This window comes from Loktanella sp. S4079, assembly GCF_000967725.1.
GTDB lineage: Bacteria > Pseudomonadota > Alphaproteobacteria > Rhodobacterales > Rhodobacteraceae > Yoonia.
This window is the reverse complement of record NZ_JXYE01000001.1, coordinates 1-56,394: the sequence shown is the minus strand read 5'-3', so window position 1 is coordinate 56,394 and position 56,394 is coordinate 1. Positions and strand designations below refer to the sequence as shown.

58 protein-coding genes, 1 tRNA gene, 1 pseudogene and 1 riboswitch (1 of these 61 only partly in view) are annotated in these 56,394 nt (G+C 54.2%); of the genes and pseudogenes, 38 read left to right on the top strand and 22 right to left on the bottom strand.

The features are described from left to right. Together ubiB and ubiE are read right to left on the bottom strand one after the other, a co-directional pair. Positions 1-659: the 5' portion of a 2-polyprenylphenol 6-hydroxylase gene (gene ubiB / locus TW80_RS00300; protein ID WP_045995372.1), read on the bottom strand. Its footprint begins 871 nt before the window's first position; 659 of the gene's 1,530 nt are visible here — the first part of the coding sequence; the start codon lies at positions 657-659; the stop codon falls past the left edge of the window. A gap of 1 nt (position 660) precedes the next feature. Then, positions 661-1,413: a bifunctional demethylmenaquinone methyltransferase/2-methoxy-6-polyprenyl-1,4-benzoquinol methylase UbiE gene (gene ubiE, locus TW80_RS00295; RefSeq protein WP_045995371.1), complete on the bottom strand. Its 753-nt coding sequence runs from the start codon at positions 1,411-1,413 to the stop codon at positions 661-663. Between the two features lie 93 nt (positions 1,414-1,506). Here ubiE and TW80_RS00290 point away from each other — a divergent pair, with 93 nt between their 5' ends. The 11 genes from TW80_RS00290 (at position 1,507) to TW80_RS00240 (ending at position 11,289) form a co-directional block, all read left to right on the top strand. Then, complete coding sequence (locus tag TW80_RS00290) at positions 1,507-2,139, top strand: hypothetical protein (protein WP_157033175.1); 633 nt, start codon at positions 1,507-1,509, stop codon at positions 2,137-2,139. Next, the gene (gene mutM, locus TW80_RS00285) at positions 2,139-2,990 is read left to right on the top strand and encodes a bifunctional DNA-formamidopyrimidine glycosylase/DNA-(apurinic or apyrimidinic site) lyase (protein WP_045995369.1); all 852 of its coding nucleotides are present in this window, start codon (positions 2,139-2,141) and stop codon (positions 2,988-2,990) included. Before TW80_RS00290 ends, mutM begins: the two co-directional genes overlap by 1 nt. Positions 2,991-3,052: 62 nt before the next feature. Then, a complete protein-coding gene (locus TW80_RS00280; RefSeq protein ID WP_045995368.1) occupies positions 3,053-3,829 on the top strand; it encodes an enoyl-CoA hydratase in 777 nt (258 codons plus the stop codon). Between the two features lie 153 nt (positions 3,830-3,982). Then, positions 3,983-4,930: a type IV pili methyl-accepting chemotaxis transducer N-terminal domain-containing protein gene (locus TW80_RS00275; RefSeq protein WP_045995367.1), complete on the top strand. Its 948-nt coding sequence runs from the start codon at positions 3,983-3,985 to the stop codon at positions 4,928-4,930. Positions 4,931-5,089: 159 nt separating this feature from the next. After that, a complete protein-coding gene (gene rpsT, locus TW80_RS00270; RefSeq protein ID WP_045995366.1) occupies positions 5,090-5,353 on the top strand; it encodes a 30S ribosomal protein S20 in 264 nt (87 codons plus the stop codon). A gap of 602 nt (positions 5,354-5,955) precedes the next feature. After that, positions 5,956-7,317 carry a chromosomal replication initiator protein DnaA gene (dnaA, locus tag TW80_RS00265; RefSeq protein WP_045995365.1) on the top strand — a complete coding sequence of 454 codons (1,362 nt, stop codon included), beginning with the start codon at positions 5,956-5,958 and terminating at the stop codon, positions 7,315-7,317. Positions 7,318-7,442: 125 nt separating this feature from the next. Further along, complete coding sequence (gene dnaN / locus TW80_RS00260) at positions 7,443-8,561, top strand: DNA polymerase III subunit beta (protein ID WP_045995364.1); 1,119 nt, start codon at positions 7,443-7,445, stop codon at positions 8,559-8,561. Between the two features lie 52 nt (positions 8,562-8,613). Then, positions 8,614-9,714 carry a DNA replication/repair protein RecF gene (gene recF, locus TW80_RS00255; RefSeq protein ID WP_045995363.1) on the top strand — a complete coding sequence of 367 codons (1,101 nt, stop codon included), beginning with the start codon at positions 8,614-8,616 and terminating at the stop codon, positions 9,712-9,714. Further along, positions 9,711-10,139, top strand: a complete 429-nt coding sequence (locus TW80_RS00250; protein ID WP_045995362.1) for a VOC family protein — start codon at positions 9,711-9,713, stop codon at positions 10,137-10,139. The genes recF and TW80_RS00250 overlap by 4 nt, the downstream gene beginning before the upstream one ends. Continuing rightward, positions 10,136-10,669, top strand: coding sequence for a GNAT family N-acetyltransferase (locus TW80_RS00245; RefSeq protein WP_045995361.1), 534 nt, complete (start codon positions 10,136-10,138; stop codon positions 10,667-10,669). The genes TW80_RS00250 and TW80_RS00245 overlap by 4 nt, the downstream gene beginning before the upstream one ends. Continuing rightward, positions 10,669-11,289: a LysE family translocator gene (locus TW80_RS00240; RefSeq protein WP_045995360.1), complete on the top strand. Its 621-nt coding sequence runs from the start codon at positions 10,669-10,671 to the stop codon at positions 11,287-11,289. The genes TW80_RS00245 and TW80_RS00240 overlap by 1 nt, the downstream gene beginning before the upstream one ends. Here TW80_RS00240 and TW80_RS00235 read toward each other — a convergent pair. Next, positions 11,273-11,872 (bottom strand): TetR/AcrR family transcriptional regulator, encoded by a 600-nt coding sequence (locus TW80_RS00235; protein ID WP_045995359.1) that lies wholly within the window; start codon positions 11,870-11,872, stop codon positions 11,273-11,275. The two genes, TW80_RS00240 and TW80_RS00235, sit on opposite strands and share 17 nt — an antisense overlap. A 104-nt stretch (positions 11,873-11,976) precedes the next feature. On the opposite strand from TW80_RS00235, the gene TW80_RS00230 reads away from it, so the two are divergent. Both TW80_RS00230 and gyrB read left to right on the top strand, forming a co-directional pair. Next, entirely contained in the window at positions 11,977-12,567 is a 591-nt protein-coding gene (locus TW80_RS00230; RefSeq protein WP_045995358.1) for an NAD(P)H-dependent oxidoreductase, read from the top strand. A gap of 107 nt (positions 12,568-12,674) precedes the next feature. Beyond that, positions 12,675-15,089 (top strand): DNA topoisomerase (ATP-hydrolyzing) subunit B, encoded by a 2,415-nt coding sequence (gene gyrB / locus TW80_RS00225; RefSeq protein WP_045995357.1) that lies wholly within the window; start codon positions 12,675-12,677, stop codon positions 15,087-15,089. Between the two features lie 34 nt (positions 15,090-15,123). On the opposite strand, the gene TW80_RS00220 is transcribed toward gyrB, so the two are convergent. Then, positions 15,124-15,336 carry a hypothetical protein gene (locus TW80_RS00220; protein ID WP_045995356.1) on the bottom strand — a complete coding sequence of 71 codons (213 nt, stop codon included), beginning with the start codon at positions 15,334-15,336 and terminating at the stop codon, positions 15,124-15,126. Between the two features lie 95 nt (positions 15,337-15,431). Next, complete coding sequence (locus TW80_RS00215) at positions 15,432-16,496, bottom strand: AbrB family transcriptional regulator (protein WP_045995355.1); 1,065 nt, start codon at positions 16,494-16,496, stop codon at positions 15,432-15,434. Between the two features lie 109 nt (positions 16,497-16,605). Here TW80_RS00215 and TW80_RS00210 point away from each other — a divergent pair, with 109 nt between their 5' ends. Further along, positions 16,606-17,349 carry a class I SAM-dependent methyltransferase gene (locus tag TW80_RS00210; protein WP_045995506.1) on the top strand — a complete coding sequence of 248 codons (744 nt, stop codon included), beginning with the start codon at positions 16,606-16,608 and terminating at the stop codon, positions 17,347-17,349. A gap of 9 nt (positions 17,350-17,358) precedes the next feature. Here TW80_RS00210 and trhO read toward each other — a convergent pair whose 3' ends face one another. Beyond that, complete coding sequence (gene trhO / locus TW80_RS00205; protein ID WP_045995354.1) at positions 17,359-18,267, bottom strand: oxygen-dependent tRNA uridine(34) hydroxylase TrhO; 909 nt, start codon at positions 18,265-18,267, stop codon at positions 17,359-17,361. Positions 18,268-18,293: 26 nt separating this feature from the next. After that, complete coding sequence (locus tag TW80_RS00200; protein ID WP_045995353.1) at positions 18,294-19,538, bottom strand: Hsp70 family protein; 1,245 nt, start codon at positions 19,536-19,538, stop codon at positions 18,294-18,296. A gap of 104 nt (positions 19,539-19,642) precedes the next feature. Here TW80_RS00200 and TW80_RS00195 point away from each other — a divergent pair, with 104 nt between their 5' ends. The 5 genes from TW80_RS00195 to pncB are packed head-to-tail and all read left to right on the top strand — an operon-like array spanning position 19,643 to position 23,831. Then, positions 19,643-20,431, top strand: a complete 789-nt coding sequence (locus TW80_RS00195; RefSeq protein ID WP_045995352.1) for a phosphodiesterase — start codon at positions 19,643-19,645, stop codon at positions 20,429-20,431. 51 nt (positions 20,432-20,482) lie between these two features. Next, positions 20,483-20,998, top strand: a complete 516-nt coding sequence (locus TW80_RS00190) for an AAA family ATPase (RefSeq protein ID WP_239450474.1) — start codon at positions 20,483-20,485, stop codon at positions 20,996-20,998. A gap of 1 nt (position 20,999) precedes the next feature. Further along, a complete protein-coding gene (gene pncA, locus TW80_RS00185; protein WP_084625685.1) occupies positions 21,000-21,593 on the top strand; it encodes a bifunctional nicotinamidase/pyrazinamidase in 594 nt (197 codons plus the stop codon). Then, on the top strand, positions 21,590-22,480 hold the full coding sequence (locus TW80_RS00180; RefSeq protein ID WP_045995349.1) for a glycosyltransferase family 2 protein: 891 nt from the start codon (positions 21,590-21,592) through the stop codon (positions 22,478-22,480). Before pncA ends, TW80_RS00180 begins: the two co-directional genes overlap by 4 nt. 58 nt (positions 22,481-22,538) lie before the next feature. Further along, complete coding sequence (gene pncB, locus TW80_RS00175) at positions 22,539-23,831, top strand: nicotinate phosphoribosyltransferase (protein ID WP_045995348.1); 1,293 nt, start codon at positions 22,539-22,541, stop codon at positions 23,829-23,831. On the opposite strand, the gene TW80_RS00170 is transcribed toward pncB, so the two are convergent. The 3 genes and pseudogenes from TW80_RS00170 to TW80_RS00160 form a co-directional block, all read right to left on the bottom strand. Continuing rightward, positions 23,828-25,447, bottom strand: coding sequence for an anti-phage dCTP deaminase (locus tag TW80_RS00170; RefSeq protein WP_162197141.1), 1,620 nt, complete (start codon positions 25,445-25,447; stop codon positions 23,828-23,830). The genes pncB and TW80_RS00170 overlap by 4 nt on opposite strands. A 203-nt stretch (positions 25,448-25,650) precedes the next feature. Then, positions 25,651-25,941, bottom strand: a pseudogene (gene arfB, locus TW80_RS00165) (alternative ribosome rescue aminoacyl-tRNA hydrolase ArfB); the annotation flags it as partial. A 56-nt stretch (positions 25,942-25,997) separates the two neighbouring features. Next, on the bottom strand, positions 25,998-26,444 hold the full coding sequence (locus TW80_RS00160) for an NUDIX hydrolase (protein ID WP_045995347.1): 447 nt from the start codon (positions 26,442-26,444) through the stop codon (positions 25,998-26,000). Positions 26,445-26,469: 25 nt separating this feature from the next. Between TW80_RS00160 and TW80_RS00155 the strand changes: the two genes are divergently transcribed. Together TW80_RS00155 and TW80_RS00150 are read left to right on the top strand one after the other, a co-directional pair. Then, positions 26,470-27,723 carry a DNA polymerase IV gene (locus TW80_RS00155; RefSeq protein WP_045995346.1) on the top strand — a complete coding sequence of 418 codons (1,254 nt, stop codon included), beginning with the start codon at positions 26,470-26,472 and terminating at the stop codon, positions 27,721-27,723. Positions 27,724-27,945: 222 nt separating this feature from the next. Next, complete coding sequence (locus TW80_RS00150) at positions 27,946-29,454, top strand: ABC-F family ATP-binding cassette domain-containing protein (protein WP_045995345.1); 1,509 nt, start codon at positions 27,946-27,948, stop codon at positions 29,452-29,454. On the opposite strand, the gene TW80_RS00145 is transcribed toward TW80_RS00150, so the two are convergent. Further along, positions 29,451-30,323 carry a LysR family transcriptional regulator gene (locus TW80_RS00145; protein ID WP_045995503.1) on the bottom strand — a complete coding sequence of 291 codons (873 nt, stop codon included), beginning with the start codon at positions 30,321-30,323 and terminating at the stop codon, positions 29,451-29,453. The two genes, TW80_RS00150 and TW80_RS00145, sit on opposite strands and share 4 nt — an antisense overlap. Before the next feature lie 93 nt (positions 30,324-30,416). On the opposite strand from TW80_RS00145, the gene TW80_RS00140 reads away from it, so the two are divergent. Then, entirely contained in the window at positions 30,417-30,698 is a 282-nt protein-coding gene (locus tag TW80_RS00140) for a DUF1330 domain-containing protein (RefSeq protein WP_045995502.1), read from the top strand. 26 nt (positions 30,699-30,724) lie between these two features. Here TW80_RS00140 and TW80_RS00135 read toward each other — a convergent pair whose 3' ends face one another. Beyond that, positions 30,725-31,588, bottom strand: a complete 864-nt coding sequence (locus tag TW80_RS00135) for an N-formylglutamate amidohydrolase (protein ID WP_045995344.1) — start codon at positions 31,586-31,588, stop codon at positions 30,725-30,727. 152 nt (positions 31,589-31,740) lie between these two features. On the opposite strand from TW80_RS00135, the gene TW80_RS00130 reads away from it, so the two are divergent. From TW80_RS00130 to TW80_RS00120, 3 genes are all read left to right on the top strand, one after another. Next, positions 31,741-31,815 (top strand) — tRNA-Val (locus TW80_RS00130). Between the two features lie 73 nt (positions 31,816-31,888). After that, positions 31,889-32,014 carry a type B 50S ribosomal protein L36 gene (gene ykgO / locus TW80_RS00125; RefSeq protein WP_008231708.1) on the top strand — a complete coding sequence of 42 codons (126 nt, stop codon included), beginning with the start codon at positions 31,889-31,891 and terminating at the stop codon, positions 32,012-32,014. 304 nt (positions 32,015-32,318) lie between these two features. Beyond that, positions 32,319-33,521 carry a PPC domain-containing protein gene (locus TW80_RS00120; protein ID WP_045995342.1) on the top strand — a complete coding sequence of 401 codons (1,203 nt, stop codon included), beginning with the start codon at positions 32,319-32,321 and terminating at the stop codon, positions 33,519-33,521. Between the two features lie 44 nt (positions 33,522-33,565). Here TW80_RS00120 and TW80_RS00115 read toward each other — a convergent pair whose 3' ends face one another. The 5 genes from TW80_RS00115 to TW80_RS00095 form a co-directional block, all read right to left on the bottom strand. Continuing rightward, positions 33,566-35,026 carry a peptidoglycan-binding domain-containing protein gene (locus tag TW80_RS00115; protein WP_239450473.1) on the bottom strand — a complete coding sequence of 487 codons (1,461 nt, stop codon included), beginning with the start codon at positions 35,024-35,026 and terminating at the stop codon, positions 33,566-33,568. Positions 35,027-35,126: 100 nt separating this feature from the next. Then, entirely contained in the window at positions 35,127-37,895 is a 2,769-nt protein-coding gene (fdhF, locus tag TW80_RS00110) for a formate dehydrogenase subunit alpha (protein ID WP_045995341.1), read from the bottom strand. Positions 37,896-38,010: 115 nt separating this feature from the next. Next, positions 38,011-38,868 (bottom strand): PA2778 family cysteine peptidase, encoded by an 858-nt coding sequence (locus TW80_RS00105; RefSeq protein WP_239450472.1) that lies wholly within the window; start codon positions 38,866-38,868, stop codon positions 38,011-38,013. Then, positions 38,826-39,227: a PA2779 family protein gene (locus TW80_RS00100; RefSeq protein ID WP_045995340.1), complete on the bottom strand. Its 402-nt coding sequence runs from the start codon at positions 39,225-39,227 to the stop codon at positions 38,826-38,828. The genes TW80_RS00105 and TW80_RS00100 overlap by 43 nt, the downstream gene beginning before the upstream one ends. A gap of 116 nt (positions 39,228-39,343) precedes the next feature. Then, a complete protein-coding gene (locus TW80_RS00095) occupies positions 39,344-39,634 on the bottom strand; it encodes a YggT family protein (RefSeq protein ID WP_045995339.1) in 291 nt (96 codons plus the stop codon). Between the two features lie 140 nt (positions 39,635-39,774). On the opposite strand from TW80_RS00095, the gene TW80_RS00090 reads away from it, so the two are divergent. From TW80_RS00090 to TW80_RS00050, 9 genes are all read left to right on the top strand, one after another. Then, on the top strand, positions 39,775-40,314 hold the full coding sequence (locus TW80_RS00090; RefSeq protein ID WP_045995338.1) for an acyl-CoA thioesterase: 540 nt from the start codon (positions 39,775-39,777) through the stop codon (positions 40,312-40,314). Positions 40,315-40,377: 63 nt separating this feature from the next. Next, positions 40,378-41,754, top strand: coding sequence for an MFS transporter (locus TW80_RS00085; RefSeq protein WP_045995337.1), 1,377 nt, complete (start codon positions 40,378-40,380; stop codon positions 41,752-41,754). Further along, positions 41,742-42,641 (top strand): penicillin-insensitive murein endopeptidase, encoded by a 900-nt coding sequence (gene mepA, locus TW80_RS00080; protein ID WP_045995336.1) that lies wholly within the window; start codon positions 41,742-41,744, stop codon positions 42,639-42,641. The genes TW80_RS00085 and mepA overlap by 13 nt, the downstream gene beginning before the upstream one ends. Beyond that, positions 42,642-43,475: an esterase-like activity of phytase family protein gene (locus TW80_RS00075; RefSeq protein WP_045995335.1), complete on the top strand. Its 834-nt coding sequence runs from the start codon at positions 42,642-42,644 to the stop codon at positions 43,473-43,475. It begins immediately after the preceding gene. A gap of 85 nt (positions 43,476-43,560) precedes the next feature. After that, positions 43,561-44,190: a queuosine precursor transporter gene (locus TW80_RS00070; RefSeq protein ID WP_045995334.1), complete on the top strand. Its 630-nt coding sequence runs from the start codon at positions 43,561-43,563 to the stop codon at positions 44,188-44,190. Positions 44,191-44,552: 362 nt separating this feature from the next. Beyond that, positions 44,553-44,966 carry an alternative ribosome rescue aminoacyl-tRNA hydrolase ArfB gene (gene arfB, locus TW80_RS00065; protein ID WP_045995333.1) on the top strand — a complete coding sequence of 138 codons (414 nt, stop codon included), beginning with the start codon at positions 44,553-44,555 and terminating at the stop codon, positions 44,964-44,966. 372 nt (positions 44,967-45,338) lie between these two features. Next, positions 45,339-45,429: riboswitch (glycine riboswitch) on the top strand. A gap of 30 nt (positions 45,430-45,459) precedes the next feature. Further along, entirely contained in the window at positions 45,460-46,710 is a 1,251-nt protein-coding gene (locus tag TW80_RS00060; RefSeq protein ID WP_045995332.1) for a D-amino acid dehydrogenase, read from the top strand. Between the two features lie 42 nt (positions 46,711-46,752). Beyond that, on the top strand, positions 46,753-47,643 hold the full coding sequence (locus tag TW80_RS00055; RefSeq protein WP_045995331.1) for an SPFH domain-containing protein: 891 nt from the start codon (positions 46,753-46,755) through the stop codon (positions 47,641-47,643). 1 nt (position 47,644) lies between these two features. Next, positions 47,645-47,917 (top strand): NfeD family protein, encoded by a 273-nt coding sequence (locus tag TW80_RS00050; RefSeq protein ID WP_045995330.1) that lies wholly within the window; start codon positions 47,645-47,647, stop codon positions 47,915-47,917. A gap of 98 nt (positions 47,918-48,015) precedes the next feature. Here TW80_RS00050 and TW80_RS00045 read toward each other — a convergent pair whose 3' ends face one another. From TW80_RS00045 to TW80_RS00035, 3 genes are all read right to left on the bottom strand, one after another. Beyond that, on the bottom strand, positions 48,016-48,201 hold the full coding sequence (locus TW80_RS00045) for a hypothetical protein (RefSeq protein WP_045995329.1): 186 nt from the start codon (positions 48,199-48,201) through the stop codon (positions 48,016-48,018). A 74-nt stretch (positions 48,202-48,275) separates the two neighbouring features. Continuing rightward, positions 48,276-48,992, bottom strand: a complete 717-nt coding sequence (gene pyrF / locus TW80_RS00040) for an orotidine-5'-phosphate decarboxylase (RefSeq protein WP_045995328.1) — start codon at positions 48,990-48,992, stop codon at positions 48,276-48,278. Positions 48,993-49,312: 320 nt separating this feature from the next. Next, positions 49,313-49,615: a hypothetical protein gene (locus tag TW80_RS00035; RefSeq protein ID WP_045995327.1), complete on the bottom strand. Its 303-nt coding sequence runs from the start codon at positions 49,613-49,615 to the stop codon at positions 49,313-49,315. A gap of 224 nt (positions 49,616-49,839) precedes the next feature. Between TW80_RS00035 and clpB the strand changes: the two genes are divergently transcribed. Further along, on the top strand, positions 49,840-52,452 hold the full coding sequence (gene clpB, locus TW80_RS00030) for an ATP-dependent chaperone ClpB (protein ID WP_045995326.1): 2,613 nt from the start codon (positions 49,840-49,842) through the stop codon (positions 52,450-52,452). Between the two features lie 82 nt (positions 52,453-52,534). On the opposite strand, the gene TW80_RS00025 is transcribed toward clpB, so the two are convergent. Next, a complete protein-coding gene (locus TW80_RS00025) occupies positions 52,535-53,287 on the bottom strand; it encodes a hypothetical protein (protein ID WP_045995325.1) in 753 nt (250 codons plus the stop codon). A gap of 254 nt (positions 53,288-53,541) precedes the next feature. Here TW80_RS00025 and TW80_RS00020 point away from each other — a divergent pair, with 254 nt between their 5' ends. Beyond that, the gene (locus TW80_RS00020) at positions 53,542-53,913 is read left to right on the top strand and encodes an STAS/SEC14 domain-containing protein (protein WP_045995499.1); all 372 of its coding nucleotides are present in this window, start codon (positions 53,542-53,544) and stop codon (positions 53,911-53,913) included. Positions 53,914-53,919: 6 nt separating this feature from the next. Here TW80_RS00020 and TW80_RS00015 read toward each other — a convergent pair whose 3' ends face one another. After that, the gene (locus TW80_RS00015) at positions 53,920-54,396 is read right to left on the bottom strand and encodes a fasciclin domain-containing protein (protein WP_045995498.1); all 477 of its coding nucleotides are present in this window, start codon (positions 54,394-54,396) and stop codon (positions 53,920-53,922) included. A gap of 281 nt (positions 54,397-54,677) precedes the next feature. Here TW80_RS00015 and msrP point away from each other — a divergent pair, with 281 nt between their 5' ends. Further along, the gene (gene msrP / locus TW80_RS00010) at positions 54,678-55,577 is read left to right on the top strand and encodes a protein-methionine-sulfoxide reductase catalytic subunit MsrP (protein WP_045995324.1); all 900 of its coding nucleotides are present in this window, start codon (positions 54,678-54,680) and stop codon (positions 55,575-55,577) included. A 5-nt stretch (positions 55,578-55,582) separates the two neighbouring features. After that, complete coding sequence (gene msrQ, locus TW80_RS00005) at positions 55,583-56,194, top strand: protein-methionine-sulfoxide reductase heme-binding subunit MsrQ (RefSeq protein WP_446720124.1); 612 nt, start codon at positions 55,583-55,585, stop codon at positions 56,192-56,194. The last annotated feature ends 200 nt before the right edge of the window (positions 56,195-56,394 follow it).

Sequence of the window (56,394 nt, the reverse complement as noted above, 5' to 3'; positions counted from 1 at the left end):
GTGGCGAACTCAGCGGCGGCAGAACTTTCGAGCCGCAGGTCTAACTCGCCTGCGACGACGCCCTCAAAATGTGTGATTACATCCATTGGGCGCAGCCGCCGCGAAGCGGGTGAAAGGATTTCGATCGCGCGCGCAGCAAAATAGAAGGCGTCCACATCTTTGCGGAAGGCTTTTTCAATGCCGGGGCGCAGGACCTTGACCGCGACGGCCTCGCCGGTTTCGGCCAAATGTGCCTTGTGGACTTGGGCTAATGATGCGGCAGCGACAGGTTCAGAAAAACTTGCGAATAGTTTTTCTGTTGGCGCGCCAAGCTCTTTTTGTATCGCGGCCTGTGCTTCTTCCAGTGAAAATGGGGGCAGCTTGTCTTGGAGAACGCGTAACTGTGCAGCGAGGTCGGCGCCAACAACATCGGGGCGGGTCGAAAGAACTTGTCCGAATTTGATATACGCCGGCCCGAGCGCCGTTAGAGCCCGCGTTGCTGGTGGCATTGTCACGTCACCTTTGTAGCCGAGCCATTGAAATGGCCAGACCAACGCGCGAAACGTCATGCGCAACAGCGGTGGCGCGTCGAATGCATCCATTACGACTTTCATCGCGCCGGTGCGTTCCAGAGTCGCGCCGGTACGGATGAGGCGGATGATGTTGTGAGGGCCGCGCATATCAGATTTTCCAACCAGAGTGCAGCGCAGCAATGCCCATCGACAGATTGCGGTACTTTGCGTTTTCAAAGCCAGCGGTGCGTAGCATGCCCAAGAACGTGTCTTGGTCTGGGAATTTCCGAATGGATTCGACCAAGTATTGATAGCTGTCGCGGTCGCCAGCGATCATCTGGCCCATGCGGGGAATGACGTTGAACGAATAAGCGTCGTAGGCCGCCTGCATCATCGGGTTGGGCAATTGGCTGAACTCTAGCACCATAAGACGCCCACCGGGTTTCAGGACGCGGTAGGCCTCGTTCAGGGCTTCTTGGGGGCGGGTTACATTACGGATGCCAAAGCTGATGGTATAAACGTCAAAGGTGTTCGCCTCGAACGGCAGCGCCATTGCATCACCCACCACCCAATCAAGGCTATCGGACATGTCTTCTGCCTCAGCGCGTTTTCGACCTTCGACGAGCATGGATTCAGTGAGGTCCAAAACAGTCGAATGCCCACGGCCAGCACGTTTCAAAAACCGAAACGAAATATCGCCCGTGCCGCCAGCCACATCTAGCAATCGCTGACCCGGCCGGGGTGCAAGCCAGTCCATCATCGCGTCTTTCCAAACGCGGTGAATACCAACTGACATCACGTCATTCATGATGTCGTATTTGCTCGCGACCGAGGAAAACACGCCCTGTACGCGGCCTGCCTTTTCGTCCTCGGGGACGGTTTCAAACCCAAAGTGGGTGGTGTTCTCTGGCTTGTCGGTCATGTCATTCTTTCGCCCGAATACTGTCCCAAACGGGTTATACGGACTTGGTCCAATAGACAAACTGTCATTATGACACGGGAGGTAGGGGCGACTTTGTCGGATATTGTTTTTGTCGTTTTAGGTTTTGGATTTTGCGGGGCAATTATTTTAGGTTTCTGGTACTTACGGTATTTGTTCGCACGGCAAGTGCAAAAATGGACCAATCAACGCGACAGCAAAGGTCAAGAGGTCGAACAGACAGGGTTTGCCAAGACACAGCTTGGGAACCTTCCTGCTGATGTAGGTTTTGTCGCGGGTGTCGGCAAAAATGCAGAGCCTGCGGTGACTTTGAATGTGACGATCCTGCGTCCAACGATTGGAATGCGGTTGATCAGTATCGGTGTTGGCGGCGCGATCATTTGGATGATTTGGCTGAGCGAAACGAATTACTTACCCGACATCGCATATCTGGACATAGGTACGAGCATCGTTGTCGCTTATAGTTTGCTTTATACGAACCTGTATGAGCTGCGTTATGATCAGCATGGCATCATTCACAAAGACTGGTTTCTGCGCGAAGTTGAGTTCCGGTGGCGAGATATCATCTCGATCAAGGATAATGGTCAGTACGCCTACATACTGCGACTTGAGAACGGTAAGAAGACTGAGGTGTTGAAATATCTTGTCGGTATCCGCCCTTTCCTTACATATGCCAAAGAACAAATCGCAAAGAACAATAGAATGTAATGCCCGAACTTCCCGAAGTTGAAACCGTCAAAGCAGGTATCGCCCCCGCAATGGAAGGGCAGGTGATTGTGCAAGCTGACATCAACCGTCCTGATCTGCGTTGGCCTTTTCCTGAAAACATGTCAGCGCGTTTGACTGGTAAGCGTGTCTTGGGTCTGCGGCGGCGTTCTAAATATATTCTGGCGGATCTCGATAGCGGTGAAACGTTACTGATTCATTTGGGTATGTCTGGGCGGATGCTTGTATCTGGGGTCAAGGTCGGCGAATTCCATCACCCGCACCCGGCGCCTGCAAAGCATGATCATGTTGTGCTGCATATGGAGAACGGCGGACGCGTGACATTCAACGACGCGCGACGGTTCGGCGCGATGGATTTGCTAGATACTGCGACACAAGAGGACCATTGGCTCATACGCGATATCGGTCCAGAGCCTTTGGGGAATGGGTTTGATGAAACCTATCTGATCGAGCGACTAAAGGGTAAGAACACCCCGATTAAATCTGCGCTGCTTGATCAGGGGATCGTTGCGGGATTGGGCAACATCTACGTATGCGAAGTGCTCTTTCGGGCTGGCATCCACCCCAAGCGTAAAGCAGGACAAATCAGCGCAAAACGCGTGGCGACTCTGGTTCCCGTTATCCGCGAAGTTTTATCCGAAGCAATCGCGGCAGGCGGGTCTTCGTTGCGCGATTTTCGGCAATCGGATGGTGAACTGGGATATTTTCAGCATGTCTTTCGGGTCTACGATCAGGAAGGAAATGAATGCGTAACACCCGGATGTAAAAAGACAATTCAGCGAATCGTTCAGTCGGGACGCTCATCCTTTTTTTGTCCGCAATGCCAAAGATAACTTGCACGATGTTGTGCCTTTGCTAATCACTAGCGTAGTCCGAAGTAACGGGAAGTTTATGAATGGCCTATGAAAACATCATCGTGGACGTCAGCGATTCTGTAGCAACGATTACCCTGAATCGCCCCAATGCGATGAATGCGTTGAATAGCAATTTGCTTCGTGAACTTTGCACTGCACTTGAGGATGCGGATAAGAACGACAAGGTGCGATGTATCATCGTCACCGGTACTGAAAAGGCATTTGCTGCCGGTGCTGATGTCGCTGAAATGTCCGACAAGTCATTTGTCGAAATGTACAAGACTCGGTTCTTTGAAAATGAAACGGACCGTTTTAATCGAACCCGTAAACCGATCATTGCTGCGGTTGCCGGGTATGCGCTGGGCGGCGGTTGTGAACTGGCGATGATGTGCGATTTCATCATTGCAGCTGATAACGCTAAATTTGGTCAACCAGAGATTAACCTGGGGATCATTGCGGGTATCGGCGGGACACAACGTCTCACGCGCTTTGTTGGTAAGGCGAAGTCGATGGAAATGCATCTGACTGGCCGGTTTATGGATGCCGAAGAGGCAGAGCGGAGCGGGCTGGTGAGCCGCGTCGTTCCTGCCAAAAAGCTGATGTCCGAAGCTCGCGCATCCGCTGAAAAAATCGCAGAGAAGTCCCAAATCGCGGTCATCGCGGCAAAAGATGCCGTCGACCGCGCCTACGAAACGACCCTTGCTGAAGGGTTGAACTATGAACGCCGTCTGTTCCAATCGCTGTTTGCGACCGAGGATCAATCCGAGGGGATGGCTGCGTTCCTAGAAAAGCGCGAACCTCAGTTCCGCGACCGGTAGCTCGCCGCGCGACTAAGCGCTTGCTAGGCCACTTTTTTGCCGTATCGATTGCCTGTTTTTGCCGCAATGTGACCTGAGGGTTGCAAGTGGAACGCTTGTATCAACCGCACAGGTCATCATGACACAACGCAATGTCCTGAGATAAGGAAAGCAATGAACTTCTCACCACTCACTCTATCAGCGTTTGTGACCAGTATCCTCAGTACCTCTATCCCATCCGCAGTCTCTGCGGGTCAAACTTCTACCCCAGCGCCAGACGGTCTTGTTCTCGTCGAACAGACCGACATCATCATTGATATGGGCGCTGCTAACCGCGTAATCGCTGCTGATCTTCTGCGAACGCTCTCGCAAGAAATCCCCGCAGCGACGTGTTATCTCTATTATGGCGTCGACGTTGACGAAGCGCGCGAGCTTTTGGAAACGAGCATCTCAAAGTTCGACAAGGCTTTGCTTGCGTTGCTCAATGGCGACGAATCAATGGGTATCATCGGTGCAGAACCATTGCCCCGCGTGGTCCGCGAAATCGAAGAATTGATGGCCACATGGTCCCCGATTCACGATGCCGCAGAGGCGGTTCTTGCCGACCCAAGCAATACTGACGCCGTCACACTCATCTTTGACTCTGCAGATGTGATGCTGGATAAAACCTATCACCTGCTTAGCGAAATCGAGGCCGAATACTCTAATCCTGTTGAACTCTTGCAGTCGGACATGTTGCTTCTCGAAGTTTCGGGGCGGCTTGCGATGATGACGCAGCGGATGGCCTATGAAGCCTGCCGTATTTGGTCAGGGGATGGCACACCTGAATTGGTGGCCGATCTCGTTAAAACCATTGGTCATTTTGAGGCTGGCATGGATGCCCTAAGCAACGGCCTGCCAGAGTTGGGCATTAAGCCCGCCCCAACCCCAGAGATCGCCGCCGTGCTTGAGTTGATCTCGTCAGACTGGTCCGACATTCGCGGCTACCTCGATTCTGTGATCGCGGGCGAGGAGCTCTCGGTTGAGGTGCGCGAATCCCTCTATCATTTGCTCGCAGTGAAGCTGCACAAAGTCGAAGAACTCGAAACCTTGTATCAGGATTATTCCAAGCGCGTTTACTGATGCGTTTCAAAAATGGCGTTGCATTGTTGGGTCAACTGGCTTATGCGACGCCCCAGACATGCGTGTGAGGCCCGCTTTGGCCAGATCAGCCGGTACTGAACCCGGTCGGGGCTTATTGCGCTAACGATTTTCAATTTGACCCGACGAAGGGAAGACCAAATGGCAAATACACCTCAGGCGAAAAAACGCGCCCGTCAGAACCAAGCCCGCTTTGCAGTAAACAAAATGCGCCGTTCGCGCATCCGTACTTACCTGCGCGCTGTTGAAGAAGCGATTGCATCTGGTGACCAAACAGCTGCAGCTGCAGCACTGAAAGCAGCACAGCCAGAGCTGATGCGCGGCGTCACAAAAGGCGTAGTTCACAAGAACACAGCTGCACGCAAAATCTCTCGTTTGGCTGCACGCGTTAAGGCGCTGGCCTAATATTTCCGATTCTCCGCGTCCAAAAGGAAGCGGATAATTGCCAAAAGGCGCGCCTGTACAGGCTGCGCCTTTTTTTGTTCGAGTGTTGTGAAATTGCGCTTATTTCTTGAGTTTTCAGCGGCCCCCTAGATTCTTTTTGAGCAATCTTAGAGTCAAGCGCGATGTTCTGTTGAAGCGTCCGCAGCGAGCTTGCTAGTTTGCCCAAGCGATTCACATCGTTCCGGGGGGACATGGAGAGTTTGCGCAGAATTTTGTCGGGGGTGTAGATCTTTGCACGCTGCCAGATTTCTGTTGTCAGGCTTCATGCAATGCTGGCGGGCAGGGTCAATTCTGATCTGTCGTACTGGTTTGTGTCTGCACGGTTGCCAAAGTCTGCTCTTTGGCTGCGTGGCAGTCTATGTTCGTCTTTCTGCCGCTCAGGTGACAGAGACCGACAAACGTCGGCTTTGCGCGCCCAGGCCAACAGATTTGGTAAACACGACCTTGTTTGAGTGGGGCACGCTCAAGCAGCAGGAAGTTTTTGTCCAACGGAAACGTGAGGCGCAGGTGCGAGGCAGCCCTTGCATCTAAAACGGCATGTGTTTGGGGACAGAAGATAAAAGATGACGAACGAAACTTGGGCAACGGTACAAACAAAACTAAAAAAAGCGCTCGGGGCGAATAACTTTTCTAGCTGGATTGAACCGCTCGAATTTTCAAAACTTTCCGAAGGTGTTGTGACCTTTCATGTGCCGACCAATTTCATTGGTAACTATGTGTCCCAAAATTTTGGCGACCAGATCATCTATCACATGAACCAGCTTGGCGAATCCGTGCGCCGTTTGGAATTTGCCGTGCCTGCACAACAGCGCCCCGTTCAGACTTCGGCCTCCCCTGCCGTTGCAGCGCCCGCGCCTACGCCCAAGCCAACTGTTGCCGAGGATATCTCTGGATCTCCGCTTGATGCGCGCTTTACCTTTGACACCTTTGTTGTCGGTAAGCCCAACGAATTGGCCCATGCCGCAGCGCGCCGCGTTGCTGACGGTGGCCCCGTTACGTTTAACCCACTGTTCCTTTACGGTGGTGTTGGTCTGGGTAAGACACACTTGATGCATGCGATTGCGCACGAACTGAAGCAACGTTCGCCAGAGCTCAACGTGCTGTACCTTTCTGCGGAACAGTTCATGTACCGCTTCATCACCGCCCTGCGTGAACGCAAGATGATGGATTTTAAACAACTGTTCCGTTCGGTTGATGTGCTGATGGTTGACGATGTTCAGTTCATCGGCGGCAAAGATAGCACCCAAGAAGAGTTCTTTCACACGTTCAACGCGCTTGTTGACGGTCAGAAACAGATCATCATTTCGGCTGACCGGGCGCCCGGCGAAATCAAAGATCTAGAAGAGCGTATTAAGTCGCGCCTGCAATGTGGCTTGGTCGTTGACCTGCACCCGACTGACTACGAACTGCGCCTTGGCATCCTTCAGTCCAAAGTCGAGGTTTACGCTGCGCAATATCCTGATCTGGAAATCGCTCCGGGTGTTCTGGAATTCCTTGCACACCGTATTTCAACCAACGTGCGTGTTCTTGAGGGCGCGTTGACCCGCCTGTTTGCGTTTGCATCACTTGTCGGTCGCGAAATCACACTAGAACTGACCCAAGACTGTCTGTCGGATGTTCTGAAAGCGTCGGATCGCAAAGTCACCGTCGAAGAAATCCAGCGCAAGGTGTCTGAGCATTACAACATCCGCCTGTCCGACATGATCGGGCCAAAGCGCGTGCGTAACTATGCCCGCCCACGACAGGTCGCGATGTATCTGGCCAAAACTATGACCAGCCGTTCACTGCCTGAAATCGGTCGCCGTTTTGGCGGCCGTGATCACACCACTGTCATGCATGGTGTGCGCCGGATCGAAGAACTGAAAGTCACCGACAGCCAGATCGCTGATGATCTGGAATTGTTGCGCCGCGCGCTGGAGGAATAAGACCAGCGCTTGACGCCGCCGCGCCCATCGTCAACAGTCCAACAAAACGCTTGAGCCCCACGGAAAATACAGTACATTTTCCGTCCCGGTGGCTCTGGCCACCAAGATATGCGGAGCATTGGGACATGAAAATCAGCATCGAACGCGCAGCCCTGCTAAAAGCAGTGGCACAGGCCCAATCTGTCGTGGAGCGGCGCAACACTATTCCGATTTTGGCCAACGTGCTGATCGAAGCCGAAGGTGACAGCGTTCAGTTCCGCGCGACCGATCTGGATATCGAAGTCGTTGACCGCGCCCCAGCAATGGTTGAACGCGCGGGCGCGACCACCGTGTCTGCTGTGACGCTGAACGAAATCGTGCGCAAGCTGCCTGATGGTGCCTTGGTCTCCCTGACCGAGGACAGCGCATCTGGTCGTCTGACAATCGAAGCCGGGCGTTCAAATTTCTCGCTCGCAACGCTGCCCAAAGAAGACTTCCCGGTCATGGCAACGTCTGAATATGCTGCGAATTTCTCGGCACCTGCGCCAGTTCTGCGCCGCCTATTCGACAAATCCAAATTCGCCATCTCGACCGAAGAAACCCGTTACTATCTGAACGGCGTCTACATGCATGTCGCTGACAGCGACGGCGGCAAGGTGCTACGCTGCGTCGCGACTGATGGCCACCGTTTGGCACGCATTGATGCGGAACTGCCCGAAGGTGCGGCCGAAATGGCAGGCGTCATCGTTCCGCGCAAGACAGTCGGCGAGCTGCGCAAGCTGCTTGATGACGACGACATGCAGATCGCCGTGTCCGTGTCTGAAACAAAAATCCGCTTTGCGACACCAGACATCACCCTAATCTCAAAGGTCATCGACGGGACATTCCCAGATTACACGCGCGTCATTCCGCAAGGAAACACACGCAAGATGGAAGTCGACGCCAGCGAATTCGCAAAGGCGGTCGACCGCGTAGCAACCGTATCATCCGAGCGTTCGCGTGCGGTGAAACTGTCACTCGACGAAGATCGCCTGATCCTTTCTGTGAACTCACCTGACAGCGGTGCCGCCGAGGAAGAACTGGCCGTTGCCTACGGCGATGAGCGTCTGGAAATCGGGTTCAACGCGAAATACCTGCTGGAAATCGCCAGCCAAGTTGATCGCGAGAACGCCGTCTTCATGTTCAATTCCTCAGGTGACCCGACGCTAATGCGCGAAGGCAATGATACATCTGCTGTTTATGTCGTCATGCCGATGCGCGTTTGACGCGGCCATGTAACGATAGGCAAAGGGTGCAGATCGCCCTTTGCCCTACGAAATGACTAGGCTCGCCCTCTCAGAATTGGTGCTTTCGCACTTTCGTTCGCACAAGCGGGCGGTGCTAGAGCTTGATTCGCGCCCATTGGCCATTTTTGGGCCTAACGGCGCGGGTAAAACGAACCTCATCGAAGCTGTCTCATTGTTGTCGCCTGGTCGCGGGTTGCGGCGTGCAGGTGCTGATGATTTGACCCGCCGCCCCGAAGCATTGGGGTGGAAAATTAGCGCGGTGCTGCAGTCGATCAACCAAACCCACGAGATCGAAACTTGGGCCGAAGCAGGCAGCGCGCGTCAATTACGCATTGACGGCAAAGCATCCGCGCAGGTCGCACTGGGGCGTGTTGCGCGTATTTTGTGGCTCGTGCCTTCGATGGATCGGCTTTGGATCGAAGGGGCCGAAGGACGTCGACGTTTCTTGGATCGCGCCACGCTCAGCTTTGAACCAAGTCATGCAGACGCGGTATTGTCTTATGAAAAGGCGATGCGTGAACGTAACCGCCTGCTTAAGGACATGGTACGGGACCCGCATTGGTATACCGCCCTCGAGGCGCAAATGGCAGAAGCGGGCGCAACTCTTCAAGCGAACCGCCACAGGGCCATTTCCGAACTCATGTCTGCGCAACAGGCTACGACAACCGCTTTTCCAACTGCGAATCTCACACTCACTAGCCCTGACCCAATCCCTGATGATCTGGTGGCGGCATTTGCTGATAACCGAGGTCGCGATATGGCGGCTGGGCGCACCTTGATTGGCCCTCATCGTGCTGATTTGCATGCTGTTTTTGCGGACAAAGGGGTTGATGCCAAGGATTGTTCGACAGGAGAGCAAAAGGCGCTGTTGATTAGCTTGATCCTTGCCAATGGGCGTGCACTTGCGCGCGATTTTGGCGCACCACCCATTTTGTTGCTGGATGAGGTCGCCGCTCACCTTGACGCAACGCGCAGGGCGGCGCTTTATGATGAAATCTGCGCACTGGGCGCGCAGGCATTTATGACAGGTACGGGGCCAGAGCTATTTGCCGAATTGGGTGACCGTGCGCAATTTGCGGAAGTTACCGAAATCGAAGGGCAATCGACCCTGACCCGAAAGGAAAAGCCATGACACCGCAGCGCGTGACACTGATTACCCTAGGGGTTGCTGATTTAGACCGGGCCAAAGCCTTCTATGGTGAATTGGGCTGGACCCCAACGTCAGAAACTGACGGGGTGGTGTTCTATCAGATCAACGGGATGGTGCTTGGGTTCTTTGGGCTAGGGCCATTAGCCAAAGACCAAGGGCGCGCTGATGCAAAGTTGGGTACGGGTGCGATGACACTTGCCCAGAATTTCGAAAACGAAGCAAAGGTTGATTCCGCATTTGCCGCAGCGCTAGCAGCCGGTGCGACGGCGCTCAAGCCCCCTGAAAAGGTGTTCTGGGGTGGCTATTCCGGCTACTATTCCGACCCCGACGGCCATGTTTGGGAGGTCGCACACAACCCGTTTTGGCCGTTGAATGCCGATGGTAGCCTAACGTTGCCAAGCGAATGACACTCACTGTCGAAACGATCAACGAGTTGGATTTGACGCCTCAGGCGGACGCTGAAATTGCAGCGCTTCTGATGGACGCCTTCGACGCTGGATTCGGGGAGCGATCCTTTTATCGCCAACGGCACCACCTTCGCCTGCTTGCACGGGATGGCGAAGTGTTGGCTGGGCATGTGGCCCTGCTTTATCGTGTGGTGCAGGCAAATGGCGTGTTGATCCCGATCATTGGACTGGCCGAGGTCGCCACCGCGGATACCCACCGTGGCCAAGGGATTGCGCGCAAATTGGTTACCCGATCACTCGACATTGCAAAGCGTAGCCAAGCACAATTTGCATTGCTCTTTGGTGATCCAAATCATTACAGCCGATACGGGTTTCGCGTTGCGCCGAATCCGTTGCGGCACCTTGATTTGTGGGATGGAAAATCGCGTGGGATCAAAACTGCGCCTGATAGTGAATTTATGGTTGCACAGACAGGTGATCAGGTGTGGATCGATGAAGGCGAAGTTGACCTCATGGGGCATGTTTTTTGATGACGATCAGCGCTTATGAATTGCTTTTGTATGCATCGGCACTTTTTGTACTGTTTCTGACACCCGGCCCGGTGTGGGTGGCGCTGTTGGCCAGATCAATGTCGGGCGGTTTTCAGGCGGCTTGGCCGCTTGCCATTGGGGTAGCGATTGGCGACATCGTTTGGCCCCTTGTGGCGGTGCTAGGGGTGAGCTGGCTAGTTTCTGAATTCACCGGGTTTATGGATGTCTTACGCTGGATCGCTGTTGGGGTGTTTTTGCTCATGGGCGTTATGCTCATCCGGAATGCCGACAAGACGCTGGGAAGCAATAGCCGACTGACGCGACCTGGCATGTGGGCGGGGTTTGTCGCGGGGCTGGCTGTGATTATTGGCAACCCCAAAGCAGCCCTGTTCTACATGGGTATCTTGCCGGGTTTCTTTGATCTGACCCAATTGACCAAGCTGGATATTGCAGCGATTTGCACGCTTAGCTTTGTTGTGCCGTTGGTGGGGAACTTGATCTTGGGGCTGTCAGTGGATCGGGTGCGCGGGCTTTTGAAATCTCCCGCTGCGGTTCGTCGATTAAACCTATCGGCGGGTTGGCTGCTCATCGGGGTTGCGCTGGTTATTGCGCTGACCTAGGCGCGGTAAGCCAAGCACGAAGATAGGGTGCCAGTCGATCTTCTACATTTACGCTGTTGTGTAGGGCGCAAAATTCCAATGCGATGGCCTGAATGATAAAGGCCTGAATACCCTCGGCCAACAACGTCGTATCGACATCGTCGCGAATGGTGTTTGGCTGCAGTCTTTCTACCCATTGGGCGAATAAGACGACCTGCTCCATAAAATTCACTGAAATAAGCTCTGTTGTCTCGATCGCTGCAGCGCCTGAGAACCGGATGACGATATCAAAGACAACGCGGTTTTGGCCCATATAGGCCAAGAGCGGTGCAATTGCTGGCGCAAAGTCATCGACACGATCAGGGGGCGGTGCCTGTGCGATTTGCGCTAAAATCTGGTCCATCTCTCGACCGATCAGCAGCGCCATCAGGCGATCTTTGTCCTCAAAATGAGAAAAAAACGTACCTTTCGCGACTTTTGCACGGGCGACGACATCTTCGACGCGCAAGGCGGCAAAGCCGGATTCGGTGACAATATCTTGCGCCGCATCGACCAGTCTTTGGTGGGTGGCGAGGCGACGTTTCTGTGGGGAACGTGTTTCCATAGCGGTCAGGATAGTGATTTTTTGACCGTGGTCAAATTTTGTAATTGACCACGGTCATTTTTTGTCGATACAAAAGTGACCATAGTCAATTTTAAGGAATCGTAATGATGCAAAACCGTATTATCGTGCTCAATGGGCACCCTGGCCCCACATCGCTTTCGCGACAGTTTTCTGAAAAATACGCAACGACCGCCCGCGCTGCTGGCAGCGAGGTGCGCATACATCATCTACCCGAAATGACGTTCGATATTGATTTCGGGTTTGCCGACTATAGCCACGACAAGCCGCTCGAGCCGGATCTCGAAAAGTTCTTGATTGATCTGGAATGGGCCAATCACTTTGTGATCGCGACCCCAATGTGGTGGGGCGGATTGCCCGCCAAGTTGAAGGGGCTTTTTGATCGTGCATTTTTGCCCGGTCGTGCCTTCGATACACGGGTAACAAAGCTGGGAATGCCGACCCCGATGCTGACTGGTAAAACTGGACGTGTGATCCTGACATCGGACACGCCACGTTGGTTTGAACGGTTTGTCTATCGCAGCGCATTTATGCATCAGACAAGCAAACAGGTGCTGGCCTTTGTGGGGATCAAACCGACCCGTTACACCTATTTTTCGGGCGCGAGCCATGCTTCGGCGACCAAGATTAACGGCTGGCTTTCACAGGTCGAGAGTATCGCAAAAAGGGCAGCGTAGAGAGCGCTGTCCAAACTCCGCTGAAACCCACAAAATCTTGTGTCATTTGCGTGACAAACATCGGCAAACCGCATATATTTTGCGCATAGTGAGACAGGGAAATCTAAATGGCCGACGATAATAAAAACCCAGAAGAATACGGCGCCGATTCAATTAAGGTTCTCAAAGGGTTAGAGGCAGTTCGCAAGCGTCCCGGTATGTATATCGGCGACACGGACGATGGCTCGGGTCTGCACCACATGGTTTACGAGGTCGTGGACAACGGCATTGACGAGGCGTTGGCCGGTCACGCAGACCATGTTTACGTCAAAATCAACGCAGATGGTTCTGTCACTGTCGGGGATAACGGGCGCGGGATTCCTGTCGGCATCCACGAAGAAGAAGGCGTTTCTGCCGCTGAGGTTATTATGACCCAGCTCCATGCTGGCGGTAAGTTCGACAGCAACTCTTACAAGGTGTCCGGCGGTCTGCACGGTGTGGGTGTTTCTGTTGTGAACGCTCTGTCCGATTTCCTAGAACTGCGCATTTGGCGCGACGGCAAAGAACACTACGCCCGTTTTGAAGGCGGCTTTACGACCGAGCACCTGCGCGTCGAAGGTGACGCGAATGGCCGCAAGGGGACCGAGGTCACGTTCCTTGCGTCGGTCGAAACCTTCTCTAACCGCGACTATGATTTCCACACATTGGAAAAACGTCTGCGCGAGCTTGCGTTCCTGAACTCCGGTGTACGCATCATTCTTGAGGATTTGCGCCCAGCAGAACCGCTTAAAGTCGATCTGTTTTACGATGGTGGCGTTAAGGAATTTGTTAAATTCCTTGACCGCTCAAAGACTCCGCTGATGGAAGCCCCGATTTATGTCACGGGCGAACGCGATGACATTGGCGTCGAGGTGGCGATGTGGTGGAATGACAGCTACAACGAAATGGTTTTGCCATTTACCAACAACATTCCCCAGCGCGACGGCGGTACGCACCTTGCTGGTTTCCGTGGCGCATTGACCCGCGCGATCAGCAAATACGCGACCGAGACCGGGATCACGAAAAAGGAAAAAGTATCGCTGACCGGTGACGACGCGCGCGAGGGTCTAACCTGTGTGCTGTCCGTCAAAGTGCCCGATCCGAAATTCTCGTCCCAGACCAAAGACAAACTGGTCAGTTCCGAAGTCCGCCCAGCCGTCGAAAACCTGATGGGTGAAAAGCTGAACGAATGGTTCGAAGAAAACCCCAACGAAGCAAAGGCGATTATCACCAAAATCGTCGAAGCCGCCGCAGCACGCGAAGCAGCGCGTAAGGCCCGCGAAATTCGACGCAAATCCGCGATGGACGTGAATTTCAACGCGTCCAAGCTGAAAGACTGCTCTGAAAAAGATCCCGCCAAAACCGAAGTCTTCTTGGTGGAGGGTGACTCTGCTGGTGGTTCTGCGCAGACGGGCCGCGACCGTCAGACACAGGCGATTTTGCCATTGAAAGGTAAAATCCTGAACGTTGAACGCGCGCGTTTTGATCGGATGTTGAACTCTCAGGAAATCGGCACATTGGTCATGGCGCTGGGGACAGGCATCGGGCGCGACGAATTCAACATCGATAAGCTGCGTTACCACAAGGTCATCATCATGACAGATGCTGACGTCGACGGCGCCCACATCCGTACGCTGCTGTTGACGTTCTTCTTCCGTCAAATGCCGGAACTGATCGAAGGCGGATACCTCTATATCGCGCAACCGCCGCTCTATAAGGTGTCGCGCGGTAAGTCCGAGGTCTATCTCAAGGATCAGGCTGCGATGGATGAATACCTCATCGAACAGGGCATTGACGGTGCCATGTTGCGTCAGGGCAATGGCGAAGAAATCGCTGGGGCCGATCTGCGACGTGTTGTTGACGAGGCGCGCCAGTTGAAGCGCGTTCTTGATGCCTTCCCGACGCATTATCCGCGTCACATTCTTGAGCAGGCTGCGATTGCTGGCGCGTTTGTGCCCGGTGCGGTTGACCAAGACTTGCAAGGCACCGCTGACCGCGTTGCGCAACGTCTAGACCTGATCGCGCTCGAGTGGGAACGTGGCTGGCAAGGGCGCATCACCCAAGACAAAGGCATGCGCCTCGCGCGTATCCTGCGCGGCGTCGAAGAGGTCCGTACGCTAGACGGCCCAATGCTGCGTTCTGGTGAAGCCCGCAAAACGGGCACCCTCACGCAAAGTCTGCAAGACGTCTATAACCTGCCCGCGACCTTGGTGCGTCGCGACCGTAGTCAGGTGATTCATGGCCCGCTAGACCTGCTGAAAGCGATCCTTGAAGAAGGTGAAAAGGGGCTGTCGCTGCAGCGCTACAAAGGTCTGGGCGAAATGAACCCAGATCAACTGTGGGAAACTACGCTTGACCCTGATGCGCGTACTTTGTTGCAGGTGAAAGTCGAAGATGTTGCTGAGGCAGACGACCTGTTCACTAAGCTGATGGGCGACGTCGTTGAACCACGAAGAGAATTTATCCAAAACAACGCGTTGAACGTTGAACATTTGGACTTCTAAATAATTGAACGGGGGGCTAGGCCCCCCGTTTGGTTTAGGTGTTATCGGTTTCGCTCTGGTCTTCGTCCTTCATGCCTTGGGCAAAGATGATAAAACCGATGAAGATGGCGATGTAATGCGTATAGCTCCAGATTGGGTCAGGAATAATGATCCCGATCTCCGCCCAAAGATCGATCTGCATCATACTAAGCGTCAGATCCGCTATTCCCCACAAAACGATCGCGCCGCCAATAATCTTTGCTAACATGAAATTCTCCAATTTTACCTAGCGGCAGCTTTGGTTCAATCCTGTTGAGAACGAAAACAAAAACAGTGAATTAGCGCTATCTGAGCAAATAATCGCTACTGTGTTTTTGTGCGCGCAAATCGAAAAACCAATGGCGCCATCGCGATCACCATTGTGATCCGAAAGATGTGCATGACAGACACATAAGTTACGTCTTGCTCGAGCGCGAAGGCGAGCAATGACATCTCGGTTAGGCCACCTGGTGAATAGGCCAAGAACGCTTGGCTCGTTGGGATGCCGTTTGGCCATGCAATGACGATGGCAAACACCACGGCGACGATCAACATCGCGAGTGACGCAACTGCGGCCAGCATTAGATCACGACCGACTTGCGCAAAGCTGGACCCTGCAAATCGTGTCCCGATGATGGTGCCCATCGTGACCTGCGCGACAATTACCAGCAGTGTTGGTGGCGCAATCGTCACCCATCCTACAATATGTGCGATGCCGCTCAGGATCATCGGCCCAAACACGGGCGCCGCCGGTAGCCCAACGCGATGACCTAGCCAAGCCCCAGCAATGGCGCAGGTTCCCAGCACGGCGTAATCAAGGACCGTCAATGCGCCCAAACCAACCCAGGTTGATGCGCCTTTGCCGCCGCTGGTGACCCCCAGCACAAGCCCAAAGAAGAGCGCGACAAAGACGATCACCACTAAAATCCTTGCCGCATGGGCAAGCGCAATCCGGCGCTCGTCGCCGCCAGCCTCCGCCCCCATGACGAGCATTTCGTTAATCCCGCCCGGCATGGCCGCGTAGAATGCCGTGACCGTGTCGTATCCCCCCAAACGACGATAGACTGCAAACGAGGCCGCTGAGGCGCAGGCCAAAAAGACAGGTAGCAACAGCAAGGTCAGAACCCATGAGTGAAGCAGGCCAAAGATCTCTGCGGTGACGCCAGACCCCAATAAGACTCCAATCACAGGGATCACCACGGGGCGCAAACGCGTCGGTGCCCGAACCGGGACATGGCACATTGCAGCAATGGTATTGCCAATCAGTGGACCCAGCATCCACGGCAACGGCATCCCCGCCAAATAGGCCCCTAAACCGCAAATGACACCAATCAGCAAAGCCAAGATTTGGGCGCTCAGCCCGGCTACGCGTCCGTTGGTCAGCGGCATATTTGGTCCTTTTCACAATGCGGTATACAGTTGCAATATGCCTGCCGCTCCCTAGGGTCAACGTTTGGCCGATATGCGGTTCTTGCAAGTATTTTTGAAAGACAATTGGATGGAAAATTTTGGTCCCGATACCTTTGGTTTGCTAAATGCAGAAGACTACGACGATTTGCATAATCCCGGCACGACGCAAGCCACTGTTGATCTGATTGCACAGGTCGCGTCGCCCAGCAGCAAATTGCTAGAGCTTGCAATTGGTACGGGACGCATTGCATTGCCGCTTGTGCACAAAGGGTTCGATCTGACTGGGATCGAGGGCTCTATGGATATGGTTGCCAAGTTACGCGCTAAGCCGGGCGGTGCCGATATCCCTGTCGTCATCGGTGATATCGCTGATGTGGATATTGAAGGTACTTTTGATCACGCATTTCTGGTTTTTAACACGCTGTTTAACCTCACCAGCCAAGAGGCGCAGATCCGCTGTTTTGCCAATACCGCTAAACGCCTAAAGCCGGGCGGCACGTTTTTGATCGAAACATTTGTTCCGACATTTGACGGCTTCACAGATCACCAACGGGTGTCGACCAAGCGGCTTGATATGAATTCTGTCTGGATCGAGGCTGCAACACATGACCCGATAGAGCAGCTCTTTGCTTTTCAGCGCATCCGGATCACGCAAGAAGGAACCAAGCTTGTGCCTTTACCAATGCGATATGCCTATCCGCCCGAGATAGACCTGATGGCGCGGCTGGCAGGGCTACGGTTGCGGGATCGCTGGGGCGGTTGGGATAAATCGGCCTTTACGGCTGACAGCAAGTTCCACATTTCAGTCTATGAAAAACCGCTAGGCGAGTAGCGGCCCGTATCACAGGCCGCCGATGTGGTGGGTGCCGCGTTTTTTCGCGAGAGCGATCTGTTTTTGACGTTCGCGAAAACGGCCCTTGTCTTCTTCGGTGGTCTCATGCGCACATTGGTGGCAGGCGACGCCTTCTTCGAATTCGGGGCGATTGCGATCTTCTGGCAGGATCGGGCGGCGGCAGGCATAGCACAGAATATGCGGGCCTTCCTTCAGCTCATGACCAACGCTCACACGGGCGTCAAAGACGAAACATTCGCCGTCCCATTTGCTTTGCTCTTGTGGGACTTCTTCAAGGTATTTCAGGATGCCGCCCTTCAGGTGGTAAACATCCTCGACACCTTGGCCCATCAAAAAGTTTGTCGATTTCTCGCAACGAATGCCGCCGGTGCAGAACATCGCGATACGTTTGTTGTGGAACCGGTGTTTGTTTTCTTCCCACCATGCGGGGAATTCGCCAAAGGATTTCGTCAACGGGTCGATCGCCCCATCAAACGTTCCAATCGCGACCTCATAATCGTTGCGCGTATCAATCACGGCGACATCCGGCGCGCTGATCAGTTCGTTCCAATCAGCCGGATCAACGTAATGCCCAGTGCCATTCGCAATTGGGTCCACATCCGGTTGGCCCATCGTCACGATTTCACGTTTCAGGCGGACTTTCATCCGGTGGAACGGCGGCACGCTGGCGGTGCTTTCTTTCCATTCGAAATCCGCACAGCCGGGCAGGGTCTGGATATGCGCAATGACCGCATCAATCCCAGCGCGACTGCCAGCGATGGTGCCGTTGATGCCTTCTTTGGCTAACAGCAGGGTCCCGCTAATCCCTTGCGATTTGCACAGGTCCAAAAGCGGCCCTTGCAACGCGGCAGGGTCTTCGAAACGGGTAAAGTGATATAGTGCGGCTACTGTATACATAGGGATCAGATAATCCTGTTGTTTTGTTAGGGCAAGGGACGCGATGCAGCAATTGCTAGCCCATCGGCCACAGCGGTGAACGCCTCGGCACGTTCCAGCGCTGCATGAGGAAAGATCGTGGTCATTGCGTTCTCGACAACATGCAGCAGGCTCGACCCGCCAACAAAGACGATTTTGCCGATCTGGTCAGGGCTTACATCCGCCATACGCAAGGTATCGGTCGCGCAAGTGCTGATCTCATACGCATGATCCGTCAGGATCGCACCCAACTGCGCCTTGTTAAACCGGGCCCATAATTCGCGCTCAATGACACGCAGATCAATCCCGGCCTCGTTCACATCCGGTTTGTTGATATGGATTTTCCCGGCCTCTACCGCAAAGGCGATATCATGGCCCAATTCCATATCCAGAACCGTATTAAGCCGCGCGAATAGCGCAGGATCAACACCCAGTTTGGCGAAATCCGCAGCCATGCGTTTGTTTTCAGGCGTATAGGTGAACGGGATTTTCTGCCACGTCGCCAGATCATTAAAGATCGCATTCGGGGCGGTGTGACGACCAGAACCCATCGCATTGCGCACCTCTGCACCACGACCCAACAACGGCATGACCTGATCAATGCTAATCGCACGGTCAAAATCCGTACCACCGACACGCACACCATGGCTGGCAATCACGCGGGTATTATCGCCATCGCGCTCAAACACCGAGAAATCTGATGTACCGCCGCCGATATCCACGATCAGACCCAGCGTGCCGGTATCAAGTGGACCACTGGCCAATGCTGCGGCTTCGGGCTCATACATAAAATGAACGTCCTTAAAGCCCGCGATCATATAGGCCTCGCGCAGATCGACCTCGGCCTGCGCATTGCGTGCGTCGTCAGATGAATAAAACCGCACCGGACGACCAGACAGGGCAACATCATAGGTCTGCCCGGTCGCTGCCTCGGCTCTTTCGCGGATCATGCGCAAAAAACGCGCGACAACTTCGATCAGGGTCAGACGCTCATATGCCACCTGACGCTTTTCCCGCATCAACGGCGTGCCCAAAACGGACTTCAACGCACGCATAAACCGGCCCTCGCGGCCATCAATCAACGCAGCATTCGCAACCGACCCATAGGTCGTGACCTTGCGGTCATAATCAAAAAACACCGAGGTCGGCAGCGTCGTACGCCCCGGCTCAACCTCGATCAAAAACGGACGATCCCCAGCCAGCACACCCGCCGCCGTATTCGAGGTCCCAAAGTCGATACCCAAAACCGCCATGCTAACCCTCTTTTGATCCGTGAAAGATGGGGCTTTTAGGTCATCGAAACATCGCTTGCAAGTCTTGAGCTGAGTACCCTAGGTTGTGCCAAAGGAAGCATAGTATGACCAAAATTATTTGGATGTCCGACCCGCATTTCCAAAATGCGGGAACGATTGATGGCCTCAATCCACGCGTTCGTTGGGCGGCGGCAATTGATCATATCAATGCGCATCATGCTGACGCAGATTTCGTCGTTGTCTCAGGTGATCTGGTCGGAGATGATATCGAGGGTGACTACAGTGGAATAGCCCGTTATCTCGCGCAATCTAAGTTGCCAGTATATCCCATGATAGGGAACAATGATGACCGCGATGGCCTGCGTGCGCACCTCGCCATTCCCGCGAACGCCATGCCGGGCTTCGTGCAATACGCCATCGACACCTATGATTCAGCGTATTTGCTGCTCGATACGCAAAAGCGCGGATCACATGCAGGAGAGCTTTGCCCCGCGCGGAAGGAATGGCTTGAGCACGCTCTTGAGGCACGGCGCGATAAACCTGTTTACGTCTTTATGCATCATCCGCCTGTGTCGTTACACCTACCAGCGCAGGATGAAATCATGCTTGAGAACGCGGATGGGTTTCTAGACCTGATTGGGCGCTATAGCAACGTAAAGCACCTGTTCATGGGACATGTGCATCGGCCAACTTGCGGCACTGTCCGCGGCATTCCATTCGCAACAATCGGCGCGGTCTCGTTCCAAGCACCGGCGCCACGCCCTGAATGGCATTGGGATAGCTTTGTCGCACCTGCCGAAGCACCGCACTATGGCGTTTTGCATATTACTGACGGTGACGTGACGCTCCAGTACACCCAGTTTTGCAGCTATGAGACCGGCATCGAAAACTGATGCCTTTCCAATGCGGCACCTCAGCGATACCAATTCCAAATGCAGCGCGTCATGATCACAGGAGGGCCGGGTTCCGGCAAAAGCACGCTCGCCCGGATCTTGGGTGAACGGACCGGGCTGCCCGTCTATCACATGGATCAGATCCAGTGGAAGCCCGGTTGGATTCAGCGCGACATTGAAGAACGCGTACAAATGGCCCGCGCGGTTGAGGCACGCGTAACATGGATATTCGAAGGTGGCTTTTCCGCGACCTACGATAATCGCGCGAGCCGGGCGGATACGCTCATTTGGTTGGACCTACACGTTATGCTGCGGTTTTGGCGTGTCGTGCGACGATTACAGAGGGACTATGGGCAAACACGGCCCGACATGACCGAGGACTGCCCAGAGGTGTTCCACCAAGGAACTTTTGCTTTTTGGCGTTGGATATTCAGCTCGCGGCGTCGGACGCGCGCAAGGATTCAGCGGTTGATCATGGAATACCCGCATTTGGAAGTGCATCACCTACAAAGCCGCTCGCAAGTCGCAGCATTCATTGCTAGCTTGCCCCCAAAGACAGGAGACTAGGATGACAAACGCTCTGATCGTGATTGATGTGCAAAATGATTTCTGCCCCGGTGGTGCACTTGCTGTGGCTGGCGGAGATGAAATCGTGCCGGGGATCAACGCCGCGATGAACGATTTTGATGCGGTGATCCTGACCCAAGACTGGCATCCTGCGGGGCACTCTTCCTTTGCGTCTAGCCATGATGCCGAACCAATGTCGCTAACCGAAATGCCCTACGGCCCACAGGTACTTTGGCCCGATCACTGTATCCAAGGCTCAGTCGGCGCGAATTTCCACGCCAATCTGACCGTCGACCGGGCTGATATGATTATCCGCAAAGGGTATAACCCGGCGATCGACAGCTACTCCGCGTTCTTTGAAAACGACCACAAAACACCCACCGGGCTCGAAGGGTATCTGCGGACACGCGGCATCGAAACACTCACATTGGTCGGACTAGCCACAGATTTTTGCGTGAACTACTCCGCCGTGGACGCGGCCAAGCTTGGCTTTGACGTCACCGTCGCGATGGACCTCTGCCGGGCTATCGACTTTGACGGATCACTTCAGGCCGCGCGCGACGGGATGATCGCTGCTGGGGTTAAGCTCAAGTGAAACAATCACTGTCGATTGTGATCCCGACTTACAATCGCCCAACGTTGCTGCGGCGCGCGGTCGAGTCTGCACAGGTCGCATGTCCACCAGATGGAGAAATCATCGTCGTCGATGATCGATCCGACACAGCAGTTCTGGCTCTCACTGATTTCAAAGAAGACGTCCGATTAAAGGTGGTGACAAATACCGGTGCCAAAGGTGCAGCGGGCGCACGAAATTTCGGCGCCGAGATGGCCAAGGGCAGCATCCTGTTGTTCTTTGATGATGACGATACACTTGTTGCGGATTATCCCGCGCGGGTTCTGGCCGCCGCAACTGAAGGGGCGGATTGGGGGTTTTCTGCGCTGACGGCAACTGAAAACGACCGTATCCGACACATTCCACGCGAAAATCTGAGCCACGGTCTAATTCCAGATTGCGTGCCCCTCAAAGATAAGACAGCTGCCTTTTCGGCCGGATTTTGGGTCCGGGCTGCAGTGTTCAAAGCGCTTGGCGAGATCGCTTCCGATCTTGTGAATGATGAAGATACAGACTTCTGTTGCCGGTTACATGCATCGAAGTATTCAGCTTGGTTCGAACCAGAGCCGGGGTGTCACGTCTACCGCGGATACGACACGGGAACCACAACCGCACCTCAATTGACGCAGAGCACTGATCCAGAAATTATGGTGCGCTGTTATATGCAGACATTTCAACGCAATAACGCAGCATTCGCAGAGCAGCCCGCAGATCGCTGGTTTCTGTTGCGTCGCGCGTTACGTGTGGCGGCTCGTGAGGGAACTGATCACTTTGCGTACGAGATGCTCAGGAACCTTAAACCGCGCCACTGGCAAGTAAAGGGCTGGCTCTTTTGGCAACTCAAAAAGCTAGGCACAAGATTGCGCTAACCCCTTGCCACTCTGCCAGCCAATTGGTCTAACGCGTTAAAACCGGGGGGCTAAATCAATGGTCGATATCGCAACACGAGTCTGGAACCACAAATGGAAGATCGACCCGATCGTGCGGTCGCTCATCGATACGGATTTCTACAAGCTGCTGATGTGCCAGTCGGTGTTTCGGAACCACCCGAACACCCAAGTCACCTTTTCCCTGATCAACCGGACCAAGACCATCCGGCTGGCCGAACTGATTGACGAAGGCGAACTGCGCGAACAGCTTGACCACATCCGCTCCCTGCGGCTGACGCGCGGTGAATCGACTTGGCTGCGCGGCAACACCTTTTACGGCAAACGGCAAATGTTCCGGCCTGACTTTATGGAGTGGTTCGAGAACCTCCAACTCCCCCCTTACCACCTCGAGAAAAAGGACGGTCAGTACGAACTCACCTTCGAAGGCTCTTGGCCCGAGGTCATGCTGTGGGAAATCCCCGCATTGGCCGTGATCATGGAACTGCGGTCGCGGGCCGTGCTGCGCGACATGGGGCGGTTTGAACTTCAGGTTCTTTATGCCCGCGCCATGACGAAACTGTGGGAAAAAGTCGAACAACTGCGCCCAATCGAGGGGCTGAAACTCGCTGACTTCGGCACCCGCCGCCGGCATTCATACCTATGGCAGGATTGGTGCGTGCAGGCGATGATGGAGGGGCTTGGCAACAGCTTTACGGGCACGTCCAACTGCCGGATCGCCATGATGCGCGAGATCGAAGCCATCGGCACAAACGCCCACGAATTGCCCATGGTCTATGCCGCGCTCGCCGATACAGACGCTCAACTGCTGCAATCGCCCTACGACGTGTTGTCCGACTGGCAAGAAGAGCACGACGGCAACCTGCGGATCATCCTTCCCGACACATTCGGGACCAAAGGGTTCCTTGACCGGGCGCCCGATTGGCTCGCGGGTTGGACCGGGATGCGGATCGACAGCGGAGACCCCGCAACCGGGGCCGAAAACGCGATCAACTGGTGGAAATCCCGTGGCGAAGACCCGACGAAAAAGCTCGTCATCTTCTCGGATGGGTTGGACGTGGATAAAATCCTCGAACTGCATAGCCAATTCGCCGGGCGCGTGCGGGTGTCCTTTGGGTGGGGGACAATGATGACCAACGACTTTAAGGGCCTCACCGCAGGCGACGCACTCGCGCCGTTCAGCCTCGTGTGCAAAGCCGTCGCGGCCAACGGACGCCCCACCGTGAAACTGTCAGACAACCCGAATAAGGCAATGGGACCATCCGAGGAAATCGCACGGTACAAACAGGTGTTTGGGGTAGGCGAACAGGAACGGGTTGAGGTTGTGGTTTAGTCGTCACCGACCAAACTACCGAAATTGTCCTCGATTGATTGTAGTTCTGAAGCAACGTAGTTGGCTTCACGGTGGCCAATCCTAGGTTTGCAGAGGTCTTCATACCAGTCATGAACCTCTCCCGACTTGTTTCGCCGCTTACCTTTTTCAAAGATATCTCTATATCTACGAGGTGATATACCTGAAAAGTGACCTAGATGGATTGCATTTATATCCATCGTGGAATTAGCGATTGCGTCAGAGTAGAGGAGTTCTGTTCGGCTTTTAGGGTAGGGTTCAATAAAAATCACACGCCGAATGCCCGAAGCAATAATGTGCTTTGCGCAATTGTGACATGGAAAAGTTGTGACGTACAGCGTCGCATCCTTAACGCTTCGTCCCAGTCGTGCAGCGTCCGTTATTGCGTTCATCTCAGCATGTACCATTCGACCATATTCAGTGATCCCTCCAATCAGGGAGTCATTGATAGCATTTTTGGTGTCGCTATTAGCTAGGATATCTTTCGGTGACAGTCCTTCGGTAAGGACATTTTGGCTTTTTAGAACTTGTAAGAAATCAAAAATAATCCGGTTTGTTTCGGCCTTATTAGCCTCTGCGCGTTTATCAACGTCACGTGCTTTTAGTTCATCTTCGTCCCAATAATTCCCGCCGAGCGGTTTAGGCACTTCGTTACATCCGATAGTAATCAAGTCGCCATGTTGGGATAAAATGGCTGCACCAACCTGCCGAGAAAGGTCTACCGAGCGAAGTGATGCTGCTTTGGCGAGATAGCTGCCGAATTCATCTTTTGTTGGTGCAATGTCGGTTTGTCCAAAAAGTGCTCGAATAAATCTTCGACAGGTTTTCGAAATCATATCAGGTGTTGAGGCATCGACAAATACATCACCATATTGAAATATTTCACCAAGCTTTTGGCCGTATTCAATTTTGTTGCCTTCTTCGTCTTGGTCTTCGTTTTCGTCTCGTTTTACGAGCCTTCGGGCCAACTCGTTCCGCGCATCGTTATCAAGACTGGGTTGCTCAACACCTGCGCGTAGGGAGATATTATCAAGGCGTGAAGTTTTCTCTTGGCTTATTGAAACCTGTATGAATTGTTTTCCATATACCAATGCAAGTAATTCTATTTCTTCCTTTCGTTTCAACTGTCTAATAATATACGCAGTTTTTGCTGAAGGGAATTCTTCAGGTGCTATGCTTTGCCCAGTGTCGTCCAGCCTGGGCATTGTGTTTTTTTGTGTGGCATGCCCCTTAGCTCGTGCTTTGCGAATTTTTCTTATTGCATCGACTGCCAGAATGCCTTTTTGCTTAAATAGTTCTCGGACTTTGTTTCCCGCGTCGATTTTCTCTTCCAGAGTGTTGAGCGTGGGGCGAGATCCGGTTTTTAAGGCGGTTAGATCAGCGATGGATTCACTCAAGCTAATCTGGTGCGAAGTATAATTTACTTCTTTCAGCGCGTCGGCAAGTGCTACTTCTACTGCGTGAATGTTACAACCTATGGCTCCTACTAGTCCAAAAACTAACTCCGGATAATGTTTTTCTTCTGACACACTACATACTCGCTTGGCTTGTCGATCACATTCATTCATTCGTTCCCCAACACTATTGATCTGATTCATTAGTTGATTCATGATGCATGTATGCAAAGGGAGACAATCATGGCTAACACTGCGGTACTGGAGTCTAAACCACAAGCTGAAAAAACGGCTTCGCAAGTCCAGCAAGAGCTGCGTCAAGAGCTTCAGAAAGTTCAAGCTTCCATTAAGTTGCAATCAGCGTCTACGCGTGCCCACTTGACTGGGCGGTTTAGAGTGAGCTGATTTCACTCCTCAACCTTCCCCCGCAACGCCTTCACCTCACTCCGCGCTTTCTTTCCCGCTAACCTACGTTTGACGGACCCATAGGTCGGTTTGGTGGTAATGCGGCGTTTGGGGCGCTCGGTTGCTTTTTGGATCAATTCGGCCAGACGTTCCCGTGCGATTTCGCGGTTGCGGGCTTGGGACCGGGTTTCTTGCACAAAGATCACAATCGCCCCGTCTTTCGTCCACCGTTGTCCCGCCAGTCGCTGCAGTCGGTTTTTCACAGGGTCCGGCAGGTTGGGTGACCGCACGGCGATCTGAAACCACCGATGCCCTCTTGGCCATCGCCGTCATTTGTTGACGATCAGCCCTATCCCCTAAGCGACACTAACCCACCTGTTTGTTGCTTCCAACGCTCTAGCCGCGCACCATAAGATGGGACCCGATTGGGCAGGGCCGTAAATTCATCTAGATCGAACAGCTGCCATCGCTGTCCTTCGTCGCCCAAAACAACATCTGACAGGGCGCTTACCGGCAATTGAGCGACAAAGAACGCGACCCACGCGTTGGGCTTGTAGTTCGCTGCAAACTGCGACTCCCAAAGCACTGCATTAGGCGGCAGGTCAAGGTTAAGCTCCTCACGCAGTTCTCGAGATACGGTTTCAAAGGGAGTTTCATCCGCTTCGCGGCCGCCACCGGGTAAATCCCACAGATTGGGATAGAGTATGCCAGCGATGTCATCGCGCAGGATGCTGATCAGCTTATGCTCAATGAACAATGCGACCTTTGCTCCGTCATGTTGCCCTATTGTTCTCATTCGGTTGCCTCTCTACATTAGGGCCATGCCCGCTATTTGCCGTGATTGCCTTTGCACCTTTGACAGCGCTGGCCGCTGCCCCCAATGCCGCAGTCCACGGGTCTTGCGGCACCCTGAACTATTTGAACTCTCAATTGCGCACATGGATTGTGACGCATTTTATGCATCGGTCGAGAAAAGGGACAATCCAGAACTCGCCGATAAGCCCGTCATAATTGGCGGGGGCAAACGCGGGGTTGTTTCCACGGCCTGCTATGTCGCGCGGATTAGGGGCGTGAAATCAGCGATGCCAATGTTTCAAGCGCTCAAGCTGTGCCCTGATGCCGTCGTCCTGCGCCCCAGATTTGAGGCCTACACCAAAGCGTCCAAAGCAATCCGCGCCATGATGGACGAACTGACGCCTGTTGTTGAGCCGCTCTCGCTCGACGAAGCATTTATGGATCTTAGCGGCACCGCGCGGCTGCATGGCGCACCGCCTGCCGTCATGCTCGCCAAGCTGATCAAACGGATGCAAACCGAGTTGGGACTAAGCGGTTCAATCGGTCTGTCACACAATAAATTCCTTGCCAAAGTGGCCTCTGACCTGGAAAAGCCGCGCGGGTTTTCGATTATCGGCAAGGAGGAAACCACAGCGTTTCTTCGGCCAAAATCGGTGCGCTTGATCTGGGGTATTGGCCCTGCGGCCCAAGCGAGCCTGAACAAGGCAGGGATACAGACCTTTGATGATTTGCTGCGCTGGGACCGGCGCGCATTACACGAACGGTTTGGCAGTATGGGCGAACGGCTCTATGCGCTCGCGCGCGGAGAAGACGGGCGGCGCATTTCGTCCCATGCTCCGGTCAAGACGCTCTCAAATGAAACTACCTTTGCCGAAGATACCGCCGACCCCGAAATTTTAGACGGTCACCTATGGCGCATGTCGGAAAAGGTCAGCGCTCGTGCAAAGGCCACCGATAAGGCGGGGCGAGTGATTACACTCAAGCTTAAGACATCGGACTTTAAGCTGATCTCAAAACGGATCAGCCTGCGTCACCCCACGCAGATGGCGGACACGATTTACCGCACATCGCATGACTTGTTCGAACAGGTCAAAATGCGCGGCCCCTTCCGGTTGTTGGGGGTGGGGCTTTCGGAAATCACTACGGCGCAGGACGCCGACCGCGAGGGCGATTTGTTAGACCCCGACGCGGGCAAACGCGCGCGCGCGGAACAGGCCACCGATCAAATACGCGCCAAATTTGGCAAAGACGCCATCATCAAAGGGCGCGCGCTCAGGTAGGGTGGGTCTTGACCCACAGCCCTTAGCGGGTCTAGCGTGGGTTATCAGTGAACTGCGAACAACAGGAGGGCAATAGCTGAACATGCGTATCATCCGCCGACTTCAGCATGGTCCCCGCGCTGCCCTGCGAATGCGTTTGCAGGGCTGATCATTCGCTTTTGCCTTTGGTCTGCCCTTGTCGCTGCGCCCTGCGTAGCCATACTTTTTTGACAAGAGACCAAAATGATCCTTTCCCTAAAATCGCTCGGCGTCACACTTGGTGACACGTTATTCTCTGACCTCGATATCACAATCTCCAAAGGCGACCGCATCGGTCTGGTCGCTGCGAACGGACGCGGTAAATCAACGCTCTTGCGATGTATTGCAGGCATTCAGCCCCCCACAACAGGCGACATAACCCGCGCACGCGGATTACGACCCGCATATGTGCCACAATATATTGCCCCTGATCTTTTGGATCAGACATTGCACGGATTTGTATTGTCTGCTCTGCCGCCAGAGCAGGTCGATTATGAGAGTTGGCGTGTAGATGTCGTTCTCGATGAATTGCAGGTTCCCTATGACTTTCAGCATCAACCGCTACGATCACTCAGCGGTGGTTGGCAGCAGACCGCCCTATTGGCTGCGGCGTGGGTGACTGAACCTGATTTATTGTTGTTGGATGAGCCGACAAATCATCTAGACCTGCATCGCATTGGATTGCTCCAGAACTGGCTGGGCAACTTGGGTCGCGATGTTCCGGCCGTCATCACTAGCCATGATCGCGCGTTTCTGGACGCGACAACAAATCGTACCCTATTCTTGCGTCCGGAACAGTCCCGCGTTTTTCCGTTGCCATTCACACCGGCCCGCGCCGCATTGGACGAGGCCGATGCAGCAGATGAGCGGCACTATACCAACGAACGCAACAAAGCTGCGCAACTGCGTAAACAAGCGGCCAAGCTCAAGAACATAGGGATCAACTCTGGATCGGATTTGCTGACACTTAAGACCAAGCAACTCACAGAACGCGCTGATAAAATTGAAAGCAGTGCAAGACCCGCGCATCAGGAACGCAGCGCGGGCGATATCAAGCTGGGGAACAGTGGGACACATGCCAAAGCGCTCGTTGCTTTTGACAACCTGACCATCAGCACGCCTGATGGTCAGCATTTGTTTGGAATGGGTAAGCAATGGATCAGCCAAGGGGACCGGGTTGTCGTCTTGGGCGCAAATGGCACAGGTAAAACCCGGCTCATCAATCTGGTGCAAAGCGCTCTGACTGTACCTCAGGTCGGCATCAAATGTGCGGCGAGTATGGTCGCGGGCGTATCTGACCAACACCTAAGCCAGCTCGAGGGCACTGAAACGCCACTCTTTGCCGTCACACGGTGTAGCGATGTCGGTGACCAACGTGCGCGGGCAATGCTGGCGGGGGCGGGGATGGCAATTCAAATGCAAGACACACCAATTGCAGCACTTTCCGGCGGACAAAAGGCGCGGCTGGCCATGCTACTCTTGCGCATTCAAACGCCAAATTTCTATCTGCTGGATGAGCCGACAAACCATCTTGATATCGAGGGCCAAGAGGCGCTTGAGACTGAATTAACCACGCATGGCGCATCGTGTCTGCTGGTCAGCCACGACCGCAGTTTTATTCGCAACGTCGGAAATCGGTTTTGGGAAATTCGCGGTAAAAGATTGATAGAGGTTGATGACCCAGAGGCGTTTCTAAGCGCGCAATTGGCCTAAGGCACAAATCGCGCGCGAATACTGCGCATATACGGCACCAGCATTTCGCGAAACGCAGTCACCTTGGCAGAAGCCCAGACGTCACGATGGGCAACGAACCAAACCTCTGGGTAGGGTTGCGGTGGTAGCACTGGGACTCGCACCAAGCCGTCACTCGCCCGGCCCAAAAACAATGGCATCCGCGCCACGCCCAGCCCCGCCTGAGCGGCAGCGCGGATCGCAACCATATCATCAAACGTCATACGAACCCGGTGATTTGGATAGGCTGGGTCCACATTGGCGGGCACAGTTTGGTAATCAGCGTAGACGATCCAATCAACCATTTGATGCGGATTTGCGTTGATTTGATCCGCAATTTTGGGCGACGCAAAGCTCGCTGAATACTGAGGTGTTAAGCGTCGCCCCATAAGCGTATCGCCCGGATCGCGGCTGATCCGGATCGCGAGGTCTGCCTCGCGCCGGTTTAGATCAAGCAAATCATTCGTTGCACGAATATGCAGATCGATTTCGGGATAAGCCGCGCAGAATTCGTCGATCAACCGGGTTAGTACATGGGCGATCAACAGTTGCGGCGCCGTAACGGTGAGCGATCCACGCAGACTCGCATCCTGTCCTTGCAACTTTCGTAACAGCGTATCGCTCTGATCTGACATTCTTTCTGCATGTTCGGCGACCAATAGCCCCGCTTCGGTTGGCTGATATCCGTCGGTCAGACGTTCAAACAACGCGACGCCCAAAGCATCCTCTGCGCGTGCAACGCGGCGGGCGACAGTTGTGTAATTGAGCCCAAGCATCTTGGCGGCGGCAGCCAACGACCCCGCCCTAACGAGACACATCACAGTGCGCAGATCATCCCAAGAATGCGACATACTATGCATATTTGCATGCGATGAATGCATTTGCACGCGTTTTCGCATGCTGGCTCTAGGGCTATTTATGGATCACCGACAAAGGAGAAACCAGTGATCTATGCATATGCCAGTCTAACTGTGACCAACCCCGACAAGCTCTCTGCCTATCGCGAGAAAGCGGGCGAAGCGCTAGCCAAACATGGTGGTAAGGTTGAAGCGGCGACAGGTTCAGCGCGCGCGATTGATGGTGCGCCCGCTGTTCCTGATGTTGTTGCTTTGCTTTCTTTTCCCGATGCTGCATCCGCGATGAGCTGGATAAACGACCCGGCGTTAGCCGATGTTCACGCATTGCGACGCAGCTCTGGTGGTTCGGATATCGTTTTGCTGGGTTGATGAGGTGGGGTGGATCAAGATCCACCCTACTCGGCCGCGACCTGCTGCCCGTCAATTGCCCCAATTGCGGCTATAGATGCAATCGCTGCGGTGATCTGCTGCTTGAAGGTGTCGAAATCTGCACGTGGCTCAAGCGTGCGCTCATCCATGTAAAGGGCGCGATCCATTTCCACTTGGATCGCGTGCTGCTGTTTCGACGGACGCCCGTATTGCTGCACGATATACGCGCCAGCGAACGGCGCATTCCGCGCGACACGCAATCCGGCTTGGGTGAACGCTGCGTCAACCGCGTCAAGAACCCGCGCCGATGCGGTGCTGCCGAAGCGGTCGCCCAGAACGATGTCCGGACGGCGCGCATTTTGCAGCCGCGTCGCGGTTAGCGCCTCGTGCGGCATAGAGTGGCAGTCGATCAATATTGATTCGCCGTAGGCACGGTTACTTTCGTCAATCAGTGCCTGAAGCTGGTCATGATAGGGGCGCCAATAGGTCGCGATACGGTCATGCGCCTCGGTAAGGGAAATCTTGCCGCGATAAATATGCCGACCATTCGCAACAACGCGGGGAATCACCCCAAGGCCGCTCGCGATTCTTGGATTATGAGGTTTACGTTGCACCCCTTCGATCAGAGCAGGGTCCAATTCATCTGGCCCGCGGTTCAAATCGACAAATGCGCGTGGGGCCAATGCCTTAATAAACGGGGCACCATATTCTGGGGCCGCCGCATAGAGCAAATCAATATATGCATCCTCTGATGATCGGATTTCCATGGCGTCTAGTTCCGCTGCACCAATAAAAGAAGAGGTATAGTCACGCCCACTATGAGGCGAGGCGAAGATGACGCTCGTGCTGCGGGCAGCCGGACGCGAAAGATCAAAGGTTGTTTCCTGCAATAAACTGTTCCTTTCGAGGTAAAGGATAGACTGAATTTTGTTTTTTCCGAAAGCCCTTGATCCCCGGTTCGACTCCTTTTATAGACCCCACACCTGACGCGCTTTGCCGCGTCCTATTTGTTATAGGACAGACGCAAGGACGTTGGAAAATTGGACGATTAGCTCAGCGGTAGAGCACTTCGTTGACATCGAAGGGGTCACTGGTTCGATCCCAGTATCGTCCACCATGAATTCTGGTCCGCAAGGGCCGTACTGCAACCCAAGGCGCAATCCGCGCGCCGCGACATGAAGGACACGACCATGAAGGTACGTAACTCCCTCCGCTCGCTCAAGCAGCGCCACCGCGATTGCCGCATCGTGCGCCGTAAGGGCCGCGTCTATGTTATCAACAAGACGCAACGCCGGTTCAAAGCCCGTCAAGGCTAAAACCTGCAAAAGCGATTTAAATGGGCCGTATCCTTTTGGATGCGGCCTTTTCTTTGTTTCAACGTCAAAAGATAACCCTCATTGGCGCTGCGTTCAGATTTCATATTTCTGCGAACTATCAATAAGTTGAGCCAAGGTGAACGCAAGCAAGCGACCTGTTTTCCCACCTGCAACGTAAAGGCGAAACACCGCCGATACGGGGTCAGGCTTTCCCGACTTTTCGCCGATAAGTCTGGCCACCACGTCAAAATTACGGATATCCTTACGTCACGGCAGTAGTCGAAAGAACAAAGGAACAAATTTCATGCATTTTCTAAATTTGAGATCAAGCGCACTCGCAGTGGCGATGCTGGGCCTGGCTGCTCCCGCCTATGCACAGGACGCTATTTGCGGTGGTGCTGGTGCGGGCGGTCAATGGATTGGTGGCGATCAAGCCTCATCCGACATTGCGACTGCCAGCTCGTATCAAGAGCAAATGGCGCTGGTTCTTGGCGGAAATGACTATGTTTCTTTGTTCACGCTTAGTGAAGGTGCCGATGTCCGTATGGAGGCTGCAGGGCGCGGCGCGGGCGATACGATCATCGACGTTCTCGACAGCAACGGTAGCGTTGTGATCTCTGACGACGATTCTGGCGGCAATGCGGCGTCACGTGCTGAAACATATCTCGATGCTGGGACATATTGCGTTTCGGTGCGTAGCTATGATGGCGGCCCGATGACCGCATTTGTGCGTGTAGGCTTGCAAGAGCATGAACCATTGACCGAAGGTTTGATGGTCAGCACCGGCGGCTCTGACGCGAGTGGTTGCGAGACGGCGACACCGTTCGGTGCGCTTGGCACGTCTGTATCTGCATCTGTCAGCGAAACACCACATTGGAGCTTTACCCTCGACGCGCCGACGCAGGTGAGCATCACGGCCGAAAACGAAACCGCCGATCCTGTCATCACGCTTTATGGGCCGAACGAAGTTTACATCGACGAGAATGACGACTTTGACGGCCTCAACTCGCGTCTAGACATTACTGAGACACTTGAACCTGGCACCTATTGTGTCGCTATGGCGGCGCTCAGCGATGAGAATGCGCCAATCACCGTTAGCATCAGCGAATATGACGCCGAAGAAGCCCTGCAAGCGCTTTATGCTCGTGGCGAGGCGGCCCCACCACTGGATGGCAGCGTTCCCTTCACCGCTTTGGGAGAGCTGGCAACACGACTGCGCCAAGACGTGCAGGCAAACGATGACGTGACGTGGTTTACCTTGGATGTCACTGATAGCAGCTTGATCGTCGTCGAGGCGATCGGTGGCGGAAACAGTGATCCGTGGCTCGTCATATATGACGACCTTGGCCGCGAAATTGGTCAGAACGACGACTACGGTGACGGGCTGGATAGTCTTGTCATGTCGCGGGTTCAGCCTGGTACCTATATTATCGGTGTTCGCCAATACGATAGTGGTGGCAGCGGTCTGATCCGCCTTGTTGCAGAACGCTACGTTCGCGCCCAATAAGTATCAAATGGCCCGGCTTACCATTTAGCCGGGCCTTTCATTTTTCACCGACCAAATGTGTCGGCCAGCAGGCGGGCCAAGGTCGGTTCATCTAGGTAGCCAGTCGCGGGCAAACCGCTGCGCGTTTGATACCGCCCAATCGCCCCTCTGGTATCATTATCAAACCGTCCATCGACACGACCGGGGTTGAACCCCATTTGCGCAAGGCGGCTTTCGATCAACCGAGCAACGACCGGATTGATATCGAGGCGCTGTTCGACCTCTGACGCGCTTTCGCGTTGGTCCTGTTCTTCTTCAGCAAGGGCGTCTTTGGCCTCTTGCGAAAACAGTCCTTCAGGATAGCGGTTTAGATATGCGCGGTACCCGGCAACGTCACCACGCGCGCCGGTTTCTTCCCAATACGCACGATCAAGCCGTTCTGTTTCTTGGCGAACACGTTCTGCCTCTGCATCTATTTCGGCCTGTTTGCGGCTGGCTTGGGCGTCAATCCGATTGATTTGCTCGGCGGTCAGGAATGACGTCTGTGCAAATCCGTTCGTTTGCTGCCAGTTACGAATTGCGCGCCGGCTGCCGGGCCCAAAAATACCGTCAACGCCGCGTGTGCTATAGTCGAGCAAAGTCAGATCACGTTGGATTTCTCGACGCTCATTTCGTGTCAACGATAGGTCCTGCTCGGCTATTTCTGCCAACCGCTGAGGATCATTTTCGATGGCATCCAAACGGCGACGCGCCTCGGCTGCATAGGGGCTGTCGGGATAGCTGAGCGCAAAGTCGCGATATGCGTCAGCCGTATCAGTCTCTTGTGCCTTGGTCCAAAACGGTAAGGTAGAAGGCGCCTGTGCCACCTGATCATCGGACGAATGCCGCAGGATAAGCTGATCTGGCTGATACCCCTCAACGGTCAAACGACGGTTGTCGCGCAACAGCTGCATCAGGTTAGTACCGGGTTGTGCCACCGCATCAGGGATAAGATCGTCAACCGTATTCGGTGCCCCATGAACCACTGTCACACCTTGGGGGATGTCTAATTGGCCGATACCTTCGCGCAAGTAAGCATCGAATTGATCTTGGGCGTTCAGATCATACCCAAGCACCAATATCGCTTGCCCCGGTGCTGCACCCAGAACCGTCAGAATGCTATCCAGCGAGACAGCCTGCGCATTGAAAGGTGCAGGTGAATCCGAATCCGCGGCCAAGAACCAGCTACTGGCACCGTCAGTCACGAAACGCCCCGACAGGCCGACGATCAATCGCTCTGCTGATTGGGCTTCTTGTGCGAATTGATTGAGCAGCGGGATTAGTTCGGCGGCTGTGCTGTCCGACGATGTATCAACCACGAAGCCTGCATTCCGCAGTGACCGCGCGCCACCGATGATGTCATCTGCGCTCGCCACGCGTCGCAGGTTCTCATAGCGTTCAATGCCAATCAAAAGAGCCGTGTCCTCGGCTGCGGCACTACAGGCGAGCCCCATTAGCATTGCTGTCATCCATCCACTACGCATCATGCGTCACCTCCAAACTTTACCACCGTGGCGATTGCCGCGGTGTTCTTGCTACAAAGGTGCGCAGGACGGCGTTGCTATTCAATAGCGCGGCACCGAACCCCTATTCAGCGGCAATTTCAGACCGAATTTTCTCGACCCGGACGGCGGCATATTTGAATTCTGGGATCTTCCCATATGGATCAATGGCTGGGTTGGTTAGCGCGTTTGCGGCGGCCTCGACATAAGCAAAAGGCACAAAGACCATATCAGGGGAAACCGCGCGATCCGCTCGCGCCATAATGTCAATACTGCCGCGACGGGTCGTAAGCCGGATCATATCGCCGGGGACAACACCCAACTGGCGTAGGGTGGACGGATGCAACGAACAGTTTGCTTCGGGTTCGACTGCGTCAAGAACCTTGGACCGGCGCGTCATCGACCCCGTGTGCCAATGCTCAAGCTGGCGTCCCGTTGTCATTACCATCGGGAATTCCGCATCAGGCGTTTCGTCCGGTGCGATGACATTGGCAGGGGTGAACCTTGCCCGGCCGTTTTCACGTGGGAAACCATCAGCGAACACGATCGACTGCCCCGGATCAGTTGGGCTTTGTGATGGATAGGTTACGGCATTGTCCTGCTCCAGCCGATCCCAAGTGATATTGGCAAGGGATTCCATCACCAAAGTCATCTCAGCATAGACCTTGCTGGGATGTTCGTAATCCCAAGGTAGACCAAGGCGTTTGGCGATTTCGACAGTGATCCACCAATCTTCGCGAGCGTCGCCGGGCGGCGGCACCGCTGGGCGGCCCATCTGCACCTGACGGTTGGTATTGGTGACCGTTCCCGTTTTTTCGGCAAAGGCGGCGGCAGGCAAAATCACATCGGCAAAGTTTGCGGTCTCGGTCAGGAAAATATCTTGGACGACCAGATGATCCAGCTTGGCCAAGGCGTCGCGCGCGTGATCGACATCAGGGTCCGACATCGCCGGGTTTTCACCCGCAATATACATGCCCCGAATTGTGCCTTCGTGAACCGCATCCAAAATTTCGGTGACTGTCAGGCCTTTCTCTGGGTGCACTCCGTCATCTTTCCAAACCTCTTGGAAGGTATGGCGTATCTCGGCGTCGCCGACGGGTTTGTAGTCAGGCAAAAACATCGGAATTAGCCCCGCATCCGACGCGCCTTGGACGTTGTTTTGTCCGCGCAACGGGTGCAAGCCAGCCCCCGGACGACCGACCTGACCTGTCATCAGCGCAAGGCTGATCAAACACCGGGAATTATCCGTGCCGTGAATGTGCTGGCTGACCCCCATTCCCCAGAAAATCATCGCCGATTGCGCCCCGGCAAAGGTGCGGGCAACATCGCGCAATGTCTCGGCATCAATACCGCAGATCCCAGCCATCTTTTCAGGTGCGAAATCTGCGAGATGCGCTTTCTCGGCTTCCCAGTTTTCGGTGTAGGCCGCGATGTATTGCTGATCGTAAAGGTTTTCCTCGACGATCACATGCATGATCGCATTCAACATCGACACATCAGCGCCCGGACGGAATTGCAGCATATGAGATGCAAACCGCTTAAGCGCGTGCCCGCGCGGGTCCATCACGATCAGTTTTCCGCCGCGTTTTGCGAACTGCTTAAAATAGGTGGCCGCGACCGGGTGATTTTCAATCGGGTTAGCCCCAATCACGATAGCGACGTCGGCGTTTTCGATCTCGTTAAAGGTCGCCGTCACTGCGCCCGATCCGACATTTTCCATAAGCGCCGCAACAGACGACGCATGGCAAAGACGTGTACAGTGATCAACGTTGTTGTGGCCAAAGCCTTGGCGGATCAGCTTTTGAAACAAATACGCCTCTTCATTGGTGCATTTCGCAGATCCAAAACCTGCAACTCCCGTCCCGCCAACATCTTTCAGCCCATTGGCGGCGACATCTAACGCCTCTTCCCAAGTTGCCTCGCGGAAATGAGCCTGCCAATTGCCGGGATCAACGTTCAATCCCTTTGCTGGGGCATCATCACGGCGGATCAGCGGTTTCGTCAGGCGATGTTCATGGTGGATATAATCAAAACCAAACCGCCCCTTCACGCATAGCCGGCCTTCGTTTGCAGGGCCGTTGATGCCCTCGACAAATTTTACCTTATCGTCTTTGACCTTGAGCGACACCTGACAGCCGACACCACAGAACGGGCAGACGCTTTTGATTTCGCGGTCGAAATCAGCGGTATCGCCGATTTGGTGTGCGTCCGTAACCGTTGCAGGCAGCAATGCACCTGTTGGGCAGGCCTGAACACATTCACCACAGGCCACGCAAGAGGACGCGCCCATCGGATCATCCATATCAAAGACCGGATAGGCCCCGTGCCCGCGCCCAGCCATTCCGATCACATCGTTCACCTGAACTTCGCGACATGCACGCACGCACAACCCGCATTGGATACATGCATCTAGGTTCACAGACATCGCTACATGGCTGTCATCCAACAAGGGCACGTGATCGGCGTCCATTGTCGGAAAACGACTACTTTCGACGCCTTGCGCGGCGGCCATATCCCACAGATGGCTGGATTTGTCATGAGCGACGGTTTGCTCTGGCTGATCTGCGACCAGCAGTTCCATCACCATTTTTCGGGCTTGGACTTCGCGGGGTTGGTCGGTGGTGACGACCATCCCCTCGGCGGGTTCACGAATGCAGGACGCGGCAAGTGTGCGCTCTCCTTCGATGGCGACCATACACGCACGACAATTCCCGTCTGACCGATAGCCCGGCGCAGGTTTGTGGCATAGATGCGGGATCTTAAGTCCGCGGCCGTTTGCGACCTCCCAGATGGTTTCGCCCGGCTGCGCGGTGACCTCTTTTCCATCAAGCATGAAGGTAATGGGTTTTGACATCTGATTACTCCGCCGCGTTCGACCATACTAAAGCATTTGGCGCCCTGCAGCAAAAGTACGTCGATAGTCGTAGGCAATCATGTTCGAAAGCGACCCAATGATCGCAAATCAACCGCTAGTGCGCGGCCAGTTCTGCCTGAACATGGGCAAGATTTGCACGAACTTCGGGTACATCAGGGCCAAGCGCCCGCGCGCGGCGCAGTGCGGCCCGCGCCCCGGTCAAGTTCCCTTGGGAATAGCGGGTATTGCCCAAACCGAATTGCCATAGCCAGTTTTCTGGCCAGCGCTGTGCCCCGGCGGCATAGGACAGTTCAGCCGCGCGATACTGCGCCGCACGCTCTAACCCGGCCGTCGCGGACAAGACCCTGACTTCGTCACCTGTTTTTGGCAGTTGCCCTGCGGGCATAGCGACCAGCCCCCAGCCGCCGCCGCGTTCCCATGCACGGATGAATAGGTCAAAGGGTAGGACCATCTGGTCTTGCTGCCCTGAGTTCAGAAAGACCGCATCTTTGTCGAAATCATATCCGGTCACGACCCCATAGTGCCAAACCGGGGCGACCCCCAAACCTAAGTTCTGAAAAACAATAACGGGGTGCCCGGCGGCAACCTCTGCCAAGACATCTTCGACCCGGTTCACCTCAACCGCCAAGAGGCCAAGCCTGCGGCTCGCCCCGATCATGTCGGCCTGATAGGTGCCTTTGGCGCCCGTACTAAAAGACAGCGCAGCCACTTCGTCTTGTGCAACGTGCAAACCAGCCCACTGCGCCACCATCGCAACTGCAGCAGGGCCGCAATAGAATGCATCCTGTTGAATGCGTGGCACGTCAGCAACTTGGGCCTGATGCGGAATGGCTGGAAACTTTGCGACCGGATCAATCGGTGCAGCGCAACTGGCAATCAATACGACTGCCAGCGCACAAATACAGCGCCTTAGCGTGCGCAACGTGTAAAGCTGAATATCCGCGTGAAGCACAGGATGTCAGTGACCAGCAAAATCACAAATACAGTGAACAAAGTCCCAACAATGTCAGCACCCGCCGTCTCATTTCGCATCTGCATGACCAGCGCCTCGACCTCTGCGTCGGACAAAGCAGCAAGGCGTGCCTCTGCCTCGGCAGGGTCAACGCCTTCTTGGATCATCGCCGCCTGCACGTCATCGCGTTGCAGCGCATCCATCAAATAGCCACGGTCCGCGTGGCTGGCATATTTGTCGATCGCAGCTTCGGTGCTTAGCATCTCGGCCTGCGCCATCGTCGCCATTTGCGTCGTCAGCAAGAGCTGCGACACCAGCGCGAGCGCCATTCCTTTTTTGGCTGCGCGTAGAATACCCATATCAAATCCTTTCCCAAGGGCAGCCCCGCACCGCCCGATCTGTATGGGGTCATACTGTTCAGGATTTACCCATCATTGCAACCGTTTGGTCGCAAGATGGGCCAAGAACCGCGTGCTTAGAAGCCGCCCCCACGCGCGGCATTGCTAAGGAAAATGCGTGCAATCTCGAGCCCGATCAGTACCACAAGAGGTGACAGATCAACGCCGCCCAGGTCAGGCATAAACCGGCGGACACGGCCATAGATCGGCTCTAGGATACGCTGCAACGTATACCAAACCTGACCAACAAACTCTTGGCGGACGTTTAGCACGTCAAACCGGATCAGCCAGCTCATGATGAAATGCGCGATGACAAAGAAACGCGCGACACCGATAAGCAGCAGAAGTACTTGGATAATAGAAATCATTGCCTTGCAGACCTTTTGATTGGTTTGCCATGAATTAAGCGCTCTGAACGCGTCCTACAAGCCCATGGTTTCCCTTAGGTCAAAGTTGACGTTAACGTCAGTCTGGATCATCCCTAGAGGGAAACAACCCCGAGGCGCCGATGTATCCTGTTGTTCGTATTATTAAAGAACTGCTTATCAATCGCAAAGCACCTAAACTGCACCCGCTTGAGGCGCATGTGTCGCATCACAGATGCTGGCCGCAGGATATTGATACCTACTTTGAAATGAACAACGGGCGCATTCTGACGATATTCGACATCGGGCGCACTGGGTTGGCGACACGTGTGGGGCTGCTGAACGTTCTCAAAGAAAAACGTTGGGGGCTGACGATGGCGGGGGTCTCTGTCCGTTATCGCCGACGCATTCGTCCCTTCAAAAAGTTCCGCATCGTGAGCAAGACAGCAGGCTGGGATCATCGGTTTGTTTACCTCGACCAATCTATCTGGATTGGGGATGAATGCTGTGCGCAAGCCATGTATCGCTCTGCTGTGACCAGCAAAGACGGGATTGTCCCCCCACAGCAAGCATTCGAAGCCTTGGGTTACGAAGGGCCCTCGCCCGAGCTGCCTGATTGGATTAAAAACTGGATCGATGCCGATGCCACGCGTCCATGGCCACCCGCCGATAGCGGTGCCTAAGGACTTGCCTTTTGCCTAACTTACAGTGTCTTATCCGACGAAAGACTACGTAGGGACAGGCGCATGATATCCGAAAAGAAACGCATCTGGGGCTGGATGGCTTTTGATTGGGCATCCCAGCCCTATTACACGCTCGGATTGACCTTTATCTTTGGGCCCTATTTTGCCTCTGTCGCGACGGCTTATCTACAAAGCGGTGGATTGGACGTCGACACAGCCAATGCACAGGCGCAGTCAATCTGGTCGACCGGCCAGGTTTTCGCAGGTTTATTCATTGCACTCACTGCCCCATTTCTAGGGGCATTCGCGGACCAATCTGGCCGCAAACTGCCATGGATCGCTGGATTTTCGGTCATCTACGTGATCGCTGCGTTTTCGCTCTGGGGGTTGATGCCTGATAGCAGCTCTGTCTGGCTGTATATGGCGATTTTCTTTATCGGATTTATTGCTGCTGAATCTGCCCTGAACTTTACCAATGCGATCCTGCCTAGCCTTGGCAACGACGAACAGGTTGGGCGCATTTCCGGCTCTGGCGCGGCCTTTGGGTATTGGGGTGGTGTGCTTGCGCTAATCCTCATTCTTTTGCTGCTGGCCGAGAATGGCGATAGTGGCAAAACACTCATCGGGCGCGACCCGCTCTTCGGCCTGAATGCTGCCGAAAAAGAAGGAACGCGCGCCGTCGGGCCATTCATTGCGATTTGGTACGCTGTTTTCATGATCCCGTTCTTCTTGTGGGTCCGTGACACACCGCAGGCGCAGCCCGCACGGGCGACGATCCGCAGCACAATGCGCAGCCTTGGTGATACGCTCAAAAACGTTGCCAAACGCCGGAGCCTCCGGAGCTTCTTGCTTGCTTCGATGTTCTATCGCGATGCGGTGAATGCGCTTTATGCTTATGGCGGATTCTACGCAAAGTTGGTGCTGGGCTGGGAAATCACACAGATTGGCGTCTTCGGTGTTATCGCTGCGATTGCAGCCGCAATCACGACGTGGGTTGGCGGGCTGGCCGATCAAAAATTCGGTCCAAAGCCGGTGATCATCACGGCGGTTTGGGCTATGATCGCAGTGTCATGTATCATCGTTGGCATGTCACGCGAAGCGATCTTTGGCGTCCCTCTGGCGGCTGAATCGTCGCTGCCCGATGTGATTTTCTTTGTCTGCGGGGCTGTGATCGGTGGCGCTGGTGGTGCTGTCTATGCCGCATCACGTTCATTGATGGTCTACCACAGCCACCCCGATCGCCCCGCCGAAGCATTTGGCCTGTTTGCCCTCTCTGGCAAGGCGACGGCGTTCCTTGCGCCCGCGCTGATTGGTTTGGTTTCTTGGCTCTCTGGCAACGTTCAAATCGGTTTTACACCCGTTATTTTCCTGTTCATCCTTGGGCTTTTCTTGCTACGCTGGGTTAACAATGACGGAGAGCGCGCAGAATGGTCCGCATAATCGCAGCAGTATTAGTCGCCTTTGGTTTGGCCGCCTGCCAAACCGAAGAACCTACCGTGACAGTGTCATCGCAAAATGCTGGTGATACCCGCGTTGCAAAACATCTGTTTGGTGCGATGCCATCAGGCTCTGGCCAGCCATCGCAATCGTTTGGTGGGTATGCACGCGGTTGTCAGGCCGGGGCAGAGCAACTGGCCGAAACGGGACCAACTTGGCAGGCCATGCGCCTGTCGCGAAACCGGAACTGGGCGCAACCGATCACTGTGGACTTTGTCCAAGACCTAAGCCGCTTTGCCGCAACCCAGCCCGGATGGGAAGGTCTGTACATCGGCGACATGAGTCAACCACGCGGCGGCCCAATGCTGACGGGTCATCGCAGCCACCAAACCGGTCTCGATGCTGATATTTGGATGCTGCCGCCCGAGCGGCTTAATCTGACAGCGGCCGAGCGCGAGAGCATTTCGTCGATTTCGATGCGCCGTAATGGCGGGGCCTACACCAACGACAAATGGACATCACAGCACGAAGCAATCTTGCGCGCTGCTGCCTCTGATCCGCGTGTTGCGCGTATTTTCGTGTTTCCCGGTGCGAAGGTTGCAATGTGCAATAGTGCAACGGGTGACCGTAGTTGGCTGAACAAAATCCGCCCGTGGTGGGGGCATCACTATCATTTCCATGTGCGATTAAACTGCCCCGAGGGCGCAACTGGCTGCACAAATCAGGCGCCACCACCGGCTGGTGATGGCTGCGCAGATGCAGAACGTTGGGTCGACAACATTCTCAACCCACCGCCGCCAGACCCTAACGCGCCACCACCTGCACCAAGGGCAGAGCTGACAATGGCAAATCTACCGGGACAATGCGTGGGCGTTTTGAACGCAGAATAAGTGCATAAAATTCTATCCGTTTTCGCAGTCCTTGCCGCTGCGCCTGCGTGGGCAGAGGCCGTCTGGCTGCAAAGTTATCATTGGACAAATGACCACCCAGCCTTCGGTGGACTGTCCGGAATCGAAGTGCTTGGTAATGGGAGCCGTTTGATCGCCATTAGCGACCGCAACGCCATCGTCACAGCACGCATAAAGCGCGACCAAGGGCAGATTACGCAGATCAGTGACGTTGCCCTGCACGAAATTATCGAAACCGATGATCAGTTAGACAGCGAAGGCATCGCAGTCGGGTCAGACGGCGCTGTCTATGTCTCTTACGAAGGCGTGCACGGTATCCGGCAGTTCGAGCAAGACCTTCAAAATTCGCACGCGCTAAGTTTTCACCCTGAATTCAGCACGCTTCAGAATAATTCATCGCTCGAAGCGCTCGCGATTGATCAAAATAATGCGCTCTACACAATCCCGGAACGGTCTGGCCGGGCAGATCGGCCCTTTCCTGTCTACCGGCTCGAAAATGAAAACTGGGACCAGCCTTTTGATATCCCAAGACGCGGCGCATTTTTACTTGTTGGTGCCGACATCGGGCCTGACAACAGATTTTACATTTTAGAGCGGGATTTTACCGGTATCGGATTTCGCAGCCGTGTACGTCGCTTTGACATAAACGGCGAAAACGAAGAGCTCGTGATGCAATCCCGAACCTTTCGTCACGACAATTTAGAAGGAATCAGTGTTTGGCGTGCGCCTGATGGTTTGCGCATGACGCTCATCTCTGACGACAACTACCGCTGGATGCAGCGAACAGAAATCGTGGAATACCGGGTCGACGATTGACAGTACGCCACTGCCAAGGCTAAGGCGGTTTGTCCCCTATTCTAAGGGGCCAAGTGCCGCACCCTTGTCAAAACGGAAACCTAAAATGACACGCATCCTTCCCGGCGTTATCGCCATGGCCACAATTGTTGTGGCATCAAACATCCTTGTGCAATTCCTCATCCTCGACGGTTTGCTGACATGGGGGGCATTTACTTACCCGTTGGCTTTCTTAGTGACAGACGTGATGAACCGCGTTTACGGGGTCACCGCAGCACGCAAAGTGGTCTTTGTTGGGCTTATAGTCGGGATCATTTGTAGCCTTGTTGGCTCGCAAATCATGCTTGAGTTCGGACCCGCCGTGCCTGTACGGGTCGCCATCGCTTCGGCTACCGCGTTCATTATCGCGCAGCTGCTGGATATCGCGGTGTTCAACCGATTGCGTGCCGGTTCGTGGTGGAAAGCACCACTCGGTAGCACCTTGGTCAGTTCAACGGTTGATACCGCAATCTTCTTTTCCATTGCCTTTGCTGCGGCCCTAAATGGGCTCAGTGCAACAGCAGCGGACCAGATTATGTGGGCTCAAGATGCCGTGCCATTTTTGAACGCTGGGCCGCTGGTTCCCCTTTGGGTTTCGCTGGCTGTAGCAGACTGGGGTGTGAAATTGACTATCGCTCTGCTTGCTTTGGTGCCATTTCGCATCATTGTTGGGCGGATCACGCAGTCAAACACATAAACGCGACCTGTGGTGTATTTTTACTTGAAATATACCAAATCTGTGCAAAGCTTTCAGTAGGCGAAACATATTGAAAGGAGGTGATCCAGTGCATCATGAGGTATTGGAGAAGTGTGACGGGACAACTTGGGGGGTACACAGCTAGGGCAGCCCTTGGCTGAAGTAGACCCAAGGTGGGGAACCTAACCGAACCACCTCCGTAATTCAGGAAAGGGCTATCCCATCGCCGGGGTAGCCCTTTTTAGCTGTCGATATGCATGGTGTGATTTTATCAAGGACATCGCGTATATCGGTGCAAAAGATCAAATTTCTAGAAATTTGATCGCCTCCGGCGGGAGTATTTTGAACAAAGCGAGGGGGCCATGCGGGTCAACGATCAGATTGAAATTGCAGATTGGGAACTGACCGAAAGCTTTACCCGCGCATCCGGGCCGGGCGGCCAGAACGTGAACAAGGTCTCCACTGCGGTCGAGTTACGGTTCGAGGCGGCGCGGTCACCTAACCTGCCGGACCCTGTGAAAAACCGACTGCGGCGGTTGGCGGGGCAACGGTGGACGAAAGACGGGGCGATTGTGATCTTTGTGCAAGAAACCCGGTCCCAAGCCCGCAACCGCGAAATCGCACGGGACCGTTTGGCCGAATTGATCCTAAAAGCAACCGAGCGGCCCAAACGCCGCATCGCCACCAAACCGACCTATGGGTCCGTCAAACGCAGACTCGCAGGGAAGAAAGCGCGGAGTGAGGTGAAGGCGTTGCGGGGGAAGGTTGATGAGTAAAGTCCAGAAGCCAAGGTTCGTTCCGAATAGACCATCAAAAAATTGGCAATCTCGTAAAGAATTTGTGTGGCAAATTTGGTGTCAATTACATTTAGCTAGGCTCACGACAAGTTTCAGCAATTATTGTAACAGTGGCGGCGAGCTATGGTTTTTAAGCTTGCGGATGAACTGCGTGTTGATATGGCCCGGATCGCGCATACCTTTTGTAATTCAGCGATTGGCATAATCATTATGCAGGAAATTTGATTGCAATATTTCTTTTTTGCGCTATGAGTTTCGTATAGGAAACACGTCCGCCGGGAGAGAACGGATGGGTCCGTCGCCGAAGGAGCAACCGCCCCGGTAACTCTCAGGCATCAGGGACCGGCAGGCGTGCAAAACACCGGAGAGAGGCAGCAGATGCCCGCCGAAGGAGCAAGCCGTACGCGGTGAATCTCTCAGGCCCAGTGACGGTGGGGGCGACGCGCGCGAGCGCCATTGGCGGAGAAATGCCTTGCCTTCGATTGCTGTACTGGGTGCCGGGATTACTGGTGTAACGACTGCTTACACTTTGATGAAACGTGGATATGAGGTGACAGTTTTTGACCGCCACCGGTATGCTGCGATGGAAACCAGCTTTGCCAATGGTGGGCAGCTGAGTGCCTCGAACGCGGAGGTTTGGAACCAGTGGTCTACGGTGATCAAGGGGATCAAATGGATGCTGCAAGGCGATGCGCCGCTGTGTGTTAATCCGCGCCCGACATGGCACAAAGCCAGCTGGATGGCGGAATTCCTAGCGAATATTCCACGCTACAAGGTGAATACGATTGAAACGACAAGACTGGCTGTGACCGCACGTGCCGGATTGGCGGAAATGGCTGAAACCGCCGGGATCGACTTTGATTTCACGCCTGCGGGCATTTTGCATTTTTATCAGACGCAAAAAGATCTGGATCACGCGCGCCGTGTAAATGATTTGCTGGCGCAGGGTGGTTTACAGCGCAATGAACTAACCCCCGAAGAAGTCTTTGCCAAAGAGCCAAATCTGCGCGGCGATATCTTGGGTGGATTTTGGACCGAAAGCGATAGCACTGGTGACATTCATAAATTCACTGTTGGGCTCGCTAAGTGGCTCGAGACGCAAGGTGTCAATTTTGTGCTGGGTGAAGACGTGCAGCAGGTGTCGGCAGATGATGACGGTGTTACTGTGCGTACGTCTACGGAAGGTCGCTTTGACGGCATCGTTGTATCGGCAGGTGTTGCGTCGCGAGGGTTTGCACGAATGCTGGGTGATCGGGTGAATATCTATCCAGTGAAAGGTTATTCAATCACAGTGAATTTGCGTGATCAGCAATCGCAAGACGGCGCCCCAACCGTTTCATTGCTGGATGACAAAGCGAAGATTGTGACTTCACGTTTGGGGGTGGATCGGTTCCGCATTGCGGGCACAGCCGAATTCAATGGGATCAACCGCGACATTCGCGCCGATCGGGTGAAGCCTTTGGTTGATTGGTGCGAAAAGCATTTCCCAAAAGTCAGCACAGAAAGCTGCGTGCCATGGGCTGGGCTGCGCCCCATGATGCCAAATATGATGCCCAAGGTCGGCAACGGGCGGCACGCGCGGGTGTTCTATAATACCGGGCACGGGCATTTGGGTTGGACGCTATCTGCTGCGACTGCGACACTGGTTGGGGACGCGGTTGATCAACGTATGCGGTCCCAAAAAGTGCATGGTATACAACAGCATACATTGAAATCGGCTTAGTGAGTGTTTATCTCTTTCTCATAACAACGAGGAATGGATTACATGAACGCAGAAAAATTGATCGAGGAATTTGTAGGAAAAAACTTGCTATTGTCGCTATTGGCGCTCTTTGTCATCGTTTGTATTCTGGCAGGTGTACGAATTGTCCCGCAATCGCAGAAATATGTCGTTGAGCGGCTGGGCCGGTTGCGTTCTGTGCTTGGGCCTGGGATCAATTTTATTGTGCCGTTCCTTGACCGCGTACGCCATAAGGTGTCGATCCTTGAGCGGCAGCTGCCTGCATCGACACAGGATGCGATCACATCGGACAACGTATTAGTACAGGTCGAAACGTCGGTGTTTTACCGCATTATCGAACCGGAAAAGACGGTTTACCGTATTCGTGATGTAGATGGCGCGATTTCTACTACAGTCGCCGGCATCGTCCGGTCTGAAATTGGCCGGATGGAATTGGATCAGGTACAAGCCAACCGGTCTACGCTGATTGACGCGGTGCGTGCGCAGGTCGCGCAGCAGGTCGATGATTGGGGGATCGAAGTCACCCGCGCAGAGATTCTGGATGTTAATCTTGATAATGCGACCCGTGCCGCGATGTTGCAGCAGTTGAACGCAGAGCGTGCCCGCCGCGCGCAAGTGACCGAAGCCGAAGGTAAGAAACGTGCCGTCGAGTTGCAGGCCGAGGCAGAGCTATATTCAGCCAAACAAGAAGCCGAAGCCCGCCGCGTGCGCGCGGATGCCGAAGCATATGCAACGCAGGTTGTTGCGGTTGCGATTGCTGAAAATGGCCTAGAGGCTGCGCAATACCAAGTTGCCCTTAAGCAGGTTGAAGCCTTTCAACAGGTCGCGTCAAAGCAAGGAAACCAAACAATCGTATTGCCTGCCAACGCAGTAGAGGCCTTTGGCGATGCCTTTAAGATGCTGAAAGGACGCTAATATGCCGCTTTGGTCTGAATGGTGGGTATGGATGTCGGCGGGGGTCGTTCTCGCCACGCTCGAAGTTCTTGTGCCCGGTTACATCTTTTTGGGCTTCGCGCTGGGCGCGGGCGTGATGGGGCTGCTGATTTTGATTGGCATCTCGGCCAAGGGCTTGGCGTTGACGCTTGCCATCTTTGCTATGCTCTCGTTGGCGTCATATCTCGTGATGCGCAAGGTTTTTGGTCTGCGCACCGGACAAGTGAAGATCTGGGATACAGATATCAACGATTAATAAAAAAGGGCCCGGCATAGTGTGCCGGGCCAGTTATGATCAAGCAGGTTTCAGCGTCTTGGGGACAGGACAGGCGCCGTCGCTTTGATCAAAGGGAATCAAACTTGGGTGTCGGACATTTGCAGTGCCTTGTGACGTAACTGGCGCACAAGTGCAGACCGCTCCATGTTCGCGGGTCCATGAACCGTACAAGGATACCGAAAGACGCGCCCGAAACGCTGAATATCAACAGAGGCCATGAAGGCCTGATCTTTGGCTGAATAGCGCAAGTTCTTGATACTCATGATGTAACCTCGTTCGCTCTGTTCACTAATGAAATGCGCGAAACGTGGAATAGTTCCCGAGTATCAGAAAATTCTTAGATATTTTTGCGTAGCGCTTGCGGCGAGTTCATCTCGGCAACGATGTCTTGCGCAGCCTGGGCAGGGCTTTCGGCTTGCCAAATTGGGCGTCCGACAACCACGTGGTCGGCCCCATTAGCGATCGCTTGCGCAGGTGTCATGACCCGCTTTTGATCACCAAGCGCTGCACCGACCGGGCGGACGCCAGGCGTTACGATCAGCTTTCCTTCGGCTTCGGGGAGCGCGCGGATCAACGCCGCCTCGTGCGGCGAGGCGATAACCCCATCGGCACCATTGCTTAGCGCGATGCCAGCACGTTCTTGTACCAGATCTGTTACATCGCCCGGCTTTACACAGGATGCATCCAGATCTTGCCGGTCAAGCGACGTGAGGATTGTGACGGCAAGGATTTTCATATCGGATCCACCGGCACCTTCGCGGGCGGCACGGACCACATGTGGGTCGCCATGTACCGTCAGGAAATCTAGATCAAACTGCGCTACGCCGCGCACGGCAGCCTCGACCGTTGCGCCGATGTCAAAGAACTTCATGTCCAAAAAGATTCGTTTGCCGTGCTCTTGCTTTAGCTCATTCGCAAGCGCGAGCCCGCCGCCCGTCAACATGCCCAAACCAATTTTGTAGAAGCTCACGCTGTCGCCCAGTTTCTCGGCGAGCTCCATGCCAGCGATAACATTGGGGACATCCATCGCGACGATGAGGCGGTCATCTGACATAGCAAGTTCCTTTGTAGCCGGGTTTTCTGCGGTCTAACCGCTGCGCAAGAATGACGCAATCCAGCCAAGACAAAAGAAAAGGCGTAGCTCGGGGAAACAAGCTACGCCTTCTTTTCCTGTTTTGTCTGGGGGAAGACAGAAACAGGAGTCCCAAGTGAGTGGTGTCAGTCGTCCTTTGATCCAGCTGGCGCTGGTGACACAACCGCGAATTCATGCGCGCGAATGCGCCTGATCGCCGCGGGTGCCAAGGGAAACAGCGGGTGTCTTTGTGTTGGGGTACTTGTCTTTGATTCGGTCCGTTTGTTTTCCATGATTTGTGTTTATAAAAGCGCTTCGGATGAGAAACGGGGAACTTGAATATCTGCTTCCCCGTGTGTTGGATGTATTGAGATCGCCTCTTGGTACAGCTTTTCTAAGCGCGACATCTTATGGGCCATTGCGATGGCTTCTTGTCTGAGGCTGGATTCAATGGCGGGATCATTTGCTGCCACCGAGACACTGATGCTAAGCCCACGTGGCTTGCATGTCGGGCTGTCGCGGACCATCAGATGAACATTTGCGGAAACCAGACCAGCCTGATCCGGTTGACGAATGCGCGCGATATGGCAGTGCAGAACTTCCATCAATAACCTCGGTAAAATGCGTCAGGTATATAATTTAGGTAGACCGATATGCCGCGTCGTCCACGGGGAAAAGCTTTGTCGTGTTCCCGTTATTGTCAGTCTCTGTATGGTGTGACCTTGCGCAAACACTCGGCGCTCCCCATCTATGGATTGAGGCCCGATAGGGGATGTGCTGCAACGGTGGGCATTCCAAACAGGCGGGCGCTTAACGAAGGAGAGAACTCATGAACTTAGAAAAGTTCACAGAGCGGTCACGCGGGTTTATCCAAGCCGCTCAGACAATTGCAATGCGTGAAAACCATCAGCGTCTTGCGCCAGAACATCTGCTCAAAGCATTAATGGACGACGAAGAAGGGCTTGCCGCGAACCTGATCACGCGTGCGGGCGGAAACGCCTTGTCGGTGCGTGGTGCGGTGGATGCGAATGTCGCAAAACTGCCCAAGGTCACGGGTGATGCGGGGCAGGTCTATCTGGATACAACCACAGCCAAAGTCGTCGATGAGGCCGAGAAGATCGCGAAAAAGGCCGGGGATAGCTTTGTTCCGGTCGAACGTCTGCTGACAGCATTGGCCGTGATTAAGTCCAAGGCAAAAGATGCACTGGATGCCGGTGGCGTTACGCCAATGAACCTGAACGCTGCGATCAATGATATTCGCAAAGGGCGTACAGCGGATAGCGCCAGCGCCGAAGATAGTTTTGAGGCGCTTGCGAAATACGCCCGTGATCTGACCGAGGCGGCCGAGCAAGGCAAAATCGACCCGATCATTGGACGTGACGAAGAAATTCGCCGTGCGATGCAGGTTTTGTCACGTCGTACCAAAAATAACCCGGTGCTCATCGGTGAGCCGGGCGTTGGTAAGACTGCAATCGCCGAGGGCCTCGCCCTACGGATCATTGATGGTGACGTCCCCGAAAGCCTACGCAACAAGAAGCTAATGGCGCTCGATATGGGTGCATTGATCGCTGGCGCGAAATATCGCGGTGAGTTCGAAGAACGTCTGAAGGCAGTTCTGAAAGAGATAGAAACCGCTGCGGGCGAGATTATTCTGTTCATTGACGAGATGCATACGCTTGTTGGGGCCGGTAAATCCGATGGCGCTATGGATGCGGCCAACCTGATCAAACCTGCGCTCGCCCGCGGTGAACTGCACTGTATCGGTGCGACCACATTGGACGAATACCGCAAGTATGTTGAAAAAGACGCGGCGCTCGCTCGTCGTTTTCAGCCGCTCATGGTCGAAGAGCCGACAGTCACAGATACTGTCAGCATCCTGCGTGGGATTAAGGAAAAGTACGAACTCCACCACGGTGTAAGGATCGCGGATGCTGCGCTTGTCGCGGCGGCAACTTTGTCGCATCGCTATATCACGGATCGGTTTCTGCCGGACAAAGCGATTGACCTGATGGACGAGGCCGCGTCGCGCCTGCGCATGCAGGTCGACAGTAAGCCTGAAGAACTCGACGCGCTCGACCGTCAGATTCTCCAGCTTCAAATCGAGGCAGAGGCGCTGAAGAAAGAGGATGACAAAGCATCCGTTGACCGGCTTGAAAAGTTGGAAAAGGAGCTTGCCGACCTGCAAGATCGCGCATCTGAAATGACCGTGAAATGGCAAGCCGAACGCGATAAGCTTGAAGGTACACGCGAGGTCAAAGAGCGTCTTGATCGTGCGCGGGCTGAATTGGATATCGCGAAACGCGAAGGCAATCTCGCCAAAGCGGGTGAGCTGTCTTACGGTGTCATCCCAGAGCTTGAACGCAAGTTGTCAGAAGCCGAAGAAAACGAAGACTTGATGGTTGAAGAGGCGGTGCGCCCTGAGCAGATCGCCGAAGTCGTCGAACGTTGGACGGGTATCCCGACAAGCAAAATGCTTGAAGGTGAACGTGACAAGCTGCTGCGCATGGAAGACGAGCTGGGTAAACGTGTGATCGGTCAGCGGTCTGCTGTGACTGCTGTCGCCAATGCCGTCCGCCGTGCGCGGGCAGGCCTGAATGATGAGAACCGTCCACTTGGATCGTTCTTGTTCCTTGGGCCGACGGGTGTTGGTAAAACCGAGCTCACCAAAGCAGTTGCTGATTACCTGTTCGACGATGACAGTGCGATGGTGCGGATCGACATGTCCGAGTTTATGGAGAAGCACGCCGTCGCTCGTTTGATCGGCGCGCCTCCGGGCTATGTCGGCTATGACGAAGGTGGTGTTCTGACAGAGGCTGTTCGGCGTCGCCCTTATCAGGTTGTGCTGTTTGATGAGGTCGAAAAGGCGCATCCTGATGTGTTCAACGTCCTTTTGCAGGTGTTGGATGATGGTGTGCTAACCGATGGACAGGGTCGCACCGTCGATTTCAAGCAAACCTTGATCATTCTGACGTCGAACCTTGGCGCGCAGGCGCTTAGCCAGCTTCCCGATGGTGCGGATAGCGGTCAGGCGAAGCGTGACGTGATGGATGCCGTGCGCGCCCATTTCCGCCCAGAGTTCCTAAACCGTTTGGATGAAACCATCATCTTTGACAGGTTGGTACGCGACGATATGGCTGGCATCGTTAAGATTCAGTTGAAACGCCTCGAGAAACGCTTGGCGGGTCGCAATATCGCGCTGGATCTGGACGAGGCCGCACTAAAATGGTTGGCCGACGAAGGCTATGACCCTGTATTTGGTGCTCGCCCGCTCAAAAGGGTTATCCAGCGCGCGCTCCAAGACCAGTTGGCTGAAATGATATTGGCCGGAGATGTGATGGATGGCGACACCATAACGGTCAGCGCCGGTGCTGACGGTTTGCTCGTTGGGGACCGCGTGTCATCCAGCAAACGCCAACCGCCAGAAGACGCAGTCGTACACTAAACAATTGGGCGCCCACGGGCGCCCTTTTTAGGCCTCCATTGGTATTGAAATCACATGCGTCTCAACTGAGCTAAAGAAGTATTTACTTATGGTTGGCAACTTGTTTGGCGACGTATTTTTGGATTAATACCTGCGCAAAATTCATCGCCCATTCGATCTCGGATTTGGGGGCCGGAGACGTAGCGAGGCTCTGACCGCGATGCCTGCCCTCAAGGTAATCTTTGTTATTCGCGATCTTCGCAAATTTTTTCAATTTTGTTTTGGACACCCGAAGAGAGCCAGCAATTTTGTCGCTGCCCGAATACTCACTTGCAAGGGTCTCCTTTATTTCGAAAAGGTGGACCAAGAGATTGTCAGGGTCGGTCTGCGCTGCGGCAAAGCTTTGGAGCATCTTCGACAAAACTTGATCATTCCCTAGCATGTTAACGTCGTCGAGAAACTTCTTATGGGCGTTCCTTCTCGCAGTCCCGGCGTCATAGATGACAATTCCATCGGCACTCCGCACTACAACATTAATATCGCCGCCTACGATGTCGATCTTGGCTGGTGAGGCGTGAATTAAAGTATCTGAGCGGCCGTCTGGATTTGTCAGTTCCGAAAGTGCGTGGTTGCGGCGCGTTTGCATTCCATGCGCGTAGAAAACGGTCTGAATTGCTGCTTTGATTTCGACTAATAGTTCGTCCGATATTCTATGTGCGCTGTGCGGAAATTGTCCCTGAACCTTTCCATTTGAAATTGAGATTTGACCACTGAGTAGTTCTTGCTCCACTGGTTCTTCGAAGAAGTCTGACGGCTGGTAGTGACATTTTACTGTTATTTTGTAGCTAGTTGACATGGTCGCAAATGTCCTTCGGTTGCTTAAATCTCGAATTGTAATCCGCATGGCGCTCAGTCGGCTAACGGCTGAATTTAGGCTCTTCAATTCAAGCTATTTGATGGTCGCAATGGTATATTGGAAGTAGGATATCACGAACCTAAGTGTCTGATTGCCTTTACTGCACATAGGGTCTTCTTCTTAGTTGATCGAAATCAATGAAGGGGGAGCCAGAGAGCGTCAGTATCTTTCTAGATGCAAAAAAGGAGGGAATGATGATCAAGATAACTGTCCCGACGCCAAACCGGATAGATTTAGTTCTGAATGGCGCGATTGATGCTGATACGATGCGTATGGCCTTGGACGACTTCATTGCAAAGGCCGAAGGGATCTCTGACGGGCGGATGCTTTATACCGTGCAGAATTTCGCATTGCCGACATTGGGTGCATTTGGTGTTGAACTAAGCAAACTGCCAAAGCTCTTGCGTGCAGTCGGCAAATTCGACCGATGTGCGTTGCTGAGCGATGCGGGCTGGTTGCGCACCGCAGCCGAGGTCGAAGGCGCGTTGATCCCCGGACTAAAAATCAAGAGCTTTGAATTGGCAGAGGTGGACGCCGCCGAAGCGTGGCTCGCGGCGTCCGACTAGATGGGGTTAGCTTGGCGGCATGATGACCTTGTCGATGACGTGGATGACGCCATTTGACGCTTCGATGTCGGCTGTAACGACGTTTGCGTCATTCACCATGACACTGCCCATCGTCCCAATCGTAATGTCAGCACCATTCACGGTTGTTGCTGTCATACCATCGCTAAGGTCGCTGGACATCACTTTGCCTGCGACCACGTGATAGGTCAGGATTTGGGTGAGCGTATCTGCATCAGCCAGCAGGGCTTCGACGGTACCCTCGGGAAGGGCTGCAAATGCTTCATCGGTGGGCGCAAATACAGTGAACGGCCCATCCCCCTTGAGTGTTTCAACCAGACCAGCGGCTTGTGTGGCTGCGATCAAGGTCGAGAATGATCCCGCATCAATTGCGGTGTCGACGATATCTTTTGAATGCCCTTCGGCGCAGGCAGCTGTGGCCAGTACTGAAACGGTGGCAAGTGCGGTAAAGGTTCTGCGTAGCATAGTGTATCTCCCATAAAAGAACGATGCGTGATCGTCAGCATCGGGACAGCTACGCCGCGCTGTGCCGCTTTGGATCAGTAAGAAATTCAGCCAGCCGTCGATTGACATTGCGGGCCACCGCCCTAAGCCCGCGCAATTTTGAAATTCCACTCAAATCCATGTGAGACACTGTGAAAAACGCCCGGTGAAACTGTAACATTTCAATCCGCTGGCGCCATCGTGAGACATCTTTCACTGTAACTATACTATATGATGGGAAACCTTATTGAACGGAGCCCCATATGGCATATCGCTGGACCAACGACCTGACCCGCGCGGATATCACCCCAAAATCCGCATATCTAAACCGTCGCCAAATTTTGGCGGGTACTGCGGGTTTGGGCGCGATTGGGTTTGCAGGTGCTGCGCAGGCGCAAGGTGATCTTGAGCCAAACACGCTCGAGGAAATCACGACCTACAATAACTATTACGAGTTCGGCACCGGCAAGAACGACCCCGCGCAAAATGCGCATCGCCTTGATACGAGCAATTGGAAGGTCAAGGTCGATGGGTTGGTCGATCACCCGGGCGATTATGCGATTGATGATCTGTTGGCGGGGCTGAGCGTCGAAGACCGGCTCTATCGTTTTCGGTGCGTCGAGGCGTGGTCGATGGTGATCCCGTGGAACGGGATCGAACTGGCGGATATACTTAACAAGGTGGGGGTACAGTCCGCTGCGAAATATGTGGCCTTTGAAACGGTTGTGCAGCCGGACAATATGATTGGCGTGCAGCGGCGCGTGCTCGACTTTCCGTATGTTGAGGGGCTGCGCATTGACGAGGCGATGCATCCGTTGACCATTATGGCGACGGGCATCTACGATGAACCCCTCGCAAAACAAAACGGCGCGCCAATGCGTTTGGTCGTGCCGTGGAAATACGGTTTCAAATCGGTGAAATCTATCGTCCGCATAACCCTGACAGACCGCGAGCCGCCGACCAGTTGGAACAAAGCGAACGCGCGCGAATACGGTTTCTATAGTAATGTGAACCCATTGGTGGATCATCCCCGTTGGTCGCAGGCCACCGAAAGGCGCGTCGGCGGAGGATTATTTGCCTCTCGTCAGGATACGTTAATGTTTAATGGATATCCTGAAGTCGCCAGCCTGTATGATGGTATGGATTTGTCCGAGTATTTTTGATGCAGATGTCTCAAGTTGTTAATCAGTTGTCCCGCCGTATCCCGCCTTGGGTGATCTATGTTGCCGGTATTGGGTGGCTTGTATGGCTATTCTATCTTGCCGCCACAAACCAAATGGGTCCCGAACCCATCAACCAGTTGGAACGCGCCTATGGCGAGGTCGCTCTGAAACTTATCGTCGTTGGGCTGATGATCACGCCGCTGCGACAGTGGACTGGGGTAAATCTGATCAAATTCCGCCGTGCAATCGGTGTCACTGCATTTATCTTTGTGCTTGGGCATTTTCTTGTCTGGGCGATCCTTGATGTCCAAAGCTTGGGACGGATTTGGACAGAGGTGATCAAGCGTCCCTATATCACGGTTGGGTTTGTCGCCTTTGTGATGATGATCCCTCTCGCGATCACTTCTAACAATCCATCAATTCGCATGCTCGGTAGCTACTGGCGGCAATTGCACAAGCTGACGTACCCCACAGCCGTATTTGCCGCAGTGCACTACATCTGGCTGGTTAAGGGATTTCAGGTCGAGCCTATTATATATGCGCTGATTATCGGTGGGCTACTGGCACTACGGATTGCACCCCGTAAGAATCCCCAGCGTGCTCAGATGGCAGGTTGATCTACAAATAGCGCGATTCCAGCGCAGACTCGGCATTAGGTCGGTGAAATGCCCGCTGAGTCTGCAATTCTTGGGTGATCTGCTGGGCGATAATCGATGTTTGTCAGCTCTTCCAAATGATAACTACCTAATAACGCATTGATTTAATTACATTTCTTATCTTTTTCATCTTTTTTGTATGAATTTGGTAAAAAGGGGTT

Excerpts from the sequence above, each read along its gene's own strand:
- recF (WP_045995363.1), top strand. The coding sequence starts at position 8,614 with ATGACTAGGCTCGCCCTCTCAGAATTGGTGCTTTCGCACTTTCGTTCG.
- mepA (WP_045995336.1), top strand. The coding sequence starts at position 41,742 with ATGGTCCGCATAATCGCAGCAGTATTAGTCGCCTTTGGTTTGGCCGCC.
- TW80_RS00230 (WP_045995358.1), top strand. The coding sequence starts at position 11,977 with ATGATGCAAAACCGTATTATCGTGCTCAATGGGCACCCTGGCCCCACA.
- msrQ (WP_446720124.1), top strand. The coding sequence starts at position 55,583 with ATGTCTCAAGTTGTTAATCAGTTGTCCCGCCGTATCCCGCCTTGGGTG.
- TW80_RS00115 (WP_239450473.1), bottom strand. The coding sequence starts at position 35,026 with ATGATGCGTAGTGGATGGATGACAGCAATGCTAATGGGGCTCGCCTGT.
- TW80_RS00085 (WP_045995337.1), top strand. The coding sequence starts at position 40,378 with ATGATATCCGAAAAGAAACGCATCTGGGGCTGGATGGCTTTTGATTGG.
- ubiE (WP_045995371.1), bottom strand. The coding sequence starts at position 1,413 with ATGACCGACAAGCCAGAGAACACCACCCACTTTGGGTTTGAAACCGTC.
- TW80_RS00045 (WP_045995329.1), bottom strand. The coding sequence starts at position 48,201 with ATGAGTATCAAGAACTTGCGCTATTCAGCCAAAGATCAGGCCTTCATG.
- TW80_RS00145 (WP_045995503.1), bottom strand. The coding sequence starts at position 30,323 with ATGTCGCATTCTTGGGATGATCTGCGCACTGTGATGTGTCTCGTTAGG.
- TW80_RS00220 (WP_045995356.1), bottom strand. The coding sequence starts at position 15,336 with ATGTTAGCAAAGATTATTGGCGGCGCGATCGTTTTGTGGGGAATAGCG.
- TW80_RS00190 (WP_239450474.1), top strand. The coding sequence starts at position 20,483 with ATGATCACAGGAGGGCCGGGTTCCGGCAAAAGCACGCTCGCCCGGATC.
- fdhF (WP_045995341.1), bottom strand. The coding sequence starts at position 37,895 with ATGTCAAAACCCATTACCTTCATGCTTGATGGAAAAGAGGTCACCGCG.
- TW80_RS00015 (WP_045995498.1), bottom strand. The coding sequence starts at position 54,396 with ATGCTACGCAGAACCTTTACCGCACTTGCCACCGTTTCAGTACTGGCC.
- TW80_RS00215 (WP_045995355.1), bottom strand. The coding sequence starts at position 16,496 with ATGCCGCTGACCAACGGACGCGTAGCCGGGCTGAGCGCCCAAATCTTG.
- TW80_RS00245 (WP_045995361.1), top strand. The coding sequence starts at position 10,136 with ATGACACTCACTGTCGAAACGATCAACGAGTTGGATTTGACGCCTCAG.
- pncA (WP_084625685.1), top strand. The coding sequence starts at position 21,000 with ATGACAAACGCTCTGATCGTGATTGATGTGCAAAATGATTTCTGCCCC.
- msrP (WP_045995324.1), top strand. The coding sequence starts at position 54,678 with ATGGCATATCGCTGGACCAACGACCTGACCCGCGCGGATATCACCCCA.
- TW80_RS00210 (WP_045995506.1), top strand. The coding sequence starts at position 16,606 with ATGGAAAATTTTGGTCCCGATACCTTTGGTTTGCTAAATGCAGAAGAC.
- TW80_RS00090 (WP_045995338.1), top strand. The coding sequence starts at position 39,775 with ATGTATCCTGTTGTTCGTATTATTAAAGAACTGCTTATCAATCGCAAA.
- TW80_RS00025 (WP_045995325.1), bottom strand. The coding sequence starts at position 53,287 with ATGTCAACTAGCTACAAAATAACAGTAAAATGTCACTACCAGCCGTCA.
- TW80_RS00050 (WP_045995330.1), top strand. The coding sequence starts at position 47,645 with ATGCCGCTTTGGTCTGAATGGTGGGTATGGATGTCGGCGGGGGTCGTT.
- pyrF (WP_045995328.1), bottom strand. The coding sequence starts at position 48,992 with ATGTCAGATGACCGCCTCATCGTCGCGATGGATGTCCCCAATGTTATC.
- TW80_RS00100 (WP_045995340.1), bottom strand. The coding sequence starts at position 39,227 with ATGGGTATTCTACGCGCAGCCAAAAAAGGAATGGCGCTCGCGCTGGTG.
- trhO (WP_045995354.1), bottom strand. The coding sequence starts at position 18,267 with ATGTATACAGTAGCCGCACTATATCACTTTACCCGTTTCGAAGACCCT.
- TW80_RS00275 (WP_045995367.1), top strand. The coding sequence starts at position 3,983 with ATGAACTTCTCACCACTCACTCTATCAGCGTTTGTGACCAGTATCCTC.
- TW80_RS00280 (WP_045995368.1), top strand. The coding sequence starts at position 3,053 with ATGGCCTATGAAAACATCATCGTGGACGTCAGCGATTCTGTAGCAACG.
- TW80_RS00160 (WP_045995347.1), bottom strand. The coding sequence starts at position 26,444 with ATGAGAACAATAGGGCAACATGACGGAGCAAAGGTCGCATTGTTCATT.
- TW80_RS00035 (WP_045995327.1), bottom strand. The coding sequence starts at position 49,615 with ATGGAAGTTCTGCACTGCCATATCGCGCGCATTCGTCAACCGGATCAG.
- rpsT (WP_045995366.1), top strand. The coding sequence starts at position 5,090 with ATGGCAAATACACCTCAGGCGAAAAAACGCGCCCGTCAGAACCAAGCC.
- TW80_RS00120 (WP_045995342.1), top strand. The coding sequence starts at position 32,319 with ATGCATTTTCTAAATTTGAGATCAAGCGCACTCGCAGTGGCGATGCTG.
- gyrB (WP_045995357.1), top strand. The coding sequence starts at position 12,675 with ATGGCCGACGATAATAAAAACCCAGAAGAATACGGCGCCGATTCAATT.
- dnaN (WP_045995364.1), top strand. The coding sequence starts at position 7,443 with ATGAAAATCAGCATCGAACGCGCAGCCCTGCTAAAAGCAGTGGCACAG.
- TW80_RS00200 (WP_045995353.1), bottom strand. The coding sequence starts at position 19,538 with ATGGCGGTTTTGGGTATCGACTTTGGGACCTCGAATACGGCGGCGGGT.
- mutM (WP_045995369.1), top strand. The coding sequence starts at position 2,139 with ATGCCCGAACTTCCCGAAGTTGAAACCGTCAAAGCAGGTATCGCCCCC.
- dnaA (WP_045995365.1), top strand. The coding sequence starts at position 5,956 with ATGACGAACGAAACTTGGGCAACGGTACAAACAAAACTAAAAAAAGCG.
- TW80_RS00150 (WP_045995345.1), top strand. The coding sequence starts at position 27,946 with ATGATCCTTTCCCTAAAATCGCTCGGCGTCACACTTGGTGACACGTTA.
- TW80_RS00195 (WP_045995352.1), top strand. The coding sequence starts at position 19,643 with ATGACCAAAATTATTTGGATGTCCGACCCGCATTTCCAAAATGCGGGA.
- TW80_RS00250 (WP_045995362.1), top strand. The coding sequence starts at position 9,711 with ATGACACCGCAGCGCGTGACACTGATTACCCTAGGGGTTGCTGATTTA.
- TW80_RS00055 (WP_045995331.1), top strand. The coding sequence starts at position 46,753 with ATGAACGCAGAAAAATTGATCGAGGAATTTGTAGGAAAAAACTTGCTA.
- TW80_RS00095 (WP_045995339.1), bottom strand. The coding sequence starts at position 39,634 with ATGATTTCTATTATCCAAGTACTTCTGCTGCTTATCGGTGTCGCGCGT.
- TW80_RS00155 (WP_045995346.1), top strand. The coding sequence starts at position 26,470 with ATGCCCGCTATTTGCCGTGATTGCCTTTGCACCTTTGACAGCGCTGGC.
- TW80_RS00240 (WP_045995360.1), top strand. The coding sequence starts at position 10,669 with ATGACGATCAGCGCTTATGAATTGCTTTTGTATGCATCGGCACTTTTT.
- TW80_RS00020 (WP_045995499.1), top strand. The coding sequence starts at position 53,542 with ATGATCAAGATAACTGTCCCGACGCCAAACCGGATAGATTTAGTTCTG.
- TW80_RS00170 (WP_162197141.1), bottom strand. The coding sequence starts at position 25,447 with ATGAATCAGATCAATAGTGTTGGGGAACGAATGAATGAATGTGATCGA.
- pncB (WP_045995348.1), top strand. The coding sequence starts at position 22,539 with ATGGTCGATATCGCAACACGAGTCTGGAACCACAAATGGAAGATCGAC.
- clpB (WP_045995326.1), top strand. The coding sequence starts at position 49,840 with ATGAACTTAGAAAAGTTCACAGAGCGGTCACGCGGGTTTATCCAAGCC.
- TW80_RS00235 (WP_045995359.1), bottom strand. The coding sequence starts at position 11,872 with ATGGAAACACGTTCCCCACAGAAACGTCGCCTCGCCACCCACCAAAGA.
- TW80_RS00070 (WP_045995334.1), top strand. The coding sequence starts at position 43,561 with ATGACACGCATCCTTCCCGGCGTTATCGCCATGGCCACAATTGTTGTG.
- ykgO (WP_008231708.1), top strand. The coding sequence starts at position 31,889 with ATGAAGGTACGTAACTCCCTCCGCTCGCTCAAGCAGCGCCACCGCGAT.
- arfB (WP_045995333.1), top strand. The coding sequence starts at position 44,553 with ATGCGGGTCAACGATCAGATTGAAATTGCAGATTGGGAACTGACCGAA.